At 47.7% G+C, this 52570-nt stretch carries 41 protein-coding genes and 1 pseudogene (1 of these 42 only partly in view); 14 read left to right on the top strand and 28 right to left on the bottom strand.

Going from position 1 to position 52570, the window contains the following annotated elements; all coding sequences use genetic code 11:
* From AC5FXQ_RS07140 to AC5FXQ_RS07125, 4 genes and pseudogenes are all read left to right on the top strand, one after another.
* Positions 1-472 (top strand): annotated as a pseudogene (locus AC5FXQ_RS07140) (hypothetical protein); the annotation flags it as partial.
* A gap of 851 nt (positions 473-1323) precedes the next feature.
* Positions 1324-2658 (top strand): undecaprenyl-phosphate glucose phosphotransferase, encoded by a 1335-nt coding sequence (locus AC5FXQ_RS07135; protein WP_493601793.1) that lies wholly within the window; start codon positions 1324-1326, stop codon positions 2656-2658.
* 305 nt (positions 2659-2963) lie between these two features.
* Positions 2964-3611 (top strand): polysaccharide lyase family 20 protein, encoded by a 648-nt coding sequence (locus AC5FXQ_RS07130; protein WP_493601792.1) that lies wholly within the window; start codon positions 2964-2966, stop codon positions 3609-3611.
* Positions 3612-3719: 108 nt separating this feature from the next.
* Positions 3720-4703: a polysaccharide deacetylase family protein gene (locus tag AC5FXQ_RS07125; protein WP_493601791.1), complete on the top strand. Its 984-nt coding sequence runs from the start codon at positions 3720-3722 to the stop codon at positions 4701-4703.
* 130 nt (positions 4704-4833) lie between these two features.
* Here the strand turns inward: AC5FXQ_RS07125 and AC5FXQ_RS07120 are convergent, their stop codons facing one another.
* From AC5FXQ_RS07120 to AC5FXQ_RS07025, 20 genes are all read right to left on the bottom strand, one after another.
* Positions 4834-6036 (bottom strand): polysaccharide pyruvyl transferase family protein, encoded by a 1203-nt coding sequence (locus tag AC5FXQ_RS07120; protein WP_493601790.1) that lies wholly within the window; start codon positions 6034-6036, stop codon positions 4834-4836.
* Positions 6037-6041: 5 nt separating this feature from the next.
* A complete protein-coding gene (locus AC5FXQ_RS07115) occupies positions 6042-7376 on the bottom strand; it encodes a Coenzyme F420 hydrogenase/dehydrogenase, beta subunit C-terminal domain (protein ID WP_493601789.1) in 1335 nt (444 codons plus the stop codon).
* Between the two features lie 114 nt (positions 7377-7490).
* Entirely contained in the window at positions 7491-9032 is a 1542-nt protein-coding gene (locus AC5FXQ_RS07110) for an oligosaccharide flippase family protein (RefSeq protein WP_493601788.1), read from the bottom strand.
* A gap of 25 nt (positions 9033-9057) precedes the next feature.
* A complete protein-coding gene (asnB, locus tag AC5FXQ_RS07105) occupies positions 9058-10959 on the bottom strand; it encodes an asparagine synthase (glutamine-hydrolyzing) (RefSeq protein WP_493601787.1) in 1902 nt (633 codons plus the stop codon).
* Positions 10960-10994: 35 nt separating this feature from the next.
* Entirely contained in the window at positions 10995-12677 is a 1683-nt protein-coding gene (locus AC5FXQ_RS07100; RefSeq protein ID WP_493601786.1) for a GNAT family N-acetyltransferase, read from the bottom strand.
* A 21-nt stretch (positions 12678-12698) separates the two neighbouring features.
* Complete coding sequence (locus AC5FXQ_RS07095) at positions 12699-14396, bottom strand: GNAT family N-acetyltransferase (RefSeq protein ID WP_493601785.1); 1698 nt, start codon at positions 14394-14396, stop codon at positions 12699-12701.
* Between the two features lie 60 nt (positions 14397-14456).
* Positions 14457-16124, bottom strand: coding sequence for a GNAT family N-acetyltransferase (locus AC5FXQ_RS07090; protein ID WP_493601784.1), 1668 nt, complete (start codon positions 16122-16124; stop codon positions 14457-14459).
* A 104-nt stretch (positions 16125-16228) separates the two neighbouring features.
* Entirely contained in the window at positions 16229-17893 is a 1665-nt protein-coding gene (locus AC5FXQ_RS07085; RefSeq protein WP_493601783.1) for a GNAT family N-acetyltransferase, read from the bottom strand.
* A gap of 53 nt (positions 17894-17946) precedes the next feature.
* Positions 17947-19035 (bottom strand): DUF354 domain-containing protein, encoded by a 1089-nt coding sequence (locus tag AC5FXQ_RS07080; RefSeq protein WP_493601782.1) that lies wholly within the window; start codon positions 19033-19035, stop codon positions 17947-17949.
* A gap of 16 nt (positions 19036-19051) precedes the next feature.
* The gene (locus AC5FXQ_RS07075) at positions 19052-20107 is read right to left on the bottom strand and encodes a glycosyltransferase (RefSeq protein WP_493601781.1); all 1056 of its coding nucleotides are present in this window, start codon (positions 20105-20107) and stop codon (positions 19052-19054) included.
* Between the two features lie 99 nt (positions 20108-20206).
* Positions 20207-21478: a hypothetical protein gene (locus AC5FXQ_RS07070; protein WP_493601780.1), complete on the bottom strand. Its 1272-nt coding sequence runs from the start codon at positions 21476-21478 to the stop codon at positions 20207-20209.
* Positions 21479-21480: 2 nt separating this feature from the next.
* Positions 21481-22425, bottom strand: coding sequence for a glycosyltransferase family 2 protein (locus AC5FXQ_RS07065; RefSeq protein WP_493601779.1), 945 nt, complete (start codon positions 22423-22425; stop codon positions 21481-21483).
* On the bottom strand, positions 22418-23203 hold the full coding sequence (locus tag AC5FXQ_RS07060) for a hypothetical protein (RefSeq protein WP_493601778.1): 786 nt from the start codon (positions 23201-23203) through the stop codon (positions 22418-22420). Before AC5FXQ_RS07060 ends, AC5FXQ_RS07065 begins: the two co-directional genes overlap by 8 nt.
* A 134-nt stretch (positions 23204-23337) precedes the next feature.
* Positions 23338-23964 carry a hypothetical protein gene (locus AC5FXQ_RS07055; protein WP_493601777.1) on the bottom strand — a complete coding sequence of 209 codons (627 nt, stop codon included), beginning with the start codon at positions 23962-23964 and terminating at the stop codon, positions 23338-23340.
* A gap of 31 nt (positions 23965-23995) precedes the next feature.
* Positions 23996-25435 (bottom strand): lipopolysaccharide biosynthesis protein, encoded by a 1440-nt coding sequence (locus tag AC5FXQ_RS07050; protein ID WP_493601776.1) that lies wholly within the window; start codon positions 25433-25435, stop codon positions 23996-23998.
* Between the two features lie 3 nt (positions 25436-25438).
* The gene (locus AC5FXQ_RS07045) at positions 25439-26674 is read right to left on the bottom strand and encodes a hypothetical protein (protein ID WP_493601775.1); all 1236 of its coding nucleotides are present in this window, start codon (positions 26672-26674) and stop codon (positions 25439-25441) included.
* Positions 26675-26710: 36 nt separating this feature from the next.
* Positions 26711-27208 (bottom strand): UpxY family transcription antiterminator, encoded by a 498-nt coding sequence (locus AC5FXQ_RS07040; protein WP_493601774.1) that lies wholly within the window; start codon positions 27206-27208, stop codon positions 26711-26713.
* A 180-nt stretch (positions 27209-27388) separates the two neighbouring features.
* On the bottom strand, positions 27389-29713 hold the full coding sequence (locus AC5FXQ_RS07035; RefSeq protein ID WP_493601773.1) for a GumC family protein: 2325 nt from the start codon (positions 29711-29713) through the stop codon (positions 27389-27391).
* 16 nt (positions 29714-29729) lie between these two features.
* Positions 29730-30518, bottom strand: coding sequence for a polysaccharide biosynthesis/export family protein (locus tag AC5FXQ_RS07030; RefSeq protein WP_493601772.1), 789 nt, complete (start codon positions 30516-30518; stop codon positions 29730-29732).
* A gap of 546 nt (positions 30519-31064) precedes the next feature.
* Entirely contained in the window at positions 31065-32606 is a 1542-nt protein-coding gene (locus AC5FXQ_RS07025; protein WP_493601771.1) for an N-acyl-D-amino-acid deacylase family protein, read from the bottom strand.
* A 303-nt stretch (positions 32607-32909) separates the two neighbouring features.
* On the opposite strand from AC5FXQ_RS07025, the gene AC5FXQ_RS07020 reads away from it, so the two are divergent.
* Complete coding sequence (locus tag AC5FXQ_RS07020; protein ID WP_493601770.1) at positions 32910-33491, top strand: YMGG-like glycine zipper-containing protein; 582 nt, start codon at positions 32910-32912, stop codon at positions 33489-33491.
* A gap of 108 nt (positions 33492-33599) precedes the next feature.
* On the top strand, positions 33600-34061 hold the full coding sequence (locus AC5FXQ_RS07015) for a YybH family protein (RefSeq protein WP_196119779.1): 462 nt from the start codon (positions 33600-33602) through the stop codon (positions 34059-34061).
* Between the two features lie 72 nt (positions 34062-34133).
* On the opposite strand, the gene AC5FXQ_RS07010 is transcribed toward AC5FXQ_RS07015, so the two are convergent.
* From AC5FXQ_RS07010 to AC5FXQ_RS06990, 5 genes are all read right to left on the bottom strand, one after another.
* Complete coding sequence (locus AC5FXQ_RS07010) at positions 34134-35366, bottom strand: nucleoside recognition domain-containing protein (protein ID WP_493601769.1); 1233 nt, start codon at positions 35364-35366, stop codon at positions 34134-34136.
* Positions 35367-35454: 88 nt separating this feature from the next.
* Positions 35455-36903, bottom strand: a complete 1449-nt coding sequence (locus AC5FXQ_RS07005) for a M14 family metallopeptidase (RefSeq protein WP_493601768.1) — start codon at positions 36901-36903, stop codon at positions 35455-35457.
* A gap of 103 nt (positions 36904-37006) precedes the next feature.
* A complete protein-coding gene (locus AC5FXQ_RS07000; RefSeq protein WP_493601767.1) occupies positions 37007-37441 on the bottom strand; it encodes a hypothetical protein in 435 nt (144 codons plus the stop codon).
* 148 nt (positions 37442-37589) lie between these two features.
* Positions 37590-38153, bottom strand: a complete 564-nt coding sequence (locus AC5FXQ_RS06995) for an SAM-dependent methyltransferase (protein ID WP_493601766.1) — start codon at positions 38151-38153, stop codon at positions 37590-37592.
* A 189-nt stretch (positions 38154-38342) separates the two neighbouring features.
* Positions 38343-39758, bottom strand: coding sequence for an APC family permease (locus AC5FXQ_RS06990; protein ID WP_493601765.1), 1416 nt, complete (start codon positions 39756-39758; stop codon positions 38343-38345).
* Positions 39759-40017: 259 nt separating this feature from the next.
* On the opposite strand from AC5FXQ_RS06990, the gene AC5FXQ_RS06985 reads away from it, so the two are divergent.
* The 5 genes from AC5FXQ_RS06985 to AC5FXQ_RS06965 all read left to right on the top strand — a co-directional run bounded on the left by AC5FXQ_RS06985 (position 40018) and on the right by AC5FXQ_RS06965 (position 43752).
* Complete coding sequence (locus tag AC5FXQ_RS06985; protein WP_493601764.1) at positions 40018-41496, top strand: Do family serine endopeptidase; 1479 nt, start codon at positions 40018-40020, stop codon at positions 41494-41496.
* Between the two features lie 6 nt (positions 41497-41502).
* A complete protein-coding gene (locus tag AC5FXQ_RS06980) occupies positions 41503-42255 on the top strand; it encodes a DUF72 domain-containing protein (protein ID WP_493601763.1) in 753 nt (250 codons plus the stop codon).
* Between the two features lie 155 nt (positions 42256-42410).
* Positions 42411-42647: a carboxypeptidase-like regulatory domain-containing protein gene (locus AC5FXQ_RS06975; RefSeq protein WP_493601762.1), complete on the top strand. Its 237-nt coding sequence runs from the start codon at positions 42411-42413 to the stop codon at positions 42645-42647.
* 11 nt (positions 42648-42658) lie between these two features.
* Complete coding sequence (locus tag AC5FXQ_RS06970; RefSeq protein WP_493601761.1) at positions 42659-43357, top strand: TonB-dependent receptor plug domain-containing protein; 699 nt, start codon at positions 42659-42661, stop codon at positions 43355-43357.
* Entirely contained in the window at positions 43354-43752 is a 399-nt protein-coding gene (locus tag AC5FXQ_RS06965) for a DUF983 domain-containing protein (protein WP_493601760.1), read from the top strand. Before AC5FXQ_RS06970 ends, AC5FXQ_RS06965 begins: the two co-directional genes overlap by 4 nt.
* 13 nt (positions 43753-43765) lie before the next feature.
* On the opposite strand, the gene AC5FXQ_RS06960 is transcribed toward AC5FXQ_RS06965, so the two are convergent.
* The 3 genes from AC5FXQ_RS06960 to AC5FXQ_RS06950 form a co-directional block, all read right to left on the bottom strand.
* Complete coding sequence (locus AC5FXQ_RS06960) at positions 43766-44647, bottom strand: DUF3078 domain-containing protein (RefSeq protein WP_493601759.1); 882 nt, start codon at positions 44645-44647, stop codon at positions 43766-43768.
* Positions 44648-44812: 165 nt separating this feature from the next.
* Positions 44813-45511, bottom strand: coding sequence for a protein-L-isoaspartate(D-aspartate) O-methyltransferase (locus tag AC5FXQ_RS06955; RefSeq protein ID WP_493601800.1), 699 nt, complete (start codon positions 45509-45511; stop codon positions 44813-44815).
* A gap of 138 nt (positions 45512-45649) precedes the next feature.
* Positions 45650-48814 (bottom strand): T9SS type A sorting domain-containing protein, encoded by a 3165-nt coding sequence (locus AC5FXQ_RS06950; protein WP_493601758.1) that lies wholly within the window; start codon positions 48812-48814, stop codon positions 45650-45652.
* A 1463-nt stretch (positions 48815-50277) separates the two neighbouring features.
* Between AC5FXQ_RS06950 and AC5FXQ_RS06945 the strand changes: the two genes are divergently transcribed.
* From AC5FXQ_RS06945 to AC5FXQ_RS06935, 3 genes are all read left to right on the top strand, one after another.
* Positions 50278-51447, top strand: coding sequence for a serine hydrolase domain-containing protein (locus AC5FXQ_RS06945; RefSeq protein ID WP_493601757.1), 1170 nt, complete (start codon positions 50278-50280; stop codon positions 51445-51447).
* Between the two features lie 20 nt (positions 51448-51467).
* Positions 51468-51857: a DUF2255 family protein gene (locus tag AC5FXQ_RS06940; RefSeq protein ID WP_493601756.1), complete on the top strand. Its 390-nt coding sequence runs from the start codon at positions 51468-51470 to the stop codon at positions 51855-51857.
* 200 nt (positions 51858-52057) lie between these two features.
* On the top strand, positions 52058-52570 hold the 5' portion of the coding sequence (locus AC5FXQ_RS06935; RefSeq protein ID WP_493601755.1) for a MarC family protein. 99 nt of this gene lie beyond the right edge of the window; the window shows 513 of its 612 coding nt (coding positions 1-513); it begins with the start codon at positions 52058-52060; its stop codon lies beyond the right edge, outside the window.

Raw genomic sequence — 52570 nt, 5'->3', positions numbered from 1 at the left:
GAGCTTCAACGAGATGTCATCTTCTGGTACCACTACAACAGTAGTATCGCAGCCAGCTCCTACTACAACTACATCACCGACAACTACCACTGCGCCAAGTACTACTACTTCATCGCAGGTTGCTGGTATTACGCTGGTAAATGCAGGTACAGAGAAAGACGTACTGAAGCTGACTAATGGTGCTACTTTAAGCTTCAGCGCTTTGGGTACGACAAAGCTTAACTTCCGTGCTGATCTGAACGCCGGCGTAGGCAGTGTAAAGTTCGAGCTGAAAGGGGCCATGAGCCGCACCTACACTGACAACGCTGCCCCGCATGCTTTGTTCGGTGATGACGGAAGAGGCAACTACTATTTTGGCAACCTGACCATGCCTGCCGGAACTTACACCCTGACAGCTACCCCTTACTCAGGCAGCAACGGTTCGGGTACTGCGGGCACACCAGTAACTTATAGCTTCACTGTCAAAAACTAATAACATTTTATAACGCCTCCTAGTAGGTGTTACTAAAAAGAGCAGCTGACCTGTTGGTCAGCTGCTCTTTTTTTATGTCTAGTAAGCTTTAATTTAACTTGGATTGCATACGATTTACTCGGATGCAATACAGCTGTAGATATATTATACAAGCTATGTTAAAACCCGGTTTCTATTCTGGTAATATTTGAAGAGATGCATTATAAAACAGCACTGAAAGCAAGACTGTATATCTCGCTAACCTATCCCTACTAATAAGAGTCACCATAGAAAAAAAATATCCGTCCTTTTTTATTTACAAATTCCATTCACCCTTAAATAAAGGACGTTCCCTAATAAAAACGAAAAGTTAGCACCCATTTTTATTAAATTAAGTATACTAAATATAAAATTCATATAAGAATTAAAAAAATAAAATTATTTGAGTTGTAACAATTTTTCTATAATTACTTATATACATAGAGAGCACCGATAGAACTTAACGATTGAGTATCTGAGAGATACTTATGTTTGAACTTTTACACTACAATATCTATGGAAAAGAACTATACTTTTATATCTATCACATATCTCAATCCAGGCTTTTTATCGGACACCAAGCGAATAAGATATAGTAAAGCTACATAATCAATAAAACCTAGGTATGGCAGCTAGAATGGCGGGCGGTAGAAGGAACTTACTCCCCCTATTGTCTAAGCGGCACCCGTTTATCAGAAGTATTTCATCGCTGAAATAGTGTACCCAAGTTATTATGTAGAAACCATTCTGCGTGTATGTTGCTCATTTGATTTTAGTTTAAGATTATGATTAAATCAAAACAAAGACTTCCCATACTCTACCTCGGAGGGGATATGTTTACTATCGTTCTTATCTCGTGCATCGCTTTATATTTTATCAATGATATAGAGTATCAGCAAACTGCATGGATCGTGCTGATTGGTACCGTGTTTACCTGGACTATGATCAGTTATTGGATCAGGTTACAGGAATCAGAGCTGTACAATAGGATCAACTTACGGGTGGTGAACTACATTAAGATTTATATTCTTCTAATCGGTTTTGTAATTGCTTTCTATACCTTTCTTCCATTTTCGGTAGAGACAAAGAACCTAGTAGCAGCCATTGTGCTGGGCTTCCCGATACTGGGTATACCTGTAAATTTGCTGGTAGTAAATACAATTGACCATTTGCGTAGTAACGACAGTAATACGAAATACACGCTTGTAGCTGGTGTTGGGGATATGGCTGGAAATGTTGAGAAGCACCTCCAACGGCATAATGGATCACACGTCAAGCTAAAAGGATTCATTAAGTGTAAGAAAGAAGAATGTGTGGTGCCGGAGGATAGGGTAGTAGGGGATCTGGAGCATATTAACGATTACCTCAGAGATAACCCTGTTGACGAGATTGTCATCGCGATACCCGTTAAAGTTTCGAAGAAAATAAAGAGTATCATCACGGCAGCTGATTATCATGGCGTGCGGGTAAAATATATACCTGATTACAGGGGACTGTTTGGGGAGAACTACAAAATGACCCGGTATGGTAAACTTGATGCTATCAATGTCCGGCAACTGCCTCTCGATGAAACTTACGCATTCTTCCTGAAAAATACTTTCGATAAAGTTTTCTCGGCCTTTGCGCTTCTGGCACTTTCTCCTTTGTTTGTGGCGCTTGCTATCCTCATCAAGCTGGACTCACCTGGTCCCGTGTTTTACTGCCCCATCAGGATCGGGAAGGGTGGAAGACCATTTAAGGTGTTTAAGTTCAGGAGTATGCGCGAAAATGACGTTTCAACTGGTGGAACAAAGTCCACCCAGAAAGATGACCCGCGAATAACTAAGTTGGGCAGGATTCTCAGAAAATACAGCCTTGATGAATTGCCTCAGTTTATGAATGTGCTCCTAGGGGATATGAGTGTGGTTGGGCCGCGCCCTCACAGAAGTTTCCTGAACCAAAAGCTGCAGGAAAGCGTGGATAAATACATGATCCGGCACTACTTTAAGCCTGGCATCACGGGCTGGGCACAGGTAAACGGCTGGAGAGGCCCAACCGAAACTGACGAGCAGCGCAAGCAGAGAACAATGCACGATCTGTGGTATATGGAGAAATGGTCACTTTGGCTTGACATCAGGATAATCTATAAAACTATTTTCAGTAGAAAGACACATAAGAGTGCTTACTGAATACGACCAGCATTGATGCTGAAGTAGTGAAGCGAAAAAGACACATGATGAGGGGGTATCTAGTTGGACTGGTTGCTGTTGTTAGTCTGCTCGGTTGGAGCGCTCTAAGATATAATAGCCTGTACCCAGCCTTTTCGCTGCAACCCGACTATGCGAGTATTTCAAATCTGCAAAATCAAATAGCCAGAATAAGCCATAATTCAAAGTCAGCCTTCCGGCGTGCGGTAGAGGAAAAGCCTCTTAGAAGTTACCTCCTTTTTGAAGAAACCTTTGATGGAAGTGACCCGCTTCATACTGCTGTCAACTTGCAGACCGATACAGAGCATGGCTTCCGCGTCGTAACTGATCCGGTAAACCATGGAAATAAGGTCGCACGGTTTGAGCTGCGCGCATCAGACCCGATGATCCATCGGGGGAAGCGGTCTGAGTTGTTTGTGATTGACAGGGTGACAGAAAAGGAGATGTGGTATAGCTTTGCCGCCATGTTTCCTGAGGATGGTTATGCTCCGGATTCTTCTAATGAATTGATTAGCCAGTGGCACCAGGAAGGAAGTCCTCCAATTTCACTGCGTACTGTAAACAACATTATTTACCTCAGGGTGCGTCACAACACCAAGGACGATAAGTGGAAGGTAATGGAACTCGCCCCTCTGACAAAGGACGTATGGCACGAGTTTGTTTTTCACATCATCCATTCTGCAGGCTCCGATTCAATGCTGGAGGTATGGCACAACGGTGTAAAGCGTGTGTCTTACAGCGGCCGCAATCATTTTGAAGATAAAAGAATGCCCTACTGGAAAGTTGGCGTGTATAAAGCAAAATGGAACAACAGCAGAACTGCGTCAGAGAAAAGAGTTATTTATTTTGATAATATCAGAGTGGGAAACAAGCTGGCTTCATACGAGTATATGCGGCCGCAGGGAGCAAATACTACACCTAGTTCTGATTTATAGATTCAGTAAGAGTGCTGATCAAAAGTTTTAGCGCCGCGTTTCTGTTCATCGCATTGAACATATTAATGAGCAACCAATCAGATTACTAAATTCATAACAGCAAATCACATGGAACTAAGTATCAGAAACGTATTCACCTGGCTGTTGGCAAATCTGCTGATAATGTGCGGATTTGTAAAAAGGGCCAGAAATAGAGCAATGAAGGCGGACCACATTTTATCGATGTACTTTCATGACCCCTCCAAGAAGGAGTTTGAGACTTGCGTCAAGTGGTTGAAGAATAATGGGTTCACGTTTCTGAGTCCTGAAGATCTAAATAATATTATAGACGGAAACCTCCCGCTGCCGAAAGGTGCAGTACTCATGACAGCAGATGACGGTTGGAGGGGAAATGAATCCAATTTGGTAGCTGTGGCTGAAAAATACCAGGTGCCGGTAACCATATTTGTGTCTACGGAGGCAGTAGAAGAGGGAGCCTACTGGTGGTCGTACCTCGAAAAGGCCAAAGACCTCAGAATCACTATACCTTCCAAATCCTCTTTAAAATTGATCATGAATGACAAGCGAGCTGCTCTGATCAATGAAATAAAGCGGCAAACAAAAGTGGAAAGGCAGGCGATGACGATTGAGCAGGTAAAACAAATTTCTAAATCGAAGTATGTTACCATTGGGGGGCATACGCATTCGCATCCGATTCTGGTCAATTGCAGAAGAGAACAGCTCTACAACGAACTGGAGATCTCAAAACAAAAGCTGGAGGCCTGGACAGGAAAAGAGGTAAAATACTTTGCGTATCCGAATGGTGATTTTGGGGAGCGTGAGATGCGCGCTCTCAAGGAACTGGGGTATAAGCTGGCATTTTCAAGCGAACCCCGTCACATCACGACCGATGAGTTAAAGAATGCATACTGTCTGCCCAGATTTGGACTATTGGAGGGAGCTTCACTGGCAGAGAACATTTGCCGTATGACGGGTGTTTGGAAACCAATAATGTTAAAATTCAGAATGCCTGAGCTGGCGAAAGATGAAAACACGACGCTGGAGCCTCCGGTATTCCGTAGAAAAGAAAGTGCAAAACTATTAACTTCCTGAGCAACAATTATTATACCCACAAAATATAGCTGTTAAAAACGACGCTGGCCTACAAACTAATTTAATTTGTAGGCCAGCGTCGTTTTTGGAGAGGAAATAATATCAAATCAAATAATTCATACTATCACTTTTATTGAACAGTTTCTAGGGGTTGAAATGATTTACAGGAGCTTAGCTTTAGTTCATCGTGTAAAAACTTAATTGATTTCGCCCTTTCGTCTGCCAGGATATTATTTACCTTGTCCCAGTCGATTGATTGATAGATGAGCCCTTCTTTTACATGATTAGTATCTGTGATAAGTCTATCTTCCAAACCAAATAACTGTAGAAGCGACTCAAACCGGGTTAAGCCTCTTCTTTCGTTTCCAACTGCTAAGAATGGCCTATTAAATAGAATGGATAATGCACAGCCATGAAAGGAGTCAGTGATAACGAAATCTGCATCTCTAATGCCCCTTAGCCACTTCGTGATAGGGGGGTAAATACAATTCTGTATATTTTTTCTATTTCCTACTGTAAACGGCAGGGTCTGCATATCACTCAACAGCCTTAAGTTGAGCTCCCGCGCAACATTAAGTATAAACTGTTCCTTCTCGGCATTTCTATCCAGCACATAGGTCATCAATGTTCCTTCAATCTCTGGCTCATTCTCCTGCTGGATTAAGGTGGAATAATCATGGGGCGTCAGAAGCAGGGTGGGGTCAAGTACGTGTATCGCTTCTACCCCTAAATTTTCACGACATAAGGCAAGCCCGGAAGACTCTCTTACCGATACGGCATCAAAGTTTTTGATTAAACGAGAGCATAGTTCTGTTTCCTGGTGACTGAACTCCCAGTCCGAAACTCCAAATGATGCCGCATAGGCAATTCTCTTTACCTCCTCTTTAGCATCCAGAAAGTCCAGAAAGAAGTTTGCAATATTAGGTGAGTATTTAGGTCTCCATACCTGGTCACTGCCTACTACATAGGCATCAAAGTCTTGCTTATGTAATGAATGCATGCCATCATCTGTGTCGATTAATGGGGTAATGGGAGTTATGTACTTTTCCTTGAAGTAGTTCGTATGCTTGCCAATTTTTTGTATTTCTTCCTGGCTTGGGTACCGTATGACGAAGTCTTTTTTGCTAAGAACATAACCATGTACAAATAGCTCCGCAACGGATTTCAACTTTTTCAGCAGGCCTCTCCTGTTATGTTTCCTATTTATCACGCAGGCATCATAACCAAAGCTCTTTATGGTCCTCTGCAAAGCGTAGGCCTGAAGTAAGCCACCATAGTTATTATGCAGAGGTTGAGTCAGGATGCCTACTCTTTTGTTTGGTCTATTTTCCACCACTTTCAGGATAAGTATTTGCGAACTTTCTGATTTATTTTAGTAATAATCTTTAGGGTCAGTAAGTCTTTCTTCATGACTGAATCAAAGCCTTCTGCATGGGGGTGTAGTGGCCAAAACAACAGGCTGTTTGCCCGCACCTTTAGCCTGATTGTCTGAACAAGCTTGCTCGGATAGGAAATATTTTCGTTTGTAAATCTTTTTGGAGGAATAGTCTCCCCCTGTTCTTCCGCCTTCTTAATTCTGAATGACTGTGCCTTTTGTCTGTGGTTGAAGCTTCCACTTTGGGACTTGAGAAACTCATCAAGCGGCATGAGGTGGATGTTCAACTTCTTTTGCCTGATAGCCGACTGAATAAGCTTATCCGCTGTAGCTGATCGCGTTACAATAACACTTGTGCCGGCACCGTCCTTCGCATAGGGATGTATCCAGGCGTCGCCTAATGAGATGTCCGCCAATTCTGTCGTGACATCATCACAAAAGTCGCAAGCTTTGGCCTTGAATAGTCCGGACCCCCACATATCACCCACCTGCTTCATTTTTATCTGCTTCTCTGTGCTTGTATGCTTATCTGTACAGCCAAAAGAATAGTCATAGGCTGTGGAAGAAAGGTCTTTGATTCTATAGGCAGGGCTTGTAAAATTACCATCCTCCACACCTGTTTTTGAGGCGAGGTAGTCAGTGAAGAAGGAGCTTTTCAGTCCGCCGCAAATGATACCAACCAGGAATTTTATTTTCTGCCTTAGTTCAGGATGGTGATATTGAGCGAGTCTAATGGCTTTGATGAAACACGCTACTCCCGAAATGGCAACCACACCAGGCAGCTCATTTATTTTGGGAAGAACAGTAGCTAAAGTGACGGGGTAATACTTGGTTTTAGATGCTTGCAAGAGCTCCTCTTTAGAACTACTGATAGCATATTCATAGAAGTTGCTTGAAGACTCTCTGACAGAAATTATATGATTGACCTCACCGCTCTCTAAGAGAGAGGCGAATACAAAAGTTGCGATACCCCCGGAAGAAGACCTGTTTCTGAATTCAGTGGAGAAGCCTGCATAGATCTTATTATACCTTCCAATGTTCCGATGATAGTTAGGAGCATCATTTAAAAAGGCAGCAGCTATTTCATCCTCTGTTTTAACTTCACTAACAGGCTTCGGATTGAAAGGACAGAGCGCTAAGTTATATTCCGGAAGGGAGGCATTTTCCTTTAAGTGAGGAACAAGGAATCCATTTTCATTCCATTTCATCTCTATGACATCCTCATGCCTGTAAGTACACATACCACATCCTACACACAACTCATTTGCAACGACAGTGTTGATTGCGTTCTCTTTCATAACTAAAGCTATTTATGTTTTGAACCAACAGAGCATAAAAACTGAGAGCTTGTTTCATCGACAAAGGCAGAGTGCCTCCTAATACTCAGGTTGATTCCGGAAATTCTGAGCTCTTTAAAGTAAACCATTGTAGTATAGTTTTGCTTTTGAAAGCACCTTCTTGGCTGGTACTAAAAACAGCTCACGTTCAAAATTGTTAAGCCCCATCCACCAGATTGCATTCACATAAAGGATGCTGAATATGAAAATTTTAAAGAAGAGCGACAGGAATGAATAATCATCATTGATGTTGTTCAGAAAAATGCCTACCACAAATACAGCCGTAGCCGGAAGTGACATGGAGCCTATCTCTCTCCAAAAACGAGGTATGTCTATGCGCACCCGCTTGTAATAGTAAATGTTCATGACGATGATGTTACCTACTATAAGAGAGAATGAGGTGCCGATGGCACAGCCGATGCCTCCATATACTTTGGCCAGGGGAATGCTGATAGCCAGGCTAGCCGTAGCCACCAAAATGTAAACCAATGAGCGGAATTTGTGCTGATTACGTGCCTGAAGAATGGAAATGCCAAGGGTCTGAATCAAGGGGATCGTCAGGGGAATCATTAACAGCACGGCGATGAGGTAAGCATCTGCGTAGTCAGGTCCAGCCCAGAGTACAATAAAAGTTTTCCCGAACAGTATAAAAACACTTAACACAAATGCCATTACGATAAACTGTATCCTGCCTGTCCGGATAAATAGGTCAGACACTTCCTTGTCAGATGTGTTGCGTGCGACCATGGCTGTGACTTTTGGTAAAAACACACCTGAAATGGCAGTCGAGAGGCTCATATAGTACATCTGCAGCTGCACAGCAATTGCGTACACAGCCACCACAGCAGTACCTGCTACCACGCCGAGCACAAACTGGCCGGTGCTCCAGTAGATTTTGTCCACTATCACTCCCAGGAAAATAAAGAAGGAGTAAGTGGAAATTCCCTTCAGTACCTGCCACTCCATCTTTCGGAAATGCAGCTTGATCTTGAGTTTAGTAAAGCAATACCAGCTGTTCACGAGCAAACTGATGATATTCAACAGTGTGATGACCAGCACAATTCCAATGGCTTTGTATCCCATAAGGAGCAAGGGAATCATCAGGCAGGGTGTGATCAGTGCCCGCACAATATTGACCAGCTTCTGAAACACATAGTTTTCATAGGCGACTATGATCGAACCAAAGACGCTGAGCGGGAACGTAGCGGCCAGGTTGAAGATCAACAGCACTACCATGATACGCGCTTTCTCCAACTCTGCGGCAGATAGGGCATTGCCAAACAGGACTTCCACATTGTGGTACAGCAAGGTGCCGGCCAGTATGACGAGCAGACTGATGCCGCAGTACAGCATCAAAAACATACCAAACAGGGAGTACTGTTCTTGCTGCCTGTTTTGTGCCCTGTACTTTGCGGTATAGCGAACAACTGCATTTCCAAGGCCCAGGTCCAGCACGGTAAGGTAAGCTACTACGGAGGCAACAAGAGAGTAGAGTCCAAACTCTGACTTCCCCAGCATCCGCAACATGAAAGGCGTAAATAGCAGGCCCACTACATTGTTTATACCGATGGAGGCATAAGACAGTAAGGCGCCTGCTTTCAATTGGTTGATAGCCATATAAGGTATAGGGTTATACCTACTGCTAGGCAGGCAATGGTGTAATACGCTCATTCAGCGCATCTGCTGGTTGCGGCTCTTCCTCCATAATATCCTGATCAATAAATGTTCTGAACCATAATTCGAGGTGCACCCACTTCCAGATCTCTTTTGCAATATTGGTTTGACCTGAGAGGTGCTCCTTATACTTTCGCATAGCAATCTCCGGGTCGATCAGGTTGCGCCTTCTGAAAGATTCACTGCTCAGGATGCCTTCTACAATGTTTTGCCAGGCGGGCTCTCTGAACCACTCATCCTGCGGCGTGCCGAAGCCAATCTTATCCTGCCGCATCCTGATTTTTTCGGGGAGCACACCCTTCATGGCCTCCCGGAGTATGAACTTGGTGATGCCATGGCGGATAGCCCAATTGTCTGAGCTCGCCAGTGTTTTCTCCACCAGTCGGTAGTCCAAAAACGGTACCCGTGCCTCGAGGGAGAAATGCATGGAGTTCAGGTCCTCCCATTTGAGCAAATGCTCCAGCTTATTTTCGAAGTGATCTAACAGAGCATCTTTCAGCGAGTTGGAGCCATACAGGTTGCCGGCTATGCCGTTGGATTTGCTGTACCTCTCTACAAAAGCATTCTGCAGATATCCTTTTTCGCCGACCCTTACCTTCGTGCGCATGCCTTCCGGAAGCAGGAAATAGGCAAAGGATTTGAGGCCGTACAAGCTGCGGTGGTTCTTCAGGTAATGATACATCTCACTGACCAGTTTCCCGATTCGGCCGGAGCGGAGCAGGTCTTTAAAGTAAAAGCCAAAAAAGTAATGATAGCCGGCCAACTCTTCATCGGCTCCCTGACCATCTAGTGTCACCACCACGTTGTCCTTAGCCAGTTCCATCACCTTATACTGCGCATAGGGAGAGGTGGAGGGGATAGGCTCGGCGTGTGTTTTTATAAATTGCATCAGATCGTTTTCCAGCGTTTCGGCATTAGGGTAGATGTAATGCATGTGCTTGAGCAGCGGCTTGTACTCGTGTATAAACTGCTTTTCGTCGCCGGTCTGGCCGTTCTGGTAGATGGCCGAGAAAGTGTTGAGGTCTTTTTTATGATAGCTGTTGAGTAGCACAGAGGTAATGCTGGAAGAGTCAAGGCCGCCACTTAGGCAGACACCTACAGGCACATCGCTTCTGAGTCTTAAGCCGACCGCCGAAGTGAATAATTCTTTGTACTCTTCCGGACTCCTGAATTTTTCGGATTTAGCTACTCGCTCTCTGAGATCATACCAGCGGCTTGCCTTTACGTTTCTGCCGCGTACGGTAAGCTTCATACCGTGCTGCAGCTTTTTGACCTCCTCAAAGAAAGTAGCCTCTGACTGGTCTGTCCTGTTAAAGGCCAGGTAATCAAATATGCTTTGGTAGTTTGGCTTGGGCTTCCCGTCAAGCAGGCTGAGTAGTGGCGGTATCTCAGAGCAGAAAGCAAAGTAGTCGGCTGTGTGGATATAGTAGAAAGGCTTGATGCCATACCTGTCGCGGGAAGCAAAAACAGTTTTTGTCAAGCGGTCATAGATCGCAAAAGCCCACATTCCGTTGAAGTGGTTCATGCACTCCTCGCCCCAGTAGATGTAGGCATTCAGCAAAACCTCCGTGTCAGTTTTCGTTTTGAATTCAATGCCCAGCTGCTGTAGTTCTTCGCGCAACTCAACGTAGTTGAAAATCTCGCCATTGAACTCGAGCACGTAACGACCGTCGGCAGATACCATGGGCTGGTGACCGTCAGGAGAAAGGTCAATTATACTGAGCCGGACAAATCCGAGGCCTACTTCATCTTCTATAAATACACCATTATCGTCAGGTCCTCTGTGTTTCATTTGTCGCATCATCTCACGCAATGCAGACTCTTTGGGGGTTTCCTGATTAAAGTTGATAATACCAGCTATTCCACACATGTCTTTAAGGGTTTGTTGTTGGAAACTTTATTCTGTTAATTGCTAGAAGCGGGGGTAGAAGGATACAGTAATTCCAATGCCCTGCACACCGCTTTATCAGTTGAATTTGCGACGGCATAAAGTGGCAGGTCATCCGATATATTCTGGTGAGTGACTATGGCCTGGATAAAGGCTGTTGTTTTTGCCTGATTTAAAAAGGGACAGCAAAAGCTGTGCAGCACAGCTGCCTGCTCAGGTAACTCCAGCTGAGAAAAGGAGGATGGTCTGGAAGCTTTGGGTTCGCTCAACCAGGCATAGCCTAACAAGTGCCCGTTCTCCTGCCAGGTATACACATGCTGACCAGACTCAAGCCTGCGCATCGCATCAATCAGGAATTCCCACTTTGAGGTAAGGCTGTCCGTAGGTGTATAGCAGAGTAAGTCCTGCAGTTCGTTTTTATTAACCGACACTTCCTGAACCTGTTCCTGAACAGGCTGCACGGAGTATATGCTCAGATTCGCAGATTTGCCTATATTCCGGATAGATTTCCTGAGCAGCACTGAAAGACTCCGCCTTTTTATGAGCTTGATCTTTTCTTTCACTACAGCTGTCTCATGGCTTATCTGCTTGATCTGACGCTGCGCTATACCTAGTTTGGGGAGCGTATCCTTGAGGTACTGTGTCAGGTTGTATTTTAGCTTCCTGTTCAGAACGGCAGCCTTGTTCCCGAAAACCAATTCGGTTGCATGTGTAAAGTCTGTGGCAAGGCTTTCTTTGTATGGATCGTTGCCCGGGGTCAGGTCGAAGACAGCAATACCTTCTTCTGCCAGCATCACACCAAGCATCAGGAAGTGAAGGATACCCGGTGAGTGTTTGGCTTGCATTGGAGAGTGGGTGTTGATGCCCTGCAGGTGCACCCAGTTCTGCCCTGTTACCCCGACATTGGAGGCAATAATGGTATCACCTACTTTAAGCAGGGTAACATGCAGCAGACCTTCTGAGAATAGCTTTTTCAGGAACTCTTTGCGATAGCCATCTTCCTGAAAAGCGCACTTGTTGTACATGGCACCTTTCCTGAAATCACTCTGTATGGCAAGTTCATTCAGTACAGAGAAAAACTCCTGCGCATCCGTGACTTTCACAAAAGATAGCTCCCCCTGTCTTTTCAGTCGATTGATTTTTTCTCTTCTGTTCTTCTTTCGAAGCTCCTGTGACAGGTTCTCCTTGTTCAGGCTCAGCAATGGCTGTTTCACTTCTCTGCGGAAGCATATTCTTTGCAGATTCGGGTCAGTTACGAGCCATTGCAAGGGCGTGTTGGACGGCACGAATTTTAAGCTGATCTCTGACTGAGGAAACTGCTCCAGCAGATTTGTCAGAGTTTTCTTTATAAAATATGAACTCTCCCGTTCACTTGTAAGCCATACCTGATATTCTGCCTGATTCGCCCCTGCACCAACAAGCTGGCCACTGTCATCCTGTGCCAGTGTCAATAGTCCGGTGAGCTTTTCTCCGCAGTATGCGACAGCCAGAACAGGTGAATACGATGTGTGATAAGATTGATACCAGGTATATACAAAGCCTCTGCTTTGAAAGACAGTTGACCAGGGGCAGGAGGTATAGAGCGTATCCCACTGCAGCTGGAAACTTTGCTCCGCGAGCAATGCCAAAGCTTCTTTTCCTGTCAGTATTTTTACAACATTTACTTGCTGGTGCGTAGCTTTCTGTAGCAGTGTATTCATAGGCGATTCGGGGTCTGTAAATTATTTAATAAGGGTTGCCACTGGCAAACAACATGCAGCTACTGATGGGGCAGTGATCAGGTATAGCTGTTTGTCCGGCTGGCTGTTTTCAATTTCTGCGGCTACAGCTTCTATAAACTGAGGCAGCTTACTTTTGTAATCAGGCTGGAAGTAAAGGCCATGTAGCACAGCCCCTTCTGTTGGATAATCGAGCTTGGCGGCATACGTGTTTCGCTTCTTAGAGTAACAACTCAGCCAGACGCAGGCTTTTAGTATGTTGTCCTCAGAGTAGGTATAGGCCTGCTCACCTATCTCAAGCCGGTACATGGCCTCCACCATAAACTCCCACCGGGTTTTTAAAGACTGACCTGCAGAGAAACGGAGCAGGTCTTTTAAGCTGTTTTGGCTTATTCCTACATACGTGTTTTTTGAAATGGATTTGCTGTTGTTGGTGTTTATTTTATATATTTTTTCTTTTTCCCTTGATATAGTGAATTTCAGTGATCTCATTAAACAGCTTGAGATGCCTTGCTGCTTCATGAGGTGCCACTTTGACTTTAGTAGCTTACTGTTTTTTCTGAACCTCGCCCTGTGAGCCTTATAATCAATGCCTACTTCTGACATTCTCCCTATGATTTGTTTTTTGAGAGAGCCAGGTATTTTGAAGGTCGATTTAGCCTTTTTGAGGATCACAAGGCCATATACCTGGTCCTGTGTGTTGGCCATCCGCTGCTTGTATTCCTGGTCTCCGGTAGACAGATCTAACATATTATACTGTTTGCCTGCCAGTTGCTGTGCCAGCATAATAAAGCTGATGAATCCGGGGGAATAAGCCGCATAAGTAGGGGCATGGGTGTTGATCCCGACACCATGGACCCACTTATCTTTGCCGATGGTGGCGATAAGTGAAGCCACTATCATGTCATTCAATTTCAGCACTGAAACATGGAGCATTTCCAGCCGGAATAGCTCCATCAAAAAATCTTTTTTCAGAGGGTCTGATCTGAAGGGCAATGTATTCAGAGTAGCCCCTTTTCTGAAATCGAACTGGTCCATCATTTCATCAAAAATGTCAGACAGTTGATCTATGCAGGTGATGTGCTCAAAGGTGACTTCGCCCAAACGCTTCAGGCGGTTACGGCTTTCCTTAAATTGCTTTTTTGTGTAGAGTTTGGGTAGTTCGGGGTGTGTCAGGTCCACCAGGGGGCGGTCATAGGTTTTCAGCACAGCCAGATCCTGCCATTGCTTATCGGTTTCAAGCCACTTGAGAGGCGTGTGCTGTGGGAGCTGGAACAGGCGGATGTTATATCCCGGGAAATGCTCCCTTACTTTATGAAGCGCCGATATGATGAATGACTCTTTGTTATACTCCTCGGCTAACCAGGTATGGTAGTACGCGTCAGACGCGCCCGTGCCGGTTATTTCAAGTTTCTGAAGGCTCATACTCAGGTTCAGTATACCTGTGAGTTTACTCCCCTTGTAAGAAGTAATCAGGATAGGGATGTAATGCTTTTTGTATAGTTTGTACCAGGTGTTGGTGTAGGTAGTGCCTTGAAACACGGTCGCCCAGTAGCAAGATTGGTAGAGTGCGTCCCATTCAGCCTGAAATTTTTCATCTGATAGTATTTTCAGGGCGTCTTCTCCGACGCTTATTTGGATTTTGTCCTCAACTTCAGGATACAGAACGTTACTTCCTTTGTCGGTATAAGTGCCTTTCATACTAAGACATTTTAAGGGTTAAGAGTTGATGTAAAGTCTGGAAAAGCGATTTGAAGGTGTTTATGTGATTATCTGAAATCCTGCCCTGGCAAGTGCGTGACTGTTAGGTTTGTGTACCGCATACAGCTTGGGGTCGTTGATCTCCAGCGCGATGATGGAGGCTACATGCTCCAGGAACTGCCCAAATTTATCGTTCGCCTCAGGGTGGCAGTATAAGTGCATCAATGCAGGTATATTAGTCAGTGGGGGCTGCTGTTGATTTGTAAAATCAGTATAACCAAACCAGGCGCAGGCCATCAGGCGTCCTTCTTCTGCCCAGGTATAGGCATGATGTCCTGTTTCAAACAGCCTCATGGTATTCTCCAGAAACTCCCAGCGGGTAAGCGTTGCGTCTTTCTCGAAATCCAGCATATCGTTTAAGCTGTTCTTTTGAATATGAATCGTTGAAAAGGGCCTGCCTGCCTCCATATCCTTGGCATACAACTGCTCAGGAGAACCTTTCTTGTTGCTGCCCAGTAGCTGACTGATCACCTTCATGTAGCCGGACTTTTTGGCATTTCTGAGCCGGTTCTTCAAAAGGTATAGCTGTTTCCTGATCTGAAGCTCTACCGTCATGGGGCGTCTGCCGGTTCTGACAAGGTAGTCTTGCAGCTCTTTTTTGATCAGCCTTTTGAGTCGGAAACCCTTACTGCCCGTTACAAGCAGTCCGTATACCTGGTCATGACTGGTAGCCAGGCGCTCCTTATAAGTGTCACCCCCGGGTGTTAAGTCAAACACATCAACTCCTTCATGCGCCAGCAACTGGCCCAGGTTTAGGAAATGCAGAATGCCGGGGGAGTGCCTGGCATAAAAAGGGGAGTGGGTGTTGATGCCCTGCAGGTATACCCAGCCTCTGTCTGCTACCGCTACCATAGAACCAATGATATCATCATCCACGCGGAGCAGCGTGACATGAAGCAAACCGTTTTTAAACAGCTCCTTCATAAACTCTGCTTTCAGCGGCTTGTCCCTGAACTGGTTTTTATTGAAAAGCCCTCCCTGTCTGAAATCATATTGCAGGGTAAGTTCAGGTAGCACGGCCTCAAATACTTCAGGGGCAGTCACCCGCTCAAACTTCACAGTTCCCAGTTTTTTCAGGCGATTGAGTTTGGTCTTATACTGGTTATTAATGCGAAATGCTTTCTCGGCTTCGGGACTTTTAATCTCTAGCAAAGGACGTCTGAATGCCTGCTTCACGCTGAGACTCCGCCACCTGGAGTCCCGATCGTGCCAGGCCAGCGGTACTCCAGGTGGCATGAACCGGAACATGATTTTGGCTTTCGGATAGTGATGAAGGAGTTTAGTAAGCGCATTCGTAATAAAGCAATCATTGGCATCCGGCTCAGCGATCCAGCAATGATACTCGGCCTCGTATTCTCCCGCTCCCACAATCCTAACGCTACCTTGCCTGCTCTCAGCATTGGCGCTGTCTGAGGCGGGAATAGCCATGGCCAGCAAACCGGTCAACCTGCCTTCTTGCTCAGACTTGAGCAGTACAGGTATGTAATCACTTCTGAACACATGATACCACGACACGATAAACTCCCAACTTTGAAAAGCAGTAGCCCATGCACAGGCCGTGTACAGGTTGTGCCAGGACTCCTTAAATGTAGCATCGTCCAAGAGTCGGTATACCTGATCACCAATCAGCAAATCAACTTGTTTTGGTTGCTCAATTAGGGGGGGCATATCGATTACGCTAATTACATTTTCCATCATCTTGTTGTCTTATAAGGTGGGTAACAAGTTGAGCTACTTTAGCTCAAACAAGGCTTGCGGAGCAATACTTCATATTAAGGTAGCGGCCCCCTGATTTTCTGGAGGCCTGCACGCTTCATATCCTTCAAAAGCGGCTTGTCATGATCAGGTATCGGCAGGTATACCTGCGCACTTGAGAGGTTAGGGGCTATAGCTGAAACTACAGCAGCCAGAAACTCCTTGAGTTGTGCCACTCCAAAAGGATGCACGTAAACACTCTGCAGGTAAAAGGCTTCTCTACCAGCAGCTGTAGCTGCTTCTGCAGCGGTGTCTGCAACTGGTTTGGTATACCAGGCACAATACAGTAGCGTGCCTCTGTCAGAGATGGTATAGCACTGTGCACCCTGCTCCAGTCTTCGCATCGCATTCTCCAGAAACTCCCAGCGGGTGCACATGCTCCCCTGCATCTGATAATCAAGCAAATCGCTGAGGCTATTCATATTGACAGGAAAGTCCCTGCTTAATTTTTTCAGATCGAGGGTGGTGTGGTAGATTCTCTCCTGGTTGTTGGCCCATAGCTTTCTCAAGCCGCGGGCTATTTCATGAGCAAGACCACGTTCCTTTACAAAATACAGCTGCCTTTTCAGACTGAGCTCTACTGACATCGTTCTGATTCCCATATCAGTCATGCGCTGGTAGAGCAATTTTCTGAGCTGCCGTTTAAGGAAGTATAACCTGGAGTTGGTGGCAACCAGTATATGTACCTGATCGTGCTGTGTGGCTAGCCGGTCTTTGTAAGGGTCACCTCCGGGCGTCAGGTCAAAAGAGCTTATACCTTCGTGCACAAACTGTTGCGAGAGCATCAGGAAGTGCACATAACCGGGAGAGTAACTAGCATAAAGCGGTGAATGAAAATTAATGCCGCCTAAGTTAGCTCTGTTCTTGCTGATCAAAGCCGCTACAGAAGCGACCGTTTCTTCACCTGCCTTCAGTACAGTGACATGCAGCAGTTTGCGCCTGAACAAAGCGAGCAGAAACTCCCTGTTGACGGGGTCAGTTCGGAATGGATTTTTGTTGTACATCGCTCCCTGACGGAAGTCATAATAGATCGCCAGTTGATCAAGGGCGTTACAGAAGGCTGCTTCGTCAGTTAAATGAGTAAACTCACCGATCTGCTTCATACGATTCACCCTTTTCCTGTCCCGCCTCGATACAGAAAAGTCCGACATAACTACCAGCGGACGAGTCAGGGGGTAGAGGATGCAGGAGCTTTGCCAGCACGGTTCTGACTTTGCCCAGTCAGTGGGTGTGTTTGGCGGCAGGTGCCGCAGCATCAAGTCTGTGGTCGGAAATTTTCGCATCAGCGCTTTCAGGGCGGAGCTGATAAACGAATTGCCGTTACTTTCAGAAGCTAGCCAGGTATGGTAGTCGGCCTCGTAATGACCTGCGCCAACAATGAATAATCTGCTATTTAATTTTTGAAATGGCAGTGCCAGGGTAAGCAAACCGCTAAGCTCGCCTTTTGTGTGCTCTTTTATGATAATTGGCTGGTAAGCATGCTGATAAAGCCTGTACCAGGTAGTGACAAAATCCGGACTTTGAAACACTGTGGCCCAATGACAGGAGTGATAGAGCGAGTCCCATTCAGCCAAAAAGGTAGTTTCTTCCAGAAGGTGCATTACTTCCTCACCAGTCAGTAGCTCTAATGTTTTTTCGCTTTGTCCGATCTTAACATTCTCGTAGGCAATTTCTTCAATCATGATCTAGCTAGTCAGGGGCGGGGTGGAACATATCAGGTTAGGTAGGCTGCTAATTATTCAGTAAAAGACACGTTTGTGTAGCGCTCAGCGGGAGCAGGTTCTTTGTGCAGATTATACCTGAGTACCTGCTCTAACATAAACTCTGTCGTATCAATGCATTCACTCACGATCCGGTCCCGTACTTCTTTAAATCTATGCTGGCTGCTTTCATCTTTCAATATGGAAACCGCCTTTTGGATGGCACTTTGTTGGTCTTCCTCACTTTCGCTGAAGTTGAAGACAATGCCATACCTGCTTTCCTCTTCATCTGTATAACCCCGGCCGTCGTTGTCCATAAAAATGGAGGGCGTGCCTAGAACGGCTGCCTCGGAGGCCATGGTAGCGCTCTCCCCGAATAACAGACTGCTGTAGTAGATGGCATCGTGCATCTTGTCAAAGGGAATGGAGATGCGGTACTGCTCCAGGTCTGCGGGAAGTTCTCCTTCAGAAGTGATGAAGACCCTTGCCAGTTTTGACAGTGCCTGCACCGCTTTCCGCTTGTTTGAGAGCGACATACCCGTATGGTCAAAATCATGCGCTGCTGCCCAGGAGACAAAGCGGACAATCACATACTTTTCTCCTTCTACTACCTGCAGCAGTTCCAGTATTTCGGGGTTTGGTGTGAAGTAACGCGGGTGGAGGTAAGCCAACTCCATATATCCCCTGAAGCGCACTTGCTTGGAGCCCAAATCTGTCCGGTAGCAGGCAGGTGTGAATACTTTAGTGGCAAAGGGTACTGTTAGTTTATGATGCAGGCTGGCGTGCTCTGTATCACTGAACACAAGCGATGGCTTGCCCAGGAAAGCAGCTACCTGAGAAGGGTAAGGGTGCAGGAAGTTAAGAAACAGATCGGGTTTGAAAGAGAACGCAATCTGCAGCAATTTATAATCAGCGTACAGTAGGTATAGGAACTTACCGATTTTGCCGTCCCTGCCTTTGCCTCTGTTGATGTAAGGGATCTGGTAGAGATTAAGCAGTCTCTGGGCCATCTCCTTGTCCCGTGAAACGAAGAGAACAGCATGGCCTTTCGCCTCCATCAGCCTCGAAAAGTTTCTGAAATAATGCACATGGGCCGGGTGGTTGATGTCGATTAGTATCTTCATGTCGGGAGCGGATTTTTCAAATAGACCGGGTAGGTGACACTGTGTTAGCGGTTACATTTCTGGTAAGTGGAGCAGCTGTTTCATGCACTCTTGCCTCAGGTAGGGGCACATGCTTTCTGTAAATACTGATCACCTTCTGGGCGATGGTGTCGGCGTCAAGGCCGAGCTGCTCGATCCTTTGACGGCCTGTGGTTCTTCTTTTCGTTTGAGCAAATTCCAATGCGCAGCGAATCTTTTCGGCGAAGTCCTCTACCTCGAACGAAGCCAGATAACAACCTTCCGTGTCGCCCATTACCCATTTGATGTCGCCAACATTCGTGGCTACGATAGGGCAGTTGCAGGCCATGGCCTCTTTGATCACATTCGGGGATCCTTCCATGAACGAGGGCACTACCAGCACGTCTGCCGAATTCATGTATTTAGGTATGGCATCATGGGGAATCGGGAAGGGGTTGATGAGCTGCACATCTGGCAGGTTGAGGTGCGCCACTGCCTGCTGCGCCAATGGGTAGTTTTTACCAACTCTTTCCTGACTTCCCAGAAACAGAACCAGCTTTTTAGAAGGGTCCAGTCCCAGCTCTTCCCGATAGCCCGCCGGATTCGGTGTGAAGGTTTGGGTATCTATCCCGTTTGGGACAATGTAGGATTTGTGTTTTTGGTACACATACTGTTCCAGGTTGGGGGCCTTTGAAATGATGGCCTTTACAAAAGGCTGAATGAGAATAGATGACAGCATGAAGAATCTACTGCTGAAACGTATTTTGTTTACGCCGATGTAGTCTCCCTGCGCGTCATCTCCCATAAGAGATAATATAACGGGCGTACTGCCTGCACCCAGCACGGCAGACCAGCCTGAAAGCGAAAAATGAGCGTGAATGAGGTCATAGCGATGATGCTTCAGGTGTTGACGCAATTGTCCGCCTGCCTGCAGGTAGCCTCGCAGTCCTTTGCCTTTGATTGGGAAGTATGCTACCTCTATACCTGCTTTTTGCAATGACTCACCCTGCGCTTTGATGAATGGCGCTATTTCAAAGTTTTTAGAATTGCCGCTGCACACAAAAAGTACCTTCATAAGTTTGAAATGTAGTATTGAAGAGCTTTGGCAGGATCTGCCTAAGCCCTGGTTGAAAAATAGGTATATCAGGGGCTGCCAGGTTTACCTGAGTAAAGCTCAGGCGTTCTGCTCCAGCAATTTTTCCTGTTGTACTGTTTCTTGTTTTTCGAATTCTACTTCTTCCACTGGCCGGTAATACTTGATAGCTGAAAGCAGCAGCATCAGAAGCGGAGCATAGGTAAAGGTGCCGATAAAGCGGCCTGGTATAAGCACCATGACAAACATGGCCAAAATGGGGTAATATGCTTTCCTGTTTTCAGGAGTGATTCTACCGTTTCCGAGCAGGAAGTAATGCACGAAGAACAGCGTAAACAGAAAGAGGCCAAAGAAGCCCGTGCTGTAGAAGATCATGTTGATGTCACTGTGGATGGGACGGTCTCTGCCGAAGTATTTTATTCCAAAGCTGAATGTGTCCCACAGTTTGACACCGAACATAAGCTCCAGCGGATCTTCACGCTTATCATGGTAGTCAATGATATACAGGGTCTCGAGGTACCGGCCCTCTTCCTCGTATGTTTCGAGGTCCTGTATCCTTTCCCGTTTCTCGAGTTGAGCTGCCAGCTTAGCCTCATAAAGCGGGTAACTGAAAATAAGTGCGGCAACCAGGCAAAATACCAGTATCACCATTTTGAAGATCAACTGCCGGTTCAACAACATGTAGACAAACAGCGCCCCAATAATCATCACCAGCGAAGTGCGCCGGGTGATCACGATCAAAAGTGCAATGTTGAACAGAATCAAGCCAATATCGAAGAGCTTGATCATGGCCCCTCTGTTCTTGTTCGTGAAAATGTAATGAACCCCCAGAAAGATCAGGATTGGAGCGATGTACATGCGCGATGTACTCAGAAAGCCAGTCGTAAAGGACTCCGCATATGAGCGCCCTACATTGAAAATATTCGCATAAATGATGTAGAGCGGAATCAGGATAAGCAGGTAGCGGTTATACTTTTCGAACTCCTGCAAAAAATTCCGGTTCTCCGCGATCTCCCGCCCGATCGGGATCATCAGCAGGGCTATGAGGATGGCCAGCGTAGTTTTGGCCGAGAGTATGATGTCCCCGGGAATGTAGACCATCAGCAAGCCCAGGTAAGTAATCAGCACCAGAAAGATACCGTCCGATTTGCGAAGGCCCCCATGTGCAAACAAGTACACAAGCATAAGCGAAAGCGGTATGATATAGCGTATCGCCGCAAAGATCTGATCATCTTTGTAAAAGCCGTCGAACATGTCAAACAGCAGGAAGAACACGACCAGACCAATAGGGAATAGCTTTTGATTCACCAAAAAGACGAGTATAAGCAGTGTTCCCAGAGCGATCAGTACCATAATCAGACAGATAAATAGCGTGGTCCAAAGAATCGAATTGTAACGAGTTTCTTATAAAGAAGTAAGATTTTCACGGCAAACAGTGGGGTTCTGTTTAAGCAGAACAACCTGACAAACCGTTGGTTGAAGTACTTGTCGTTGAACCTTCTGGCAAAATTAAGCTGACGTTCGATCAGTCTGCTTTTCCTCTTTTGTCCGGCCCAGGCATGGCGCAGGCCATTTTCTACTGCCTTGTAAGCGATGAATTTGTTCAGGTATACATCATGGTCACTGTACAAGTCTGACCAGGACTCCTTGCAGGAGTCAGGCTTGGCGATCCTGCTGTAAGCCCCACTCATCATCATGTTGTAAGTAGCCATAATCTTATGGGTATATGCCACAGGGTAGTGCATGGCTACCTTGCACCACATAAAGGAGTCCTCACCGCTGATCATGCCAACCGGGAACAGGCCTGCTACAGCTATGACCTCTTTCTTGATGATCGTGGCAGAGGTCCAGGAGATCATGTTATCCAGGGTCAGGGTGGTCTTGAAGTAATTATCTATAACGCCGTCTGGTATATTGGGACTCTCTATGAGGATTCTGTCTCCTTTGACGCCTCTGTAGGCGCAGTTATACATACCGCATTCCGGATGGCGCGCTATAAGCTTGCTCATTTCTTCCAGGTAGTTGCTGTCCCAGGCGTCATCTGCATCCAGAAAGGCGATGTAGTCATGGTTCGCTCTTTCTATGCCGTAGTTGCGTGCATGCGATACACCTCCGTTTTGTTTGGAATATATCTTTATCCTGCTGTCGGTGAATGACTGAACAATGGAGAGGCTCCTATCCGTTGATCCGTCATCTACCACAATCACTTCGTAGGCGGTAAAAGTCTGGGCGAGCACAGTGTTCAGTGTTTCAGCGACACTGGCTTCCTTGTTGTAAAGAGGTATGATGATACTAAACATCCTGCTTGATAGAGGTGATAAGGTGATTTAAAACAGAGTTGTACTTTTCTATCTGACTAGCCGGGACTAAACCTGTTCTTGGAAACTGGCTGGCTTCTCCGGCTATTCTGTTAAGGGTATAGACTATCTTAAGAAGCCCTGGCTCTGTGCTCATATGACTGGCCAGTCTGCGGAGGTAGTCGCTGTCTTTTGTAATGGCTACCGTCCAGCTTTCATTGTGTTTCACTGCTTCAGCAAAATTGTAAAAGTGTATATAGTCGGTGATAAAACTCCCGCTCCGGTTATACATGCACCAGTCGATTATTCTGATCTCCTCGTCGATCAGTATCATGTTTTCGATGTGCAGGTCACCATGGGCACTTGTAATGGGCAGTTTTAAGTGACGTAACAGGTCATGGCATACCTCAATCAGGCGTAGGTCAAGGCCCTGCTGTCCTAGCTTCTGCAACTTCATGAGGTTATAAGTCATGTGGGCTTGTTGCTGCTCGTGCTTCAGGGCCTCTACCAGTTTGGCCGACATGAACTGCTCTACCTGCTCCAGCCTGGATGCCGGTACAGGTGTGCCCTTCGCCATGGCTAGGCTTAGCAGGTAAGGACTCACCTGTATGACTGTGTCTGACCAGAACTTTGTTTGCAGTGCTTTTTGATTACCGTTCAACTCTGCGTTCTTTATAGCGCCCCCCATTGGTGTGAAGAGTTTATAAGTCGTTTCTCTCCAGTGGAATATGTAGGAGTAGCATCTTAAAATCCGGGAAATTGAATCTAAAGAAAATGGCATAGGTAGATGTTTAAGATCAGGAAAGCTTGTCAGGAATACATTCCAGTTCTGGCAGGTCCGCTGGATGTATGACAGTGAGTAGAATCCCCAATCCAAGGAGTCTTTTACTTCCTCGTTTTGATTTCTAGAGTTTGTCATTTGATAAGGGTTAAGTGCGAGGCTGGAAGTTGTTTATACACTTTCCAGGTAGAGAGCGCCTCAGGATGTACGACGCCCAATTGGGCAGGTATACTGCTTAACTGCAGTACCTTGGCAATGGCTAACCTATGAATACCGCCGCCGCCAAATATCACCTGGTTTTGCCGTCCGATATGAATGAAAATACCGCCTTCTTCATTATAGCTGCGTGGGTTCAGTTCCCGCTGCGTTTTCAGTTTTCCGGTTGATTTTACATGTTCAAAGAGTTGATCCAGCCGCTCATACCTGGCCAGGATGTCATCCAGCGTACTACACTTGTCAACCGGCCTTTTGCGCTGGAGGATGAAGTCGAGCATGAACTCGTAGATACCGGTGTCTTCCCAGTTTTTGTTCAATTTCCAGCGTTCAATGCAGGCGTTGTACTTGAAGCGTGAGTCAATCGCAGTCATGTTTTCCTGCTGATCCCAGTCTCCCCCGATCACACGGCCCGAGTCTTTCTGTTTCCAGGCAAAAGAGTAGTGATTAACCTGCATGGGGTCTACGAAAATCAGTTCGGCGTATGCAGGGGCATTGGCGCCATACCTGATTTTGTTTAAAGCATTTCTTATGTATTTTTTTACCATGCTACAGGAGAAAAGAACATACAGAGTTGACTTAATACTTCTTGATCAGCTTTATGCCCTGCTTTAAATCATTTAAAAAGAACATTAGATAGACCAGTCCGCCTATAACGCCCGCAACAAGCAGCTCCACCAACACAGCCAAGCCCACCAGTGTGATCAGGTAGATGATGACCAGCATGACAAGCGCCGCCAGTGCAGGGTCTTTGAGCGCGAACATTACCTCCCGGTCTGTAATGTGGATGTACTTCTTCATGAAGTAGTGAAAGGCGATGCGGGAGGTGGTGTAATGGATGCACACTGCGTATGCTACACCCTCTATCCCAAAGTGCGTCTGTCCGAAATAAATAAGCGGCAGGGCAATCACAAAGGTGTTGATGGTGTTCACGTAAAAACTCACGGAGGGCTTCCCGATCCCTTTGAGTACCTCGGCGGGTGTACCGGAGATGGCAAAAATCATGGCGGCAACCGATAATATCCGGAGTGGAGCAGCCGCCTCCAGCCATTTGGCGCCAAAGAAAAACAAAATGATCTCCTCCGCCAGTCCGATAAAAAGAACTGAAATGGGAAACGTAATAATCGCCGTCATTCGCATGGTCTGCAGGTAGTACATTTTGATCTTCTCCGGATCGTCCTGCAGCTTGCTGTACACCGGGAAGAATACCTTGTTGAAGATGGAGTAAAGCTGAGACTTCAGTGTCAGACTCAGCATGAACGCCAGGGTATAGATACCAAGCAAATGTGAGCTGACAAGCTTGCCAATGATCAGGTAGTCCAGGTTCTTCCGGAGGAAGTGCAGAATGTTGTTCAGCTGCGTGTAGATGCTATATCCGGCCAGGTCCAGGAGCACATCTTTGCGAAACACAAACTTAGGTGACCAGCCAACTTTCACCCAGTAGGAAACCAGGATCACACCTGATCCTGCTATGTATTTTGTAACCAGACTCCATACACCAAATCCCAGCAAAGCCATGACAACAGCAGCTATTGAACTGATGGCCGTGCCCAGAAAGGTGATTGTAACGAGAGACTTAAAGTTCAGTTTTCGGGTGAGGATCACCCGAGGAATGATCGACGAGATATTGAAGAGCAGGTATATGCTCAGTGCATTCAGAATAGGTACTAAACGGGGCTCGTTGTAAAAGGCGGCTCCCGCCGGTGATATGAACAGAAAGAAGCAGAGCACAAGTAGCAGGGAAACAACGAGCAGGAACCACAGCGCACTTGAGTAGCGAACCTGGGTCAGTTCGTCTTCTTTCTTTTGAATAAGCGCATTGTAGAGGCCCATGTCCGAAACCACTTCCAGAATGCCCACAACCAGCATGGCCATGCCTACGATGCCATAGGCTTCCGGAACCAGCAGCCTGGCCAGGATCAGCATTACCAGAAAGTCAGTACTCTTGGTGGCAACCACACTGATCGTGTTCCACTTTATTCCGGATAGTACCTTACCCCTCATGCCAGCAATTGCCATAGTCTAGTTAAATTGTGCTGTTAGCAGATTGTCGTATACTTTGCGACTTTTATATATCTCAGAAATGATGGCATCGGTCGCTTCGCTTATTGAAAGGTGGGAAGTGTCGATGCTGATGTACTGCCCTGCAGAAACCAGCTCTGCCACTTTCCTGAATTTATCAATGTCGATGCGGCTTCTCTCTAAGGTGTTCTCGGTTGGTTTCCGTTCTACCAGTACCTCCGGAGAGGCATAAAGGAAAAACACAAGGTCAGGAGTAGGCAGGATGGAACGGTAGAGCAGATTTTTCCCCATGCCTTTGTCCATCAGGAAGGCTCCCGGTACGCGGTCAATCAGCACAATGCTATACCTTGATCTGAGCTTCACCGGCACCTGGCGAAGCAGGAGTTCGGCCGGTAGCACCAAAAATGACTTCAGAAAACTGAAAGCCTTGTCAAGCACTTTCGGTCGGAGCCGTTTGTTATAAACCGATTTTACCCATGGTGAGGTCCAGCCATTTTCTCCCATGCCCAGGTATAGCTTGTTTGTTTTGAGGTTCAGCTTTTGCTCTACAGCCTCTATCAGTGTGGATTTGCCTGCACCGTCAGTACCCAAAAAGAGCACCTTCATGCCATAGCCATGCCTTCTGAATTTATTTTCCTTTACCATTCTGCTGCGCTGCTGCTTGAAATAGGGGCGAAGCAGTACTTTGAGCTGTTCTGTGATATTAGGAAAGTCTTGGCTGAGCCATCTTTGTAAGCCGGCTACCGTTTCGCTGTGTTGGGCTGTAAGCTCAGCCTGGTACATGCTGATGTACTGGCTCAGGTATACCTGGTGCTTTGGCTCCAGTCTGCCCCTCTCCTTATAAGCCAGGTGCGCCGCATAGAGCAGGATCGCGTCCATACCGTTTGGCCTGCATACTCCTTTCGAGTTGAGAACAACTGCTGACAAAGCCTGATCCGTGTTGGAGTAGGTATAGCATTGGTCTGCTCCATTGGCAAAAGTTAAGCTGTACTTCACATCCAGGTATAGCTCAGACTGTGGTGAATAGTAAAAGTGGTGATTGGTATGATAACTTGGCTCTCTTCTTTTGAACCAGCCTAACGTGCGCAACCGCTTCTCAAATTCACTTTTGCTTTCAGGGGCGACAAACAGATCGATGTCGCCGGACTGAAATTCAGACTCAAAATCTGTGAGCAGAAAATAGCTGATGCCATCTTCGTGCAGCGTACGGAATAAGGTCTGTATAGTAGTGTTCATTGATTGTCTGAAAGATTAAGGAAAATAGATACCCTGCTAAGCAAGTACTTTGGTGATACTGGATTTTTCAAGATCAGCGTACATAACAAACCCGAGGGATGGCAGTGCAACCCGCACGGTATTATTCTTAATGGCAACCACAGTGCCTTCTTTGTCCTGCAGAAAACCTCTGGATATTTTCACCGCATCGTTGACGCATACCTTTGTCTTCTCGAGCTGCACATTGCTGTGCTCATTTAGGAAACTTCTGATCGCTTCAATTTCTTCGTCTCTGATCACTGCCGGCTTGCCCAGCCAATGCACCAAGTTGATCACACCGTCCAATTCCTTTACTTCCCGGATCTTTTTATCCGATATATGCACAAATACATAAGATGTAAACAGGGGTTCGTGCAGTACTTTCTTCCTGTCGCTCCACTGGCGGGTAACCTTGTTCAGCGGACAGTAGCTCTGAATTTCTTTCAGTGTAAGCAGGTCTGCTACTTTCTTTTCCCAGCGAGGCTTCGTGTAAACGGCATACCATCTTTCTTCCATCACGTCTTCGTTTTAGGGTTACTTTTGAATCAGGGTATGGCTTCGCCTACCTCAGTCCCATTTTGGTGACCGGGAAAAACTTTAAGCCATACTTATTACATGCAGGAGGAGAACTCCCAAGTGTGCTGTGCTTTTGGCAACTACCAGTTATCCTGATAATGGATTATCGCAGATACGCTATCAGGCTTTTGTACCGATAGATCTGGTCCTATACACCTTGTCGCTATACCTGCTTTCGTAGCCGTAGCCGTAGCCGTAGCCGTACTGGCCCTTCACAAAGCCTCTGGCTTTCACCCCGTTGAACACAATGGCTACATTGTGCAGTGTGCTCAACTTGTTGTTCTGCGCCAGGCGCTGAACGAGGCTTTTCGGGGTATAGGCATGCCGCATAACAAGCAGCGTAATATCACAATACTGAGAGAGCAGGTAACCATCAGATACCAGGTCGACAGGAGGCGTGTCAATGATCACATAGTCAAAGGCTTCCTCTAAATAGGAGAAGAATACCTCCAGCTTCCCGTTCAGCAAATGTTCTGTGTGATCACCGATGTCTATGCCTGCTGGTACAATGCTAAGGTTTTCGATCGAGGTGCTCTTAATAATGTCACCCGGTTTTAAGTCACCGATCAGGTACTCGATGATGCCTGGGTGTTTGTAGCTGTCAAAAAGCGCTGAAGTGGTAGGGTTTCTTAGGTCAAAGTCCAGTAGCGCCACCTTTTTCCCAGATGAGGCAAGGCTGGATGCCAGGTTTGTGCTTACGAAGCTCTTGCCCTCGCCAGGTATGTTGGACGTGACCATGATTTTCTTCTTGGTAAATGTTCTTCCGTAAAGTCCCATCGTCACGCGGAGCTGTCGGAACTGCTCTACATCGGCCGCTTCGGTTGGCTCAATGAACATGCCATTGCTTTGCTGCTTCACGCTTGACAATTCTGCCACGATCGGCACATTGGTATAGGCCTCGATCTCAGACCTGAATAACAATTTGCTGTTCAGGATCTCTCTGCTGGATACAATGGCAATACCGATGATCAGAGACAAGACGAATGCAGACAAATAAGCCAGCAGTGGCCGTGGACTGATAGGCCCTCTGGATGACTGGGCCAGGTCCACTATGCGAATGTCTTCTGAAGTAGGAGCGGAGGACAGCACGGTTTCTTCACGTTTCTGCAGCAGGAAGCTATAGGCGTTGTTTTTTATAAGTTGCTGACGACTGATCTCGAGCAGTTCTCTTTCCTGATGCGGAATCGTTTGCAGTACAGAATTATAGCTATTGTTAGTTGCAACCAATCTTGACCTGCTTGTGATCAGGTTGTCTCTCTGGTTGCGCAGGTTTTCCAGTATGCCCGGTCTCAGGTTGGCTATTTCCTCTCTTACTGATATCAGCATGGGGTTATTCTCGGCCGTAGTCCTGCTCAGCTGCTGGTATTGAGTTTCTGCTAATTGCAGTTTCTGCAGCAGCTGTGACAGCATTGGGTCATTCACACCGAGTGTGGAAGGAACAACACCTGAAAGACCTTCTTTGGAGATCACATATTTCTCGATCTTATCAAGTACTGCCAGCTGTATGTTAATCTCAGAGATTCTTTTATCGTTATCGCCTACACTCTGCAAAAACAGTCGACCTTGTTCTGTCAGGTCAATCGCTCCTTTGGAGGATCTGTATTTTACGATGCTGTTTTCCAGCTCTTCCAACTCACTTTCGATCAGGCGAATCCTGTTTTCGACAAACTCCAGGGTTTGTGACGCAAGCTTGTTGCGATCGGTTATGATGGCCTCCTGGTAAGCGTGAATCAGTGAGTTAAGAATATCCTCGCCTCTCTCGGGCACCTCATCCTCAATGTAAAGTGTGATCACACTTGACAGTTTCCCCGGTGTTTCAATGCTGATAGTCCGGAGCAGCTTACTGACTTCTTTTTTGGGACTTGAAATAGAGAAGTACAGGGGAGAGGTCGCCATTTCGCTCTTTTTCTCATTTCTAGCGAACAGCATTTCACCGTATGGTGTTTTTACCCATTTGTTGAGCGGATAGTCAACCTCATCGATGTTCACCAGCTGCTTCTCGTAGTCAAAGGTGAAGTATACTGCAGGCTGTTCGGCGACATCGTAGGGCGACTTGAGCTTAATGCTGATAGGAGAAGTATTGTAAGCAGAGGTAGACTTGAATTTTCCTTCTTCATATATTGAAGCATATAGGTTCAGGTCCTTTACCACCTCATGCATGAGGTAATGCGAGCTTAATACGTTTATCTCGTTTTCAACGATCTTGTTGGTGGTAAACGCGTCGATCGACTCCGTCATTTTGGAGTCATTCACCCCTTTTTTCTCATCCTTTACAATTATCGATGCCGAGATGGCATAGGTAGGCACAGCGTAATAGCGCAGGTATGCCCATGCTCCCAGAGAGCATATCACAAACAGCGCTACAAAAAGAGGCCAGAAGGGCAGGAACTTAAAAACAAGGGCAGCCCCCAGGTTATCTTCAACATTAGACCTTTTATTCTCCATAAACTTGTTTTATAACTTACCTCGTTAAGCGATCAATACTCACTACTACAAATGTCAGAGAGCTCAGCACGAGCGGCAGCCACTGCCTGGTAGCACTTGCGCTTGCTATTTTTGCTCTGTTAGGCTCTACATAGATAATGTCATTGGAACGGAGGTAATAATAGGGGGATTTGAAGATCTCATCTGTTGTAAGGTCGAGCCTCACAAGTTTTTTTACACCCGCTTCCTCTCTGATCAACAGCACATTATGGCGGCTCGCGAATATGGTAAGGTCACCGGCCAGACCGAGCGCCTCCAGCAGTGTCAGTTTTTCGTTTGGAACCGTTAGCACCGAGGGGCGTGATACCTCTCCAAGTACTGAAACTTTATAATTCAGGTACCTGACATCCACGATTGGATCCTTCAGCAGTTTACGGCTCTCTATCTCTTTTTTAATACCTTCCTGAAATTCCTTTTTTGTTAGCCCGGCAGCTTTGATCCTGCCCAGGAAAGGGAACTGTATATAGCCCTCCGGATCAACGAGATAGCCTGGTGACTGTGCTATCGTATTTGTGGCGCTGGAAGCTCTGAAGCTGTTCTCAGAAGAGGCATTGAATATTTCGGTAGCAGTTGGGTTTAGGCTGCTAACTGTGATATTAAGTAAGTCATTAGGCTGCAGGATAGGCTCCAGGCTTTCTGCTTTACTTATGATCTCAGACGTGGAAACGTTATCGAAATATACTGCATGATTGGTAGAGGCACAGGAGGATAAAAAAACACAGCATACCAAGATAAAAACGAATGCTTTTACTTTATAGAGCTTCATAAGGGTTAATGGGAAAAAGGTGGTATTAAATTGTCATGCACAGAAATAAGTTTATTATTAAATTTTGATTGGAATAGTTAAATTTAATAGTGTTCAATTACAATACGAAAACATTATATCCAAGTTGCTTGCTTGTTAAGTTTGGTAAAAAAAATGTTTTAGTGGGTTAACAGCCTCATTTTAATGGTGAAAAGCAATAATTATATTATATATTACAATAGTTATAAAATAAAGTTTTGTATTAATTAAAATAGCTAAAGTCATATAGCGTGTAATTGTATTACGGTTAGTATTAGAAAAAAGCTATTTTATTTGGAGGATTTTAGTGAAAGTTTTTAATCGAAATTTGATAATTAAAATCAGGAGCGAGGTTGGTTACTACGCTATGGTGGGAGACCGGAGCTAAAATCAGGAGCAGCGATTTAAAATGAAGCGACAGGTATACCTGTGGAAGAGAAGCAGCTCTTGAACAAAGCTACTTATTATCCAGATCTGTATACCTGACCAGATGATGTTTTGGGTGGGAACCTTAGGTGACGCTGCTGACTACTTGGAGAGCACAAGGCCCATACCTGTAGAAGCTGCTTTACCGTCTTCTCTCACCACTTTTCCATTCAACATTATATACCTGAAGCCGGTAGCCTCCTGGTGCGGATTTTCATAAGTGGCATTCTCTTTTACTTCCTCCGGTCTGAACAGCAGTAGATCCGCTTTATAACCTTGCTTTACGAGGCCACGATTACGCAGCCCGATGGTCTTAGCTGACAATCCCGTCATCTTATGAACAGCTTCCTCCAGTGAGAGTAGTTTTTTCTGCATTACATATGTCTCCAGTATGCGTGCAAAGGCTCCATAGCTGCGGGGGTGGCGCATGGTGGGGCTGCCGTCGGTGCAGACCATCACATGCGGATCCTTCAGAAAGGTCTCCTGCAAGGTTTCGTCCATGATAAAGTAGGCACCGTCGGCACCGTAAGGGCCGATATCCTCCATTAAGGCCAGCTCGAAGGGTTTGTTCAGTTCCTCGGCCACCTGTTGCAGCGTTTTACTTTTATATGGTCCGGAGCCAATCAGGGTCGCTTCAGGACCATTGCGCTGTATGATCTTGTTGCGTAGAAAAGTGGCAAGTTCCTGACGGCGGGTCTTCAGCACCTCCTGGTAATCATGCGGTTTCTTTGCCCAGTCCGGAAAGAGGATGGCGATGCCGGTATAGCTGGCGGTGTAAGGATAAAAGTCGGCTGTCACCTGTATACCTTGCTGACGGGCGGAATCCAGCACTTGCAGTACGCGGTTGGCGCGTTGCTCACCCTTGCCATACACTACTTTTATGTGCGACACATGCACCGGGCAGTACCTGCCCTGCTCCAGTAACTCTCGTATGGAGGCCTCTACAAAGGCGTCGTCCTCATTGCGCATGTGGCTCATAATTATGCCCTTCTTCTTACCCACAATTTCAGCAAGCCTGTTCAGCTCAGCAGGGCGGGCGTAGTAGCCGGGGTTATACTCGAGGCCGGTGGTCAAACCAAAGCAGCCTGCATCGAGTGCATCTGTGAGGAGCTGTTCCAGTTTGGCCATACCTGGCTCTGATGGGATGGAGTCATATTCTATTCCTGAGAGCATGCGGAGGGTATTGTGCCCGGCAAACATGGCCACGTTGACACCCAGCTCTTTCCCATCTACTTCCTGCATCCACTCTTTCAGGTTTTCGCGCTGCGGACTAAAACCGTCCTGGCCCAGGCAGATCGTCGTGATACCCATCGAAATGAAGTTGGAAAAGTCAGGGGTCTCAAGCGGATCGCCGTGTGCGTGCGTGTCAATAAAGCCCGGCGTCAGGTATAGGCCAGCGGCATCGATGGTGCGATCGGCTGTGTAAGTTCTGGAGGTATCCGTATCGATCAGCGCAATGGAGTCACCATTTATCAGAACCTGGGCCGCATAAGCGGCACTACCGGTGCCATCTATCACCATGGCATTGCGGATCAGCAGTTCGTACCGGTTTTGATCAGAAGCGACCTGCTGACAGGATGCGAATACGAGCGATGCAAGGACTAACGTGGCAAACAGGGCGGCGTGACGATACAGTTTTTCCATGCTTAAAGATAATTTATTAGCAATGAAAAACAATGCATTACCTGTTTCGTTTGCACCTCTGCTGTAGAAAACTATCAGACTGTAAAAATATTTTTTCTGCATTCTTGTAAATTCTTTTCAAGAATCAGGTGTGGGTGTAACCTGTTGTAAATCAATGTTGTGTTGCTGGTTTTAATACGATTATTCATGAGGATTTACAGGTGTAGCGACGAGCGGGTTTAGGCGATTTTTATTGCACTGGCACGCAAGTTGTAATTAGACCATACAACAGAGTTTGATTGTTTTAACTAAACTGAAATTGTTATGAAAAAGGTAAGCTATATCATGAGCCTGGCACTGATGGCATCAGTAGCTTTTGGTGGATCGGCTGAGGCGCAGGAGAAAAGAACAGGCTGGAGCCCACAGGCAAAAGGCGCTGTGATCGGTGCCGGTACAGGTGCTGCAGCAGGTGCTATTATACATAAGCGTAACCGCGTAGTAGGTGGTGTTGTAGGTGGTGTAGCCGGTGGCGCCGTAGGTTACGGTGTAGGCAAGGTGATCGACAACAAGCAGAAGGAGCGTGAGGCGGAAGCAGCCCGTGTAGCGGCAGCCGAAAGAGCCGCCGCAGCCCAGCGTGCCGCAGCTACAGAACGTGCGGCGGCAGCCAACAGAGCGACAGTTGCGAAAAACACGCCAGCTCCAGTTAAAAAAGCAGCTACTCCTCAGCCAAGTCTGGCAATGGCCACCCCAGCTGAAACAGCAGCAGCTAATTCACTGGCGATGATGTATGCATCTGAAGACGGACCAACGCCACAAGTAGTATACGCTAACTTCCTGCCTAACCTCGATTATGGTGACCGCAGCAAGCCTTACTATACTTCTGAGGTTCGACGTAAGAGCTGGTAACATGTTTACCCTTATCCCTTTCCCGGTGCTGAGCCGGGAGAGGGTATAAATCCTACGATGCCGTTTTCACGTATGGCGTCGTGGTTTACTCACCAAAATTTAGAAATCATGAAAAATATACTTTATACCCTGTTTGCCCTTTTCTTCCTGGCTTCGTGCGCGAAGTCTGATGGAGGAGAGTCAGTGGATGTCCGTGAACTGAACCAGGAGTTTATCAGTGCCTGGAATGCTCGGGACTCTGACAAAGTGATCTCGATGATGGCCGAGGATGTGCAGTTTCTGCAGGGCGAGGTAATTTACAGAGGTAAGTCTGAAGTGTCGGACAAGTGGGTGCGCGAAACCATGGGCACCATTGCCGACCTGAAAACCTACCCGGTAAGTTCCGGTACTGATACACAGATCGCCTACGAGGCTGGTACGTTTTCAGTAGATGTGCTCCCGGTCAGCCCCGGCGAACCCCGTGGCCTTGGTGAAGGCAACTTTATGCTGCTTTGGAAAAAGGCCAGTGACGGTAACTGGAAGCTAAGCTACGCACAGCTGGAAGGACACCCAGTTGTTGCCCGAAATTAGAAGGTTAAAATTGAAAATAAAAAAAGCGGCTGCTCTATGGGCAGCCGCTTTTTTTATGGGTATACCTGATGCTTAGTGGAAGAACAGGTAAGCGATAAAGATGGCGGCAATAGCACCGGCGAAGTCGGCCAGCAGACCGCAGGTCAGGGCATAGCGGGAACGCTTAATGCCAACAGAGCCAAAGTATACCGCCAGTATGTAAAAGGTTGTTTCAGTCGAACCCTGGAAAGCCGAGGCCATACGTCCCACAAAAGAGTCAACGCCGTAGGTGTTCATGGCTTCGACCATCAGACCGCGGGCGCCGCTGCCGCTCAGCGGCTTCATAAAGGCTACTGGCAGGGCAGGAACGAAGTCTGTGTTTACACCGGTAAGCGCAATCAGATAGCCTATACTATCCACGATCATATCCAGTGCACCGGAAGTACGGAACACACCAATTGCCACCAGGATGGCTACCAGGTAGGGGATAATGGTGATGGCCACTGTGAAACCCTCTTTAGCGCCTTCAATAAAGGCTTCATATACATTCACTTTTCGGATGAGCGCCAGACCCACAAACGAAATGATGATCGAGAAGAGGATCACGTTGCTGGCCACCTGTGAGATGACGCTGACCTGTTCCTGGGAAATGGTGCTGAAGTAATAAATCAATCCGCCTATTAGCAGCAGCAAAGTGCCTATATAAGCCATGATGACAGGATTGAACAAATTGATACGCTGGTACAAAGCCACTGCGATCAAACCGACCATCGTCGAGAAGAAGGTAGCCAGCAGAATAGGGATGAAAATATCAGAGGGATCAGCCGCGCCCAGTTGTGCCCGGAATACCATGATACTGATTGGGATAATAGTGAGTCCGGAAGTGTTGAGCACCAGGAACATGATCTGGGCATTGGAGGCTCGGTCCTTGATCGGGTTGAGCTCCTGCATTTCTTTCATAGCCTTCAGTCCTAGAGGCGTGGCGGCATTGTCGAGCCCCAGCATGTTGGCAGAGAAGTTCATCAGGATGGAGCCAAACACAGGATGGTTCTTCGGGATCTCCGGGAAGAGTCGGTTGAAGAATGGCGCCACTAGTCGGGAGAAGATGGCGATGATGCCGCCGCGTTCACCTACTTTCATCAGACCCAGCCACAGCGTCATGACGCCGGTCAGGCCGAGCGAAATCTCAAAGCCGAGCTTGGCATTGTCGAAGGTGCTGGTAACGAGTTTCTGGAAGATCTCTACATCGCGAAAAACGATGAGCTGGAACAAAGCAATAGCAAAGGCGATCAGAAAGAAGGCCGCCCACAGATAGTTTAATACCATGAAGCAAAGGTTGGTCTGGAATCAGTCTGTAAGATACAAACTGATTCCAAAAGGGGAAGGGCTTTAGGCGACAAAATTATATTGCTGCCTAATGTAGTATTCCATGAAATAGCTCCGGCCGCTCACCCTGCAGGTCATATACAAATCCGTTCAGGATAGCATACCTGTTTTGTCCTTTGTCATCTGTTAGCATGAAGTTCGCCGGCTCGTCGAGCGCCAGTTGGTGGTTGACGATGCTGGCTATACCTGCCACGTTGAGGGGGAGTGAGGTCGGATCGGGCAATACGCCCGGCAAGTGGCGCACCCGAATGGTGGTATAGCCCTGCCTGAGCAATTCGGCACCCAACTTCTCTGTCAATTCGTCCAGGCTGTCGATGGGCTGCTCGTATACTTTGCCGGGCACCAAGGTAAGCCCATTGGCGTCGAGTTCTTCGTAGCCATGGAACACACTCATATCCCCAATTTCTTCTACTGCACTGCTATGGTAAAAGCCGAGGTGATTGGGTGCGTCCACTTCCAGTCGGTTAATGCCGATATCCAGGATAGTGTCGCGGCCGTTGTCGGTATGGCGGACGTGGCGCAGCACCAGGTCGTAAAGGTGACGCTGGTTTTCAGGTATACGGTCATAGGCTTCCACTCCGAAGCTTTGGTAAGCTTCTTCGGCAATCAGGTATAGCCCCGAGAGGATAGCTGTAAAGTTCAGCTGGCGGATGTGCTGCTTTTCCGGGTCGCCGTGCTGCCCGCCAGACTCCACCAGGACCACGCTGGTACCCCATTTCTGAATGTTGTCGCCAAAGGCCCTTGGCTCGTGCTCGTCGTTGAACTTAGCTACCTGTCCAGGTATAAACTGTTGCAGCACATGGTCCATACCGGCGATGGTACGCATGGCACGCTCACGTACTGTATTGATGTTGCGGGCATGGTCGTAGGCCGGAGCCAGAAACGAAATAGTGGCAGGACGCGCCGTGTAGCCGGCTGTGTAGTAGCGACTCTGGTCGTGCAGGTTAAAGCCAAAGGCCGGCTCGAACTGGTCACGCAGTTGTTTCAGCAGTTCTGATTCCGGACTCTGCAGACGCAGGGCATCGCGGTTCATGTCTATACCTAAGGCGTTACGACGGGTATACATCTCGGCTCCGTCCGGGTTGAGCATCGGCACAATATAAAGTGTCAGGTGCTCCAGTATGTGTTTCCGTACCTGATCCAGCTCGTCGGACTGGTTGAGGAAGTGCAGCAGATCGAACAGGGCCATGGTGGCAGTGGGCTCATCGCCGTGCATCTGCGACCAGAGCATAACCTTTGTTTTGCCGGTGCCAGCTTTTATCAGGTAGATCGAACGGCCCTGCACCGAGTGGCCGGCCACCTGCACCTCGAAGGCTGACTGCTCCTGCAGCTGCTCAATCAGGGGCACAATATCGCGGTGACGGAAGCGCCGGTGCCGCAATGCTGGTTCCTTGTACTTGTGGTGGCTGTGGTATAGTTGCTGGCCCAGCTCCTGAATAGCAGCTGGTGTGTTGCTGTTTGAGGATGTCGTATTCATCGTACCTTTTTAAAATGCTCTCTAAAAAAAGTGCCTCCCGCTTCAGGGCTATACCTGAAAGGGGAGGCGCTGCCCTATAGAATGGGGCTGGATCTTTGTTGGCTTAGTTGCCAGGCCAAGCATGCCAAGGAATGCGGGCCAGCACCAGAATCAGAGCAATGGTATAGAATATAGCGATGCTGCTGAAACGCTTTTTATCGTCCTGCAGACGCTTGGCACGGGCATAACCTACTGTGATCAGCACAACGGCGATGATCATGGTCAGCGGGTGCTCCAATACATAAAGTCTTTGAACAGACTCCTTCATGAACCCTTCAGTGGCAAGACTAATACCTCGTGGCGACACAAAGTAGAGAACTACGCCCAGTACCCACTGCAGGTGCGCAGGTATAAGGCCCAAAAGACCCATTTTTCTATCTTTTTCTGTGAACGGCTTGTTGCCGGACATGCCCATAAAGGCAAAAATGATGCTTACAAGAAGGCCTAAAATTACTAGATAGGCCATAAACGAGTGAAAATGCAGTAATCCTGTCTCCATATCAGTGATAGTGGTTTTGTCTGCCGTAAATATAGGGATTTAATTATCAATTCAGATGCCCGCCTCTATTTTGATTAGTAATCAGCAGGCAAAAATAAACCCCGCACACGCGAAGTGTACGGGGCTTTTTAGTAAGGTATAGCTGTTATTAGCGGCCTTTTCCGATTTTCTTGTTCTCTGGAACAGTCCACAGATAGATCGTAGATCCGTCTATCACTTGGGTCTCTTCCGGCTCCCAGTCGCCCATGTCAAAAGCGTGAGACACGATGCGGGTACCAGGTTTCAGCTGCTCGAGCAACACCGGACGAAGCTTCATGTTTACATTTGGCAGCAGGTATAGCGTCACCACCGATGCAGGTCTGTAGTCCACTTTAAACAGGTCCTGCTCCACAAACTTCACCTTATTGGTCACGCCGGCCTCACGGGCATTCTGATTAGCTTCTTTGATGCGCTCCGGGTTTATGTCGAAGCCAGTACCTGTGGCACCGTGCTCCTTGGCCGCCGTGATCACGATACGCCCATCGCCACAGCCCAGGTCATACACGACATCACCGTCCGACACATTAGCCAGTTTGAGCATGGCGTCCACCACTTTCTGGGGAGTTGGAACATAAGGCACGTCCAGCTTAGGTGTTGCAGTGGTTTGGGCAAATGCCGCAGAAGCGAAAAGTGTCAGCACGAGTGTGCACAGCGAATTTCTGATTGCTCTCATCTTGTTTTCATTAAGTTAGTAATCCGTTTAAGAAAATATCAGGTATAAGGTGAGCGGTTTTGTGATAGTATGTCTCATTAGGAGAGGAGAAACGCACACAGGGTGTATTTACGTGCAGCCGGGATCAGTAGTTCTTGATTGTGGCATTTTATGTATCCTTTAGTAAGATTCCTTTAAGCAACCCCGCTGTTACACTGCTTTTTTATCTTTCTGTTTTTGGATGCGAGGTATAGACAGCAACACCAGCACCCCCACCACCAACACGCCTATACCTACCAGAGCACCTAAGCCGGTGTACATCAGGCTGGAGTAAAACAGATAAGCACTCGTGAGGCAGAAAATAAGCGGCAGCACAGGGTATAGCGGTACTTTGAAAGGCCTCGGGCGCTCGGGCTCCTTGCGTCGCAACACAAACAGGGCGATGCCTACCAGCAGCAAAAAGAACCAGAAAACCGGCGCTGTGTACTCCACCATCGTTTCAAATCCGTTGCGGGTGAACAGAGCCAATCCGACCAGCGCCAGCGACACTATCCCCTGTACTACATAAGCATTCACCGGAGAGGATGCTTTGGTGTTCCATTGGCCTAAGAAGCTGAAAACCGGAAAGTCACGGCCAAGGGCATAATTGGTTCGGGCACCAGTCAGGATAGTGGCATTAGCAGAGGTGAGGGCGGCAAGCGTCACAATGATGCCGATCAACACCATGCCCGTGTCACCTAGGGTCACGCGTACGAGGTCAGCTGCTATGGCATCGGAGGCGGCCATCCCCTCCAGCCCCAGCACATGCAGGTAGGCCAGGTTGATAAGCAGGTAGATCAGGGTGATGACGGCGATGCTGGCGATCAGGGCGGTGGCCATACCCCGGCGTCCGCTCTTGAGTTCTGCAGAAATATAGGCTGCTTCATTCCAGCCACCGAAGGTAAGCAGCACAAACACCATGGCCAGGCCCATGGAAGTGCCGTTGCCTGTACCTGCATTGCCTGCTGCTACCGTTTCATCAGGTGTGAACAGGAAGGCCGCTCCCAGCACTATAAGTATACCAAGCACCTCCAGTATGATCAGAAAGCGCTGCACGCCTGTGCCGAAACTGACGCCCACAATATTGATCGTAGTGAGCAAGACCACCACCAGTCCCGCATAGATGACCGACGATAGCTCCCCGATGCTGTAGATTTGGGCCATGTAGTCGCCGATGATAAAAGAAAGCAGCGCAATAGATCCGGTCTGAATGACACTCATGCGCGCCCATGCAAACAGAAAAGCCAGCCTTTTGCCGAAGGCCCTTGTCAGGAAGTGGTAATCGCCTCCGGCATGCGGGAAAGTAGTGGTTAACTCGGCGTAGCAGAGTGCCCCGATCAACGAAACCAGTCCGCCCAGCACCCAGGTGGTCAGAAACATAGTGCCGCTCTCCACATTGGCAGCCACCAGCGAAGGTGTCCGGAATATGCCGGCGCCCACCACCACCCCCACGATCACGGCGATGGCATCGAACATGCTCAGGGCGGGTCTGGGTTCTGCTTTGGGTTTTTCTTCAGCTGAAACTTCCGTTTGTGTTGAAGCGAGCGTCGCGTCTGCCGCAGGGTAGTCTTCGTTCAGGTTAGGCATAGTTTTATAGCTAGGTGTAGGCTTCATTGTCTCTGACCCACTGTTTACGGACGGTAACATGATCTAAGTTGTAAACCATGCGCTTTTTTAAAGAGTAAGTAGTATATAGAGAGGTTTACTGATTGGAACAAATCAGGTATAGCCTTTGGAATAAATGTTCACTCTATTCTCAAAAAAAGCCGTTATGAACTCTAATCTGCCTTTCAGCCAACCCGGTCGTGTTATAATCGGTAAAGCAAGTGATAAAACATCAATATTTATGGGAAAAGCTGTCGGCACTTTTTTGATTGCCATCCTTTCTGCCGTGCTGGCCATTGTGGGGTATAAACTCTTCGAGGGCAGTTCACAACAAAACGGGAACTTCAACAACGAAAACCCTTCCGTTATACCGGTGGTGTCATCGGTTGGGAATCCGGATTTTGTGCCTGCCGCTGCTAGCGTGACGCCGGCTGTGGTGCACATCAAAACCTTGTATACCGCTGCGCAAACAGGGCGCAACCCGATCTATGAACTCTTCGGGATGCCACAGCAATCTACGCCGGCCAGGGGATCAGGCTCTGGCGTGCTTATCTCCAAAGACGGCTACATTGTCACCAACAATCACGTAATCGACCGGGCATCAGGTATAGAAGTGGTGCTGCCCGACCGCCGTACCTTTGAGGCGAAGCTGATCGGAACGGACCCCAGCACAGATCTGGCCCTGCTGAAAGTGGAGGCAAGTAATCTGCCGGTAGTGCCGCTGGGTGACTCGGATAAGGTGCAGGTAGGGGAGTGGGTGCTGGCGGTGGGCTATCCGCTCTCGCTCAACTCAACTGTTACAGCAGGTATCGTCAGCGCTAAGGGCCGCAGCATCGGCATCCTCAACCGGCCAGGGCAGGGTGGCTACGTGGATCCGGCACAGGTGGCCAATACCGCCATTGAGTCTTTCATCCAGACCGATGCCGCCATCAATCCGGGCAACTCGGGCGGTGCACTTGTGAATACATCGGGGCAACTGATTGGCATCAACACGGCCATTGCTTCACAAACTGGCAGCTATGCAGGCTATGGTTTTGCTATACCTGTCAACCTGATGCAAAAGGTAGTAGGAGATATACAGAAGTATGGCAGGGTGCGTCGCGGCTTTCTGGGCGTGAACTTCCCGGTGCCCGCCGTGGAAGACCAGATGCTGCGGGCACGAGGCATCGATCCGGGTGAAGTAAGCGGTGTGTACATTATGGGCATACAGCCAGGAAGCGGTGCCGAAAAAGCCGGATTGAAAGAAGGAGATATCATACAAGGTATAGATGGCATAGAGGTGAATTCGTCGGCTGAGCTATCGGAGCGCATAGCACGCTACTACCCGGGTGATAAAGTGAACCTGACCCTGCTGCGTGACGGCAAGCAGCGCAAGGCTACCGTGACGCTGCAAGGCGAGGAAGAGGAAACGGTAAGCGACAGCGCCGCCAAAGGCCTGGAGGCGCGACTGGGTGCCAACTTCGCGCCGCTCACCGACCGTATGAAAAAGCAGTATCGTCTAAGCGAAGGCGTATACGTGACAAAGATTCAGCCGGGCGGTTTCTTCGATTCGGCAGGTATACCGGAGGGTACTGTGATTGCGCGTGTGAACGGGCGCCCTGTGAACAGTCTCGCCGACATCAGTAAATCGCTGGCAGCGTCGCGCAGCGGCATGGTGCGGCTGGATGGCATTACGCCAGACGGTACGGCCTTTGTGTTCAACTTCCCGCTGGGTGCTTAAGGGCAGATGACGGACACGGATCTAAGCAGGCTATACATCGGCACTTCCGGCTGGAGCTACCGCTGGCGGGAAGTGCTGTACCCACCCGAACTCAAGTCGGCGGACTTTCTCAGCCACTATGCCACCCGCTTCAATGCCACAGAAATCAACAGCAGCTTCTACCACTTCACCATGGCCAAAACCATTGAGAAATGGCTGGCGCAGACACCGGCGCATTTTCGGTTCGCGCCCAAGCTGCATCAAGAGATAACACACAAGCGCAAATTTCAAGGTATAGAGGAACCGCTGCAGAAGTTTATGTCGCGCTACCAGCTCATGGGTGAACGGCTGGGGCCGGTGCTGGTGCAGATCGCCGGCAGCTTCCGTTTCGACAAAGGTATAGCCGGTGACTTCTACCATACCTTGCGGGAGTTGTACCCGGAGCAGCCCTTTGCGCTGGAGGCCCGGCACGTCTCGTGGTTCACAGAGGAGTCTTTTGACCTGATGCGTGATTTTAACATCACCACTGTCATCGCCAATGCCGGCAAGCGATTCCCGGGCACTGAAGTCACGACCACTGATGTTGCCTACCTGCGGCTGCACGGTGACGAGAAAATGTATTCCTCGTCTTACTCCGACGAAAAGCTGGAGCGTTATGCCTATATGGTGAAAGACTGGCTGGAAGACGACAAGGAGGTATGGGTGTTCTTTAACAATACCATACTGGGGAATGCCGTGCTAAATGCCGACAGGCTGCGGCAGTTTATAATTGAATTGTAGTTTTTCTGAAGCAGGAGATCTATAAGTGTTTAAGCATTAGAAGATCATAATAGGTCGTAAATCCCTGTAAATCCAGCAACTAAAAATATATAGGGTTTTCTAAACATTTCGGGTGGAAGTGTGTAATACCTGCGATGTGATTTAGCCTTTTGAGCATGCGGTTTTTAATCTTCTTCTTGCTTCTCTTCCCTATCCTCAGTTTTGCACAGTCGGGTGTGATAACGGGTACTGTGCGTGATGCCAACACTAAGGAAGCCCTGATCGGGGTGTCGGTGCAGGTGGTGGGTACGCAACAGGGAGCGGTCACGAACGAGAGCGGTGCCTACAGGATCGATAACATTCCGCTCGGCAGCTATACCTACAGAGCTCATACATTGGCTACCAGCCACTAAGTAAATTCAACGTGAACGTAACCTCAGGCAATGCCCAGATCATCAACTTTGAACTGGTGCCGGCTTCGAGTCAGCTGGGTGAAGTAGAAGTGGTGGCACGGCGCCGACAGAGCGCGGCCATCGCCGATATTGTGACGCCCCTGTCGGTGCAGAGCCTGAGCACAGAGGAGATCCGCAGCAACCCGGGTGGCAACTTTGACATCTCGAAAGTGGTGCAGGTGCTGCCGGGGGTAGCCACCAGCGGCACAGGCGGGGGTAGTCGCAACGACCTCATCATCCGTGGCGGCGCACCGAGCGAGAATGTGTACTACCTCGATGGCATCGAAATTCCGCTGATCAACCACTTTACCACACAAGGCAGCGCCGGTGGTGCGACAGGTATACTCAACGTGTCCTTTATAGAGGATCTGAAAGTGAGTTCTTCTGCCTTCAACGCCCGTTACGACAATGCCCTGGCCTCAGTGTTTGAGTTCAGACAGCGCTACGGCAACCCGGAGCGCTTTTCGGGCAACGTCCGTCTGAGCGGTTCGGAGTTTGCAGCAACGCTGAAGGGGCCGCTTTCCTCTAAAACGACGACGGCAATCTGGTGCCCACGCTCGGGTTTATCGTGGAGTTTTAGTACTGTAAATTTAGGCCACTGCTGTGCCTTGTTTCTTAAAAAACGTACCTTTGAAAAGTATGTCCTAACATCAGAGAAAGACACAGCATGAGCAACAGAAACTCCGCATTATACAGTATCATCTTCAACAGATGCCCGCGCTGCCGTGAAGGCAAAATGTTCAGGAGCGGACTCTACACCACCAGGTTTGCCGATATGCACACCAACTGCCCCTGCTGCGGACAGGAGTTTGAGCCGGAGCCAGGCTTTTATTATGGCGCCATGTACGTGAGTTTCGCTTTCAATGTGGCCATCTTCATTGTGTGTCTCTTCATCCTCTATCAATTCGTGGAGGAGATCACTATGGCTATGATGATCGGGGTGGTGGCAGCAGTGGTGGTTGGCTTGTTGCCGGTGATTTTCAGATGGTCGCGCTCACTTTACATTCACATTTTTGTGCGCTACGAGGGCCCCTGCAGTGAAATCCCCAATAAAATGCATCGTTGAAACGCTAAACGCACTACCGCACCGTAAAACCCTGCATGGTATAGAGTATACCCAGGCCGAGTGACTGGTTATACTGCACATCGCTGTCCTGATCGTAGTCGTAGATGAAGTTGGCCATCAGGTTGACGTTAATATAGCGGTTTACCTTAGCCGTTAGGGTGGAGTTAAGCATGTGGTCGATGCGTTTCCCGGATAGTTCCTTGTAGTTGATGTAGGACATGTAGTTCAGCCTGAGGTTGACATTAGTAAAGATGTCGCGGTTATAGGTTGCCTGCACCATAGCAGCCAGCCACTCTGTGCGCACACTCTTGCCTTCCGGCACACCGTATCGTTCATTCACTGCCACTGCATCATCTGCCAGAAAAGTGAAACGGGGCGCAAAAGGGCTTAGACGAAGCGAGAAATAAGGGTTCGGTTTATATTCAGCTCCCAGCGCAAAAGTCAGGAAGCCTGGAGACAGGAAGTTTGAAATAAGCCGGTCGTTTCCATCGGCGTCTACGTCATACTCATAGCCCCTGGTAAATTGCGACAGGAAATTAGCTGACACGAAGGTGTTCCAGTCCGAAGAGATGGCATAGCCATACTTGGAGTCCAGGAAGATGCGGTCGATGCTCTTGCGCTGCTCCTCGCCCTTGTTTTTAAGCAAACCGTACTGCATTTGCACAGCGTTGTCCCAGGAGGTTTTGCCCAGTTTATAATCGGCGCGTGCATCCAGATGCGAATTGAAAGCAATTGAGCTGATGCCGCCCGCCTTCCAGTTGTCGCTGAAGGCGGCCTGGTTCAGGTTGATGCCCGCCGAAAAAGTTCTGCGCCAGGTGGTGTCGGCTTCTACCTGTGCCGATACTGTAGTTACCGTTAAGAAGATGATCAGGAAGGAAAGAAGAATTTTCTGCATTTGTAAGCTTTGTATGGCAAAAGGGTTATAAGAAGTCAGGCAAGCATAGGATAATAGCTATGCCTGCTGGTTACTATATAGCGCTTACGCAATTTTGCAGGTATGGGTATGTTTTTTCAGATGCCGCTGCTTATTCTTCTCCTGTTTATTCAGGAGGTGAGATGACTACCGCTGTCCTTCTCTTGTAAAAGGTACAAAAACGACAGGCATCAGGTTGCGGGTCACAGCTCTGCCCTTTTTCTTCTCGATCAGCTTGAGGGTTTGGGTACTATACACAGGACCGACAGGTATAACCATGCGGCCGCCCTCTTTGAGTTGCTCAAACAGGGGAGGGGGAACAGACTCAGCACCGGCCGTCACGACAATGGCATCGAAAGGCGCATGCTCTTCCCAACCGGCATAGCCGTCGCCTATTTTGACCTTCACGTTGTCATAGCCCAGTTGTTTTAGTCGTGCTGCAGCCGCCTGGCCATGCTCCGGGACAATCTCGATGGTGTATACCTGCTTCACGAGTTCGGCCAGCACAGCAGCCTGATAGCCAGAGCCGGTGCCGATTTCCAGCACTTTCAGATCTGGTTTAGGTCTGATCATCTGCGTCATGTAAGCCACCATGTAAGGCTGCGAAATAGTTTGCTTGAGCCCTATGGGCAATGCGCCGTCAGAGTAGGCTTCTGCAGCGATGGGAGGAGGTACAAAGAGGTGCCGTTGGACTGAGCGCATGGCATTCAGCACGGCTTTGTCACTTATTCCGCGCCGTTTGATCTGCTGTTCGACCATTTGCTCTCGCTGCGCTTTGTAAGCGTCTTCCTGTAGGGGAGCTAACAGCAGTATTATGAAAATAATTATATTAATCGGAGATCCCATCACACCTCTAACCTTCACATCAAACCTCTTCTTTTGTATACTTCTGATATAAGAAGAAGTTGACTCAGGCTATTTTATTAAAAAGCCCCGACTCCAGCGGAGACGGGGCTTTTAAAAGAAGTGTGACAGCGTTATGGCTTATCGCTTCAACACCAGTTTAAATGTATGCGAGCCTTTCTCACTCACCAGTCTGGCGAAGTACATACCTTCTTTCAGTTCCTGGCCATGCACTTCTACTGTGGTTAACTCGCCTGCTCTGGCGGTACCTGTTTGTAGCTGCTTAATCAGCATGCCCTGCGTGTCATAAAGGCTGATGGTGTAGTTATCAGTTTCACGCATAATGAACTCAATTTTTGACCGCTCGCTGAAAGAAGTAGGGTAGGCCTTGGCATGTGTAATGTTCGTGACTTCTGTATTACAAGGAGTGTTGGTAGCTGTCTCCCTGTGGAACTTGATGTTGTCGATAGCGGCCGACCCGGCAAAATCGCCAGACCCGTCTCTGCCATCCAGCACCACTTTCATTTTCATAACACCTCTGGTATTCCCCAGGTTGACAAGTTGCTTGCTGTTCATGCCGAGCGGCTTCAGGTATACCTTGTTCAGCTCTTTACCATCCCCATCGTAGAGGTATACCCATGACAGGTCCTCAAAATTATCCACGCCTACTACTCTAAAGGATTCCATCGTCACAGGTCCGATGGCCGAGAAATCCAGTATCATTTCACCGCCCCACTGGGTTGCATCCGGGTAGTCGTTCAGGTATTGGTTGATGATCAATACCTGGCCCCAATCTGTGGTGTAGAGGTTGGTATCGTCACCGGTTGGGTCCTGCGAATCAAAAATGGCTGCGTGGTTCTCGGCTGCAAACGAGCCGTCCGGGTTACGTTTTCTACCTGTTATAGCCACTGGTCCGGCTTCGGTATTGATGCTTGAGATCAGGCCTCTTGGCTGGTTGTCGAAATCGATAGTATGCTGCGTTATCTGCACCCCGGTTGAGGCAGGCGTTACCACAACGCTGGTAGAGCCGGAGCAATCACTGTCTTTGTCGGCAACGGTTAGGGTATAGGTGCCCGCCACTTTCACGGTAGGGTTTTGCTCCATGGATGTAAAACCATTCGGGCCAGTCCAGGTATAGCTTGCGTTTTCAGCAGAGGATGAACCCGTCAGTTGCAGGGTGCCGGTTGTGCAATCCAACTGACCGCCGATAGCGCTTACCGTAAGTGCCTCTTCACGGATAACTTTTACCTCACTTTCAATTTTGCAGCCGCTTTTTACATTGGTGACTACCATGGTATAAATGCCTGGGGTGTTCACGACCGGGTTAAACGTACGCTCGCCTGATACAATATTACCCCCATGGCTTGCCAACCATATCACGGCACCATTACCAGAACCCTCAAGGATAACAGTGCTATTTTGGCAAGTCAGTTTTTTGTCGGGACCGGCGCTGCCGGTAGGGTATACAGGCGGATTGATTGTATAACTGCTTGATGCGGTTAAATATCCGATTGTCTCAGTTACTACTAAAGTATAATCACCTGGTTCGGTTACTGTAACAGTTTTGCTATCAGCAGTGTATCCATTTGGTCCGCTCCACTGGTAGGTAATTCCCTCTTGTATAGGTTCTTCATTGAGATAAGCGAAACCAATCATTGTCACAGAATTAGAGCCAGCACAATCAAGCTCTGGAACATTTGTAAAGCCAATTTCGGCAGCTAATACATTTTCCTCCTCACGGGTAACTACTACAGAATCTTCAAATTTGCATTCGCCTCCAGTATCAGTGATTATTATTGTGTAAGTGCCCGGTGCATTCACCACTGGATGGAGTGTTCGTTCGCCTGAGACAATGTTACCCCCATTGCTTGCGACCCATAGCACGGAGGAGCCACTACTAACTGAACCTTCCAGGGTGACGGTGCTGTTCTGGCTGGTCAGCACTTTGTCGGGACCAGCACTACCCTTTGGGTCATCATAGGTGCCAACTCTAAATGGCTCGGATGTAGTAGAAAGGTTACGGATGGTATCTGTTACCGTAAGAACATAATTACCAGGTATTTTGACAGCAATCTCTTTCTCGTTTGAGCTAAACCCATCAGGGCCGACCCATTGGTACGATAAGTTTTCTAATGTAGGTTGGTCATTTACTCGAACGTGGCCAGTCATATTGATGGAGTATGAACGAGAACAATCAAGCATAGGGGTATTTGAAGATGTAATAAAAGCCACAAGCGGAATTTCCCCCTCGCGGGTAACTATTACATCTTCTCTGAATGTGCACTTGCTTATACGGTCCATTATTGACATTCGATAAGTACCAGGACTAGCGACGACCGGGTTGAATGTCCAGTGACCCGAAACAATTTCTCCTCCATCAATGGCATCCCATCTTACTTCATACAAACCACTTACCACTGACTCTTCTACTAAGGACCCTTCGAGTGTGACAGTAGGGTTTTCACGTGTCAGCACTTTGTCGGGGCCTGCACTTCCTTCGGGAGAAGGCATTCTAGAAACGGTCAGTGTCGCGGTTGCTGTTGCTCCAGTAGCTATGTGTGTAGCCACAAGTGTATGTTCCCCAGGTTGATTAACGCGTACTGCCTGTAGTTGTGGATAGTAGCTATCAGGGCCAGTCCAACTATACGTAATCCCTTCTGTTATTTCCTCTCCATTCAGTGTAACGTAGGCATTTAGTGTAATAGGATTGCGATCACAATCAAGTTGTTTCTCAGAGCCATAATCGATACGTGCAGTCAATGTATTTTCTTCTTCACGGGTAACTTTCACCGTGTATTCTGTGGAGCATCCTCTTCCATCCTGAAGCTTTAAGGTATAGGTGCCCGGGGCATCCACAATCGGGTTAAGCGTTCTGTAGCCCGAAACAAAGTTGCCCCCATCGCTGGCAAACCATATGGGTTGCCCGGAGTTATTTACAACCGAACCTTCGAGTGTAACTGTGGGGTTGTCGCGTGTCAGTACTTTATCGGGTCCTGCACTTCCCTCAGGTCTAGGTCTTTGCGAAATGCGATGTGTAGCAGTTGCCGTTAACCCCGTGGCAAGGTGTGTTACTACAACTGTATAATCACCTGGTTCTGATACGGTTGGCCCTGACCCTTCTGACGAAAAACCATTAGGACCAGACCACTGGTAGGTGAGGCCCTCGGTTACATCATCCCCATTCAGGTAAACATGTGTGTATGCGACAATAGGTGTGCCATAACAATCAAGTTGTAACACACTCCCACGGCCGATATATACCTCTAAAACATCTTCTGCTTCAGTTACCACCATAGCGTCTTGCATGGTACAGCCAGAAGTATGGGTTAAGGTTAAAGTATAAGTGCCTGGTGCGTCAACGCTTGGGGTAAAGGTATCCGCGCCAGAAATAATATTGCCTCCGTCGCTAGCAGTCCATGATGGTGTAAACTCTAACCAAGCCCAGTGTGAAGGGTCAGCAGACAGTTTTACGGAGGTCTCTGAAGTTCTAAGCACTTTGTCAGCACCTGCAGCACCTGCAACACCTCGTACTAAGTATTTAGCAGAAGCGGACAAACCCGAGGTGTTTTGAACAGTAAGTTCATACTCCCCTGCTATTGTCACAGCAATCTGAGAACCAGCCGATTTGTAGCCCTCCGGTCCGACCCAGCTAAAGGAATAACCCTCAGGATTCTGATGAACTCCGTCTAGGTAGACTCTTGCTGATAGAGTTACTTTTTCGTGATTACAAGTAATCCATCCTGGGCCAAGGTGGTTTTCAATGGTCACGGACAACTGATCTGTTGCTATATTACTGTTAGCTGTCGTATTTGCTTGAAGCCCTGCAACCGGGTAAAGCAAAAGGCACAGAAGGCTAAAGGCAAAAAGACGCCACAGCCGGGTAGAGCTGTAGTAACTCTGAAATTCAGGAATTGTGTAAGTGTAATTTTTTTTCATAGTGGTAACATGTAAGCAATCGAAGAAATAATTTTAAACATGGTAAAAAATATCGACAAGGCGCTGCCACTCAGGAGCTTTGCAAGCCTGTTAAGATGATGAAAGTATGTACTTTGATTATTTGCCTATGCGAGGCACAGTGATTCAGCTACCTAGATTGGTGTTGGGGAATGGAGTTGGAAGCTGATCGACTGGAGAAGTAAGTTTTTTTTCATAGTAGAGTTTTATTAGCGTCCTTAAATAGTAATTATCCTATATAGGGGTTGCGCTACGGGGAACAAAATGCTTTGAAAACCATGCTATTATAGTTCATTATGAGTTTTCTTAGTTCGCTGTACGATATTGCATTAAATTTATTTACATGAATTTTATAAATTTTTTAAATTAGATTAAAAAAATGGTGAATATGCAATTTCATCAAGTGGTATTGTGAATAATTTTAGGGGCAGGGATTCTGCTATTGCACAGTTTATGTACGAGAATTATACTCTTAATGCGCTGTAAGTTAGTTTGTTGAGGCAATGTTTCGCGAAAGAACTAATGTGCCTGGTTATGTTCAGTGCAATTACACAGTTTGGTGGCATTTAACTTAATCTGGAAATTTAGTCTTGCACAAAGGATGATGTAAATATGATTCCGGTGTGCTTAGCATCAGGCATACATAATGCATCTCTACTTGAAACCCTTTTACCATGCGGCATGGCTTTTCACTTTTGTGAAATTTCCTATCCGGAAAATCAGAAACTTCTTTTATATTTAAAGCTCATTTCCCTTGTTGGTATATTTCAGGTATGGCTTTTAGTAACATTCAGTCGCTTTTAAACCGGAGCGTGGTGGCGTGCGCTTTATTTCTATCTTTTAGTGCCTGCTCCGGCTTTCAGAACGAAGAGCTGATCGTAGAGGAGGACTGTGAATTGCACGTAGAGGTGCCTGAAACCTTTACACCCACCATTGCGACTAAACTCGGCAAACAGGTAGATTCCCTTTTTACGCACTTGCATAAAAGAAAAGGGTTCAATGGCACAGTGCTCGTGACCAAGTATGACCAGATCATTTATCGCGGCGCTTTCGGTTACGCTGATTTCAGGACGAAAGACACCCTCAGCACCCAGACGGTTTTTCAGCTAGCCTCCGTTTCGAAGCAGTTTACGGCCATGGCCGTCATGATGCTGAAAGAGCAGGGCAAACTCAACTACGATGACAGCCTGCAGGTATACATTCCTGATTTTCCTTACAATGGCATAACTGTGCGCCAACTTCTCACGCACCGCTCCGGACTGCCCAACTATACCTATTTCAGTGAAGAATTCTGGCCAGACCGTAAAGTAGACCTGAGCAACGACGATGTGCTGAGCATGATGGCCGTGCACAAACCCAACATTTATTACCAGCCTGACCGTACCTTCAGCTACAGTAACACAGGCTATGCGTTGCTGGCTTCTGTGGTAGAAAAGGCTTCCGGACAACCCTTTGCCGAGTTTATGCGGGAGCACATTTTTGAGCCGCTCAAAATGCACAACACTTATACCTTCAACCACGAACTGGTCACCCAAACCGGCCGTGTGGCTACGGGGCACATCGGTGGTCGCCGCAAGCGCCTGCCCGACTACCAGGACACCGTATTAGGGGATAAAGGTATGTACTCTACCGTGGAGGACCTTTACAAATGGGACCAGGCGCTCTATACCCAAAAGCTTGTGAAGCGCGAAACGCTGGAGGAGGCTTTTACGCCAACCGGAAAGGTCAACAAACGAGCAGAGTCCTACGGTTTTGGCTTTCGTCTGAAGCAGGTGGAGAGTGGCGACACTGTAATCTATCACGGCGGCCTGTGGCATGGCTTCAACACTTATTTCCTGCGCAACCCGAAAGATCACAGCTCCATCATTGTACTCAGCAACCTGACCAACGGCAGCCTGAACTACATGAAGGACGTGCGCAATTTTATGTATCCTGCCCAACCGAAAAACACGAAGAAACAGGTGCAGGTAGCCAGTGCACGCTAAATTTCATCAGCAAACAGATCATGAAGCAACAACACTTTCCGACTGATTTTATTTCTTACCTGGGCTCCTCCACACTCGTAGGTGTGAAAGGTGGCGTAATACGCGAAACTTTTCTGAACATCTGGATGGTCGAAGTAGCAGGGAGGGTATTTGCCCGAAGCTGGGCCAAAAGTAACAGAAGCTGGTTCACTGCTTTTTTGGAAGAAGGAGTCGGGCAGATTCAGTATGGCCAGAATGCACTGAACGTGAGAGGGGAGCAGGTGAGAGACCCTGACCTGAACCTGCTGGTAGACGAAGCCTACAAAGCTAAGTACACGCAAGAGCATAATCTGCCTTATGTAGCGGGAATTACACAGCCCGAGTACCACGACTATACCATGGAGTTCATTTTCGATAATCAGTCGACTTAACCGGCTCTGGTTCCTCTTCTAAATATATGATCTGAACACGCAACCTGGCCTTAGGGTTGGCTGTCATTTTAAATTGGGGTGGTGATTCACCAGGTCCCGATGTAAGCAGGTGAAGCTTTAGCAAAGCTTCACCTGCTTTTTTCATATCTACCTGTGCTGTGCTGCGTAGTTAAAGGCACGCTCAACCAGTCCTGATATTTATGATTACAGCGATAGTTAGTTTTTTAGTAATGCTCAACCCCTTTGCGCTTTTCCTATACCTGAAGCCCATCATGAAAGATCTGTCGGATGAAGACTTCCGGACAGTCTTTATCAAGGCCAGCAGCATTTCCTTCGGCATATTCCTGGTCTTTCTGCTGCTGGGTGACCTGGTGTTTCAGAAAGTATTCCGCATCAATTTTGAATCATTCCGGATATTCGGGGGCGTGGTGCTATTCTCGTTTGCCTATATGTTTATCGTGCAGGGCAATAAAGCCTTCATCCAGATAAAAGGCGACCTCCACGATCTGGCCTCAGAGATTGCTTTGCCCTTTATGGTGGGGGCTGGTACCATTTCGCTCACCGTTCTGATGTCAGAGCAGCTGGTGCTGTGGCAGGGGGTGCTGTCGCTGGTTAGTATTATGCTGGTCAACTTTGCAATTATCATGGGCCTGAAAAATATACGCCATAGCATGCGCTCCAAAAAAGTGCAGGTTGCTTTCGACAAGAACATG

The organism is Pontibacter sp. LHS1 (assembly GCF_058932855.1).
The sequence above is the reverse complement of the archived record's forward strand: the minus strand, read 5'-3'. Positions and strand labels throughout refer to the sequence as shown.

Excerpts from the sequence above, each read along its gene's own strand:
- AC5FXQ_RS07135 (WP_493601793.1), top strand. The coding sequence starts at position 1,324 with ATGTTTACTATCGTTCTTATCTCGTGCATCGCTTTATATTTTATCAAT.
- AC5FXQ_RS07125 (WP_493601791.1), top strand. The coding sequence starts at position 3,720 with ATGGAACTAAGTATCAGAAACGTATTCACCTGGCTGTTGGCAAATCTG.
- AC5FXQ_RS07115 (WP_493601789.1), bottom strand. The coding sequence starts at position 7,376 with ATGAAAGAGAACGCAATCAACACTGTCGTTGCAAATGAGTTGTGTGTA.
- AC5FXQ_RS07110 (WP_493601788.1), bottom strand. The coding sequence starts at position 9,032 with ATGGCTATCAACCAATTGAAAGCAGGCGCCTTACTGTCTTATGCCTCC.
- asnB (WP_493601787.1), bottom strand. The coding sequence starts at position 10,959 with ATGTGTGGAATAGCTGGTATTATCAACTTTAATCAGGAAACCCCCAAA.
- AC5FXQ_RS07100 (WP_493601786.1), bottom strand. The coding sequence starts at position 12,677 with ATGAATACACTGCTACAGAAAGCTACGCACCAGCAAGTAAATGTTGTA.
- AC5FXQ_RS07095 (WP_493601785.1), bottom strand. The coding sequence starts at position 14,396 with ATGAAAGGCACTTATACCGACAAAGGAAGTAACGTTCTGTATCCTGAA.
- AC5FXQ_RS07090 (WP_493601784.1), bottom strand. The coding sequence starts at position 16,124 with ATGCCCCCCCTAATTGAGCAACCAAAACAAGTTGATTTGCTGATTGGT.
- AC5FXQ_RS07085 (WP_493601783.1), bottom strand. The coding sequence starts at position 17,893 with ATGATTGAAGAAATTGCCTACGAGAATGTTAAGATCGGACAAAGCGAA.
- AC5FXQ_RS07080 (WP_493601782.1), bottom strand. The coding sequence starts at position 19,035 with ATGAAGATACTAATCGACATCAACCACCCGGCCCATGTGCATTATTTC.
- AC5FXQ_RS07075 (WP_493601781.1), bottom strand. The coding sequence starts at position 20,107 with ATGAAGGTACTTTTTGTGTGCAGCGGCAATTCTAAAAACTTTGAAATA.
- AC5FXQ_RS07070 (WP_493601780.1), bottom strand. The coding sequence starts at position 21,478 with ATGGTACTGATCGCTCTGGGAACACTGCTTATACTCGTCTTTTTGGTG.
- AC5FXQ_RS07065 (WP_493601779.1), bottom strand. The coding sequence starts at position 22,425 with ATGTTTAGTATCATCATACCTCTTTACAACAAGGAAGCCAGTGTCGCT.
- AC5FXQ_RS07060 (WP_493601778.1), bottom strand. The coding sequence starts at position 23,203 with ATGCCATTTTCTTTAGATTCAATTTCCCGGATTTTAAGATGCTACTCC.
- AC5FXQ_RS07055 (WP_493601777.1), bottom strand. The coding sequence starts at position 23,964 with ATGGTAAAAAAATACATAAGAAATGCTTTAAACAAAATCAGGTATGGC.
- AC5FXQ_RS07050 (WP_493601776.1), bottom strand. The coding sequence starts at position 25,435 with ATGGCAATTGCTGGCATGAGGGGTAAGGTACTATCCGGAATAAAGTGG.
- AC5FXQ_RS07045 (WP_493601775.1), bottom strand. The coding sequence starts at position 26,674 with ATGAACACTACTATACAGACCTTATTCCGTACGCTGCACGAAGATGGC.
- AC5FXQ_RS07040 (WP_493601774.1), bottom strand. The coding sequence starts at position 27,208 with ATGGAAGAAAGATGGTATGCCGTTTACACGAAGCCTCGCTGGGAAAAG.
- AC5FXQ_RS07035 (WP_493601773.1), bottom strand. The coding sequence starts at position 29,713 with ATGGAGAATAAAAGGTCTAATGTTGAAGATAACCTGGGGGCTGCCCTT.
- AC5FXQ_RS07030 (WP_493601772.1), bottom strand. The coding sequence starts at position 30,518 with ATGAAGCTCTATAAAGTAAAAGCATTCGTTTTTATCTTGGTATGCTGT.
- AC5FXQ_RS07025 (WP_493601771.1), bottom strand. The coding sequence starts at position 32,606 with ATGGAAAAACTGTATCGTCACGCCGCCCTGTTTGCCACGTTAGTCCTT.
- AC5FXQ_RS07020 (WP_493601770.1), top strand. The coding sequence starts at position 32,910 with ATGAAAAAGGTAAGCTATATCATGAGCCTGGCACTGATGGCATCAGTA.
- AC5FXQ_RS07015 (WP_196119779.1), top strand. The coding sequence starts at position 33,600 with ATGAAAAATATACTTTATACCCTGTTTGCCCTTTTCTTCCTGGCTTCG.
- AC5FXQ_RS07010 (WP_493601769.1), bottom strand. The coding sequence starts at position 35,366 with ATGGTATTAAACTATCTGTGGGCGGCCTTCTTTCTGATCGCCTTTGCT.
- AC5FXQ_RS07005 (WP_493601768.1), bottom strand. The coding sequence starts at position 36,903 with ATGAATACGACATCCTCAAACAGCAACACACCAGCTGCTATTCAGGAG.
- AC5FXQ_RS07000 (WP_493601767.1), bottom strand. The coding sequence starts at position 37,441 with ATGGAGACAGGATTACTGCATTTTCACTCGTTTATGGCCTATCTAGTA.
- AC5FXQ_RS06995 (WP_493601766.1), bottom strand. The coding sequence starts at position 38,153 with ATGAGAGCAATCAGAAATTCGCTGTGCACACTCGTGCTGACACTTTTC.
- AC5FXQ_RS06990 (WP_493601765.1), bottom strand. The coding sequence starts at position 39,758 with ATGCCTAACCTGAACGAAGACTACCCTGCGGCAGACGCGACGCTCGCT.
- AC5FXQ_RS06985 (WP_493601764.1), top strand. The coding sequence starts at position 40,018 with ATGGGAAAAGCTGTCGGCACTTTTTTGATTGCCATCCTTTCTGCCGTG.
- AC5FXQ_RS06980 (WP_493601763.1), top strand. The coding sequence starts at position 41,503 with ATGACGGACACGGATCTAAGCAGGCTATACATCGGCACTTCCGGCTGG.
- AC5FXQ_RS06975 (WP_493601762.1), top strand. The coding sequence starts at position 42,411 with ATGCGGTTTTTAATCTTCTTCTTGCTTCTCTTCCCTATCCTCAGTTTT.
- AC5FXQ_RS06965 (WP_493601760.1), top strand. The coding sequence starts at position 43,354 with ATGAGCAACAGAAACTCCGCATTATACAGTATCATCTTCAACAGATGC.
- AC5FXQ_RS06960 (WP_493601759.1), bottom strand. The coding sequence starts at position 44,647 with ATGCAGAAAATTCTTCTTTCCTTCCTGATCATCTTCTTAACGGTAACT.
- AC5FXQ_RS06955 (WP_493601800.1), bottom strand. The coding sequence starts at position 45,511 with ATGGGATCTCCGATTAATATAATTATTTTCATAATACTGCTGTTAGCT.
- AC5FXQ_RS06950 (WP_493601758.1), bottom strand. The coding sequence starts at position 48,814 with ATGCAAGACGCTATGGTGGTAACTGAAGCAGAAGATGTTTTAGAGGTA.
- AC5FXQ_RS06940 (WP_493601756.1), top strand. The coding sequence starts at position 51,468 with ATGAAGCAACAACACTTTCCGACTGATTTTATTTCTTACCTGGGCTCC.